Genomic DNA, 54,761 nt, shown 5'->3' with positions numbered 1-54,761 from the left:
CCATGGCGCTCGGCGACTTCGGCGCCGACGTGCACGCCAGGAAGGTGCTCACGGCCCTCGCCGAGGAGCACGCCGACACCGACACCGGCGCAGCCGGCGCGCTCGTGATGGCCAATGCGCTGTCGCGGGAGTTCGCCGACATCGCCGGCGACACGGTCCGCGCGGTGGCCACGGACGAGGCGCAGCACTTCCTCGATCTCGCCCTGCAGGGCCGGTCGGCCAAGCGCGCCGCCGAACTCGCCGTCACGGTCGCCAGCCCGACGGAGAAGGACGCGCCCGTGGTCGCCGACGTGGCCGAGCGCATCCGGAAGGACGCCAAGGGGGGAGCGCGATCGGCTTCCGGCCGGGCCGCCGCCGAGGCGGAGCGCATCGTGGCCGACTTCATCGATCCGCAGGCGCGATGAGCGACGCGACACGAGGCCCCGCCGGGCAGCTGACGCTTCGGCTGACGCTGCCCGGCGGGGCTGCGCCCGCGCTCGGGCACTGCCTGATCGGCGTGATCGAGCTCGAGGCGGTCGACGGTCCCGCCGAGGCGAACGCCCGGCTGAACCTCGTCGAATGCGACCTGTGGATCGACGTCGAGGGCCCGGCCGGACGGGCGCGCATCGGATGGCCGTGGCCGGTGGACTCCGGCGCCCGGCGAGTGACGCTCGCACCGGGCGAGCGCCTGGTCGCCGCCCTCCCGCTCTTCGCGACCGATTCGAGTGCGCCGGCCCTGCCCGTACCCGGGCGCTACCGGCTGATCGCGCAGTACCACTCAGGTCCGTCGGGCGTGCTCACCGGCGCCCCCGTCGCCGTGACCTGCGCGCCGGGGGATGCTGCGGCCTCCCGTGCTCTGGGGCACCGTGACGTGCTGCAGAGCCTGCTGTCGGCCGGGACGCTGGGGGCGGCATCCGAGGGCCTGGCCGTGCTGAGCCGCAGTGACGACGATGCGACCCGGACGCTGGCGCTCCTCGCGCTCGGGCAGCCGGCCGAAACGTCCGAGGGTGCGGTGCGCGCGCTCGCCGCGGTGCTGCCGCCGCACGCTTCGCCGGACGACCCGCGGCGTGCGGCTGCGCTCGCCGCGTCGGACGATCCGCAGCTGCGCGCGATGCTCACCGGCGAGGTGATCGCCGCCCGGGGCTGAGTGCCCTTCGTCTCGTCGCTGCACTCCTCGCTCAGGGTCCGGGCCGTCTCGTCGCTGAGACCCCGGCCGCTGAGCGAGCGCAGCGAGACGAAGCGCCCTCCCGCCGCGACACCCGCACCCCCTACGATGCAGGCATGGCAGAGACCTTTGCGATCGGCACTCTGGCCGACGGAGCGGGCGAGGCCCACCTGCTGGCGCCCAAGTTCAACCGCCACACCTTCTGGTGAGGGCAGAGCGGGTCGGGCAAGACCTACGCGCTCGGCGTCGTGCTCGAGCAGCTGCTGCTGCACACGCGACTGCCGATGGTCATCCTCGATCCCAACTCCGACTTCGTCCGCCTCGGGGAGACCCGCCCCGGGGCTGCTGCGGAGGCCGCGACCGCGCTCGCCGCCCGCGACATCCGGGTGCGCCGCTCGGGCCCGGGCAGTGCAGAGCCGCTCAAAGCGCGCTTCGTCCGGATGCCGGTGCGATCACGCGCCGCGATCTTGCAGATGGACCCCGTGATCGACGCAGAGGAGTTCAACGCCCTGCTGCGCTTGGAGCCCCTCCTGCAGGCGGGACTGCGGGGGCACCTGGTGGATTGGCTGCGGGAGCAGCCGAACCCCGCCGCGATGCGGATGGCGCAGCGACTGGAGAATCTCGGGGTCGCGGACTGGGACCTGTGGGCGTGGGGCGACCGGAGCATCACCGACGACATCGACGATCGGCCGGACGCCGTCGTCGCCGATCTCGGGGGGTTCGCCGAGCCCGGGGAATCGAGGGCGGCGGCCCTCGCCGTGCTCGACCACCTGTGGGAGCGGCGCGAGGAGCGGCTGGGCCGACTCATCGTCATCGACGAGGCGCACAATCTGTGCTCGCCCGACCCCCTGACCCCGGTGGACCGACTGCTCACCGAGCGCATCGTGCAGATCGCCGCCGAGGGGAGGAAATACGGGCTGTGGCTGCTGCTGTCGACGTAGCGACCGTCGAAGGTGCACCCCAACGCGCTGTCGCAGTGCGACAACCTCGCCCTCATGAAGATGAGCTCGCGACGCGACCTCGCCGAGCTCGCGTCGGTCTTCGGCTATGCCCCCGACGCGCTCGTCGACCGATCGCCGTCTTTCCGGCAGGGTCAGGCGCTGTTCGCCGGGGGCTTCGTCGACGCAGCCGAGATCGTCCAGATGGGCGAGCGGCTCACCCATGAGGGCGGGTCGGACGTGCGCGTGCCGATCCGGTGACGACCGTCTGAGCGTCGGAGCGAGACGCAGACAGCGGACAGCGGACAGAGTAAGGGCCGGTCGGAGAGGCTTCCGGCCGGCCCTTTTCCCTTGCACCAAGAGTGTCCTGCAATCACATGTCGGCAGCTGCCACAGCAAAACAACTACCGCTCTAGAACTGTATAACGGCGAGGTAACGACGACAAGGGTTTGCCGTTATCTTTTTGTGATTCTTTAGGCGACGAGGTCTTCTACGCGGTGCTGCCGATGTTCCACGCGTACGGGCTCACGCTGTGCCTGACGTTCGCGGTCTCGATCGGGGCGCGGGTCGTGCTGTTCCCCAAGTTCGACGTCGACATGGTGCTCACGGCCGCCCGCACCTCGCCACCCACGTTCCTGCCGGGCGTCCCGCCGATCTACGACGCCCTCGCCCGTGCCGCCACGACCCGCAAGGGAGTCGACCTCACCAGCATCCGCTTCGCCATCTCGGGGGCGATGAGCCTTCCCGTGGCCACCGTGGCCCGGTGGGAGGAGGTCACCGGCGGCCTGCTCGTCGAGGGGTACGGCATGACCGAGACCTCTCCGGTCGCCCTCGGCAACCCGATCGGTCCGTCGCGCCGTCCGGGCACTGTGGGTGTGCCCTTCCCGAGCACCGAGATCCGCGTCGTCGACCCCGACGAGCCGACCCGCGATGTGCCGGTGGGCGAGCCCGGCGAGCTGCTCATCCGCGGACCGCAGGTCTTCCAGGGGTACTGGCGCCGGCCGGACGAGACCGCCGCCGTCCTGCTCGCTGACGGGTGGCTGCGCACCGGCGACATCGTCACCGTGTCGGAGGACGGCTTCGTCACCGTCATCGACCGCGTGAAGGAGATCATCATCACGGGTGGTTTCAACGTGAGTCCGACCGAGGTCGAGCTGGTGCTGATGCAGCATCCGGACGTCGAGGCCGCCGCCGTGGTGGGCCTTCCCCGGTCATCCGGCGGCGAGGACGTCGTCGCGGCCGTCGTGATGCGTGAGGGTGCGCGCTTCGACGGCGGCGCCCTTCGCGAGTTCGCCCGTGCGCACGTCACCGCGTACAAGGTGCCCAAGCGCATCGTCGAGCTCGACGAGCTGCCCCGCTCGCAGATCGGCAAGGTGCTGCGCAAGACGGTCCGCGACCGCCTGCTCGAGGCCTGAGCGCGCGCGGGACGGCAGCCGAGGGGCATTGCCCGTGTCGGCGAGGGTGGGTACGGTTCCACACGGATGCCGCCTCTCACGCCGAGCGGTGCGGCCGACGCCCCGCGACGCCAGGAGGACGCCCATGACTGCCGAGACCACTGCTCTGCCCCCGGTCGTGAGCGCGGATGAGTGGCGGCGCGAGCTGGACGCGCTGCAGTTCACCGCACCGAGTTCCTCGAGCCCTACGACGCGCGATTCGTGATCGTGGCCAACGCGCCGCTCGACGAGGCGATGGCCTACCGCGAGAAGGTCGGCAACCGCATGGACTGGTATTCCGCGGCCGGGTCGACCTTCGGCCCCGACATGGATGCCGCCCCGGGCGAGGGGTTCGCCGTCAACGTCTTCCTGCGAGACGGCGACCGGGTGTTCCGCACGTGGCACACCAGCGGCCGGGGCACCGAGCAGCTCACCCACACGTTCGCGCTCATCGACCTGCTGCCCTGGGGCCGGCAGGAGGCGTGGCAAGACTCGCCCGAGGGGTGGCCGCAGCAGCCCACGTATGAGCGGTGGACGTCGTCGGAAGACATCGCCGCAGCCTACGGGGCCGGCTCGGGTCATCGGGACTGAGCCGTGGCGCACATCGTCTGCGGCATGCTCGTCTCGCTCGACGGGTACGTCGCCGACCTCGACGGCGTGATCACCCTTCCCGTCCCCGGGCCCGAGCTGCACCGCCACTTCAACGAGGTGCAGCGCCGCACCGCCATGAGCGTCTACGGGCGGCGCATGTGGGAGATGATGCGGTACTGGGGTGAGCCCGACCCCGGCCGGGATGCCGTGGGCGAGGAGTTCGCACAGCTGTGGGATGCGACACCCAAGGCCGTCGTCTCGCGCACCCTGCAGGAGGTGCCGAACGGCGTGCGCCTGATCGCCGACGACGCGGTGGACGCGGTGCGGGCGCTCAAGGCGGAGGTCGAGGGGGAGATCGACGTCTCCGGGCCCGATCTTGCGGCATCCCTCGGCGACGCCGGCTTGATCGACGAGTACCGTCTCTATGCGCAGCCGGTCGTGCTCGGCGAGGGGGTCCCGTACTTCGCCCGCGGCTTCCGCCCCTCGCTGCGGCTGCTCGGGAGCGAGCGGTTGCCCGAGGACGTGGTGCTCACCCGCTACGGCCCGGTGTGATGCCGAGCGGGCGGGCGCGCGCGCCGAGGTCCGTAGGCTGGACGGCGGAGGTTCCGCATGACATTTCCCGCCGCCGACCTGAGGCTCATCGCCGTGGACATGGACGGCACGCTCCTCGACGGTGACGGCAACGTGCCGGCCGCGCTGTGGCCGCTCCTCGACCGACTCGCCGCGCGCGGCATCCGATTCGCCCCGGCCAGCGGACGACAGCTCGCCACCCTCCAGCGCTCCTTCGCCGACCACCTCGACGACATGGTGTTCATCGCCGAGAACGGCGCACACGTGGTCAGCGGTGCCGGCGACGTCAGTTCGGACGCGCTCGAACCGCAGTTCGCGGCATCCGTCGTCGAACGCGTGCGCGCGCTCGCCGCAGGCGGATCGGACGTCGGCCTGGTGGTGTGCGGCAAGCAGTCGGCGTACATCGAGAGAGCGGATGCCGCATTCCGCGCCGAGGCCGACCGCTACTACGCGCGCCTCGACGTCGTCGAGGACCTGCTGGCCGTCGACGACCAGATCCTGAAGCTCGCCGTCTACGACTTCACGGATGCCGCGAGGACCGCCCCCGCCCTGGAGGACCTGCGGGCCACCCACCAGGTGGTGGTGTCGGGACACCACTGGATCGACGTGATGAACGCGGGTGTCAACAAGGGCGTGGCGCTCGAGCGGCTGCAGGCGGCCCTCGGCGTGACGCGCGCCCAGACCGCGGCGTTCGGGGACTATCTCAACGACCTCGAGCTGCTCGATGCGGCGGACCTGTCGTTCGCGATGGCGAACGCGCACCCCGACGTCCTCGCGCGGGCCCGCCACCGCGCCCCGTCGAACCTCGAGCACGGCGTCATCACGACGATCGAGCGGCTCCTGGGCTAGCCCAGGACCCCCCGGCTGTCTCGGGCTCAGCGGTCGATGACGGCCTCGGGCCTCAGATCGAGGCGGCGCAGCAGCTGAGCGTTCAGCGCGACCACGATCGTCGACAGCGACATCAGCAGGGCGCCGATCGACATCGGCATCACGAAGCCGATCGGCGCGAGGATGCCGGCCGCCAGGGGCACCGAGACGAGGTTGTATCCGGCCGCCCACCACAGGTTCTGCAGCATCTTGCGGTACGACGCGTGCGACAGCTCGATCACCGACAGCACCGCGCGCGGGTCCGAGCCGGCGAGGATCACGCCGGCCGAGCCGATCGCCACGTCCGTGCCCGCGCCGATCGCGAGTCCCACATCCGCCTGCGCGAGCGCTGGGGCGTCGTTCACGCCGTCGCCGACCATGGCGACCTTGCGACCCTCCGACTGCAGCTGCGCGACGTTGGCCGCCTTGTCCTCGGGGCGGACGCCCGCGAAGTAGCGGTCGATCCCGAGTTCCGCCGCGACCGAGGCGGCCACGGCGTCGGCGTCGCCCGTGATCATCACGACCTGCACGCCGCGTGCGTGGAGCGCGTCCACCGCCTGCCGTGACTCCGTGCGGATCTCGTCCGCCAGGCGCAGGGCGCCGGCGACATGCCCGTCGATGACCACGTGCAGGATGATCGCACCCTCGTCGCGCCACGTGCCCACGGCGGCGAGCTCGCTGCGGCCCTCATCCTCGAGCATCGCGGGTCCGCCCACCCGGACGACGCGGCCGCCGACGACGGCGCGCACGCCGACGGCCGGCGACGACGAGAACTCGCTCGCGGGCGACACCTCGACGCCGCGATCGCGTGCGGCTGCGACGATCGCGCGCGCCAGCGGGTGCTCCGAGTCCGCCTCGGCGGCCGCGGCGGCCGCGAGGACGTCGTCGGCGGTGAAGGCGTCCGCCGGCTCGATCGCGGTGACGGCGGGGGCGCCCTTGGTCAGCGTGCCGGTCTTGTCGAACAGCACGGTGTCGACGTGGCGCATGCTCTCGAGCGCGAGACGATCCTTCACGAGTACGCCCGCGCGAGCCGCGCGCTCGGTCGCGATCGACACCACCAGCGGGATCGCCAGACCCAGCGCGTGGGGGCAGGCGATGACCAGCACGGTGATGGTGCGCACCACCGCCTCATCCGGCATCCCGAGCGCCGTCCAGACGACGGCCGTCACGGCGGCGGCACCGAGGGCGAACCAGAACAGCCACGCCGCGGCTCTGTCGGCGAGGCGCTGCGCGCGTGACGACGACGCCTGCGCATCGCTGACCAGGCGTCGGATGCCGGCCAGCGCCGTGTCATCGCCGATGGCGGTCACGCGCACCCGAAGTCCGGAATCCGTCGCGATCGTGCCGGCCACGACAGGGTCGCCCTCGCCTCGCCGGACGGGGCGGGACTCGCCCGTGATCATGGACTCGTCGACGCTCGCCGAGCCCTGGGTCACCTCGCCGTCCGCGGGCACCCGCCCGCCGGGACGGACCACCACGAGGTCGCCGACGACGAGCTCGGACGGTGCGACGGTGACCACTGTCTCGCCGTCGAGACGCTCGGCCTCGTCGGGCAGGAGCGCGGCGAGGGAGTCGAGCGCCGAGGTGGTCTGCGCGAGCGAGCGCATCTCGAGCCAGTGGCCCAGCAGCATGATCACGATGAGGAGTGCGAGCTCCCACCAGAACTCGAGGGCGTGATCGAGGATGCCGAGACTGGCGCCCCACGAGGCGATGAACGCCACGGTGATGGCCAGTCCGATCAGGAGCATCATCCCCGGTGCGCGAGCCTTCAGCTCGGCGACGGCGCCGGTGAGGAAGGGGCTGCCGCCCCACACGTACATGACCGTGCCGAGCAGGGGAGGGATCCACGCGGTCGGAGCGGGAAGGGTGTACCCCAGCAGCATCCCGAACATGGGCGAGAACGCCACCACCGGCACCGCGAGGATGAGCATGATCCAGAACAGGCGCCGGAACCGGGCGACATGGTCGCCGTGCCCGGCGTGGCCACCGTGACCCGCGTGCTGTGCCGGATCGCCGTGTCCGGCGTGCTCGCCGTGCGGACTCTGCTCCGGGTGAGCGGGTGGGCCGTCCCCCACGGCGTTCGGGCGACGTGCCGGTGCGGGGGTCCCGTGGTCGTGGTGACTGTCCATGATGTGCACCAACATACCCCTATGGGGTATCTATTCCCAGGGGCGGCTCAGTTCCGGCGTCCGCGGCGGAGACGTGCGTCGCGGGCGAAGGGACTCGAAACCCGTCGCCCAGCGCAACAGGTCGCGGTCGGAGTACGCCGCGCCTGCGAAGGTCAGCCCCACCGGCATGCCGATGTCGTCCATCGTGCCCATCGGCACGGTGACCGTCGGGATCCCCAGGTGCCGGATGGCCAGGTTCCCGTTCGCGACCCAGACGCCGTTGCGCCAGGCGAGGTCGGCCGAGTGAGGATTCACGTCGGCGTCGGCCGGGCCGACGTCGGCCATGGCGGGGAAGACGACGGCATCGAGGCCGAGGGCGAGCATCCACTCTTCGAGGTCGAGGCGCCTCGTGGCCTCGAGGCCACGGAGCCCTTCGGCGAGCTCGGGGATCTCGGCGAGCGAGCCGTACGGATGCTTCTGCACGTGGGCGGGATAGGAGGCGATGTCGTCGTCGAAGCCGGTGTATCGGTCGGGCAGCGCCCCGGGTGGCGCCGGGAAGATCCGCTGGCCGTCCACCTGCTCGAGGCGGTTCAACGCGGGGTCGCCGTTGGCCCGCAGGAAGTCGTCCCAGGCCCACGCGGACAGGTCCTCGATCTCGTACCGCAGGAACTCGGGACGAACCAGCCCGCGCGTCGCGAGGGTCGGGGCTCCCGCGCGGTCGCCTTCGTAGTTGGACACCACGGGGAAGTCGACCTCGATCACCTCCGCGCCAGCCGCTTCGAGGTCGCGGCGCGCGGCCTCCCACAACGCCAGGACGGCAGGGCGGGGCGCGATGCGCTCCCCCAGCGGACCCCCCATCCCGGTACCGGTGCCCGCGTCGGGGTCGCTGCCGAGGAACATGCGCGGTACCCCGAATCTCCTTCCCGCCACCGACGCGGATGCCGCGGCGCCAAGTTCGGCGAAGTCCTCCGCTCGCAGGGTCGACGCCGCGGGCAGCGGCAGCCACGGCTGTGCCCGCCAGAAGTCGCCGCGGGTCTCGGGATCGTCCGCCACGAGCACGTCGAGAATCTCGAGCATGTCGGCCATCGTGCGGGTGTGGGGGACGACGACGTCCATGGTGGGCACGAGGGGCCAGTTTCCGCGGACCGAGATCACACCGCGGGAGGGCGTGTAGGCGCAGAGAGCGTTGCACGAGGCCGGGGCGCGCCCGCTCGACCACGTCTCTTCGCCGAGACCGAAGGCGGCGAACGATGCGGCTGTCGCGGTACCCGACCCGTTGGACGATCCCGAGGCGAAGGCGGACGTGAGGTAGTCGGCGTTGTACGGGCTCTCGGCGCGTCCGTAGAGTCCCCGCTGCATGCCGCCGTTGGCCATCGGCGGCATGTTGGTGAGTCCGAGCAGGATGCAGCCGGCCGCCCGCAGCCGCTCGATCGAGAACGCGTCACGCTGCGCGACCAGGTCGGCGAACGCGGGGGAGCCCGCCGCGACCGTGAGACCGCGGACCATGAAGCTGTCCTTGGCGGTGTACGGGATGCCGTCCAGAGGTCCGAGTGCGAGGCCCGCGGCCCGTCGCGCGTCCGAGGCCGCCGCCTCGGAACGGGCGTCGGCGTTGCGGACGACCACCGAGTTCAACGCGGTCGGGCTGCCCGGCTCGTCGTAGGCGGTCAGACGGGCGAGGTAGGAGTCGACCAGTTCGACCGCGGTGGTGCGCCCGTCCTCGAGCGCGGCGCGCAGGTCGGCGATGGACGCCTCGACGACGCGGATGGTCATCGCGCTTCGTCTCGCTGCGCTCGCTCAGCGACCGGGGGGATGCCTGCGCGTTCGGCGACCGGGGGGATGCCGGCGCGTTCGGCGACCGGGGGGATGCCTGCGCGTTCGGCGACCGGGGGGATGCCGGCGCGCGAGGCGGAGGTGCGGGGCTGCTGCTGGGTGATGCAGTGGATGCCCCCGCCGCGCGCGAGGATCGGGCGGGCGTCGATCGTCACGACGTCTCGGCCGTACGCCTCGCGCAGGATGTCCGCAGCCCGTGCGTCCGCTGCGGGCTCGCCGTAGCCGCACGCGATGACCCCGCCGTTGACGACCACGTGGTTGACGTAGCTGTAGTCGACGAAGCCGTCCTCGTCGCGCAGCGTCTCGGGGGCGGGCAGTTCGATCACCTCGAGGCTGCGGCCCGCGGCATCCGTCGCCTCCTGCAGCACCGCCCGCAGTTCGCGCGAGACCGCGTAGTCGGGGTGGGCGGGGTCGTCCTGCCAGTGGAGGAGGACCGTGCCGGGCCGGGCGAACGTCGCGACCATGTCGACGTGGCCGCGGGTGCCCCAGCCGGAGTAGTCGCGCGTGAGGCCCCGCGGCAGCCAGATGGGGTGGGAGGTGCCGAGCGTGCGGGCCAGTTCCCCCTCGACGCGCTCCTTCGTCGCGTACGGGTTGCGGCGCGGGTCGAGCTGGACGGTCTCGGTGACCAGCACGGTGCCTTCTCCGTCGACATGGATGCCGCCGCCCTCGTTGACGAGCATCGACGGCAGATGGACGGCGCCCGCCCGGGCGGCGACGAAGCGGGCGATACGGTCGTCGCGCTCCCACGTGGCCCAGGCGTTCGCGCCCCACCCGTTGAAGATCCAGTCCACCGCGCCGAGCCGACCCGACTCGTCCACGACGAAGGTCGGCCCGATGTCGCGCATCCAGAAGTCGTCGAGCGGCGCCTCGACGATCTCGACCTCGCTCGACAACCGCCGTCGCGCGTCGCCGACGGCGGACGGGTCGACCACCATCGTGACCGGCTCGAACGACACGGCGGCGTTGGCCACGGCGGCCCACGTGTCGCGCGCCTCGTCGGCCGACGAGGCGTCGTCGCCGAGAGTGTTGCCGACCCGGGGGAAGGCCATCCACAGTCGCTCGTGCGGAGCCCACTCGGCCGGCATCGTCCAGGTCATCCTCGCTCCTTCGTCGGGTGTTCTCATCCTGTCCGATCCGCCTCGCTAACGAAACGGCGGGCTCGGCGCAACCCCCTACGAAACCGCTCGGGACCGGACGTAGCGTCTCAACACCGGCGAAAGGAGCGCACCATGTCCATGAATCCTCCCCTTCTCCCCGTGCCTGACGGCGAAGACGGCCGCGAACCCGAGCGGGTCGGAGCCGACGACGTCGAGCGGCCGCTCGACCCCGACCTCGACGACGACCGTCTCGACAGCGCAGCCGCTGACGAGCAGGCGGCCGCTGAGGGCACGATGGACGGCGACGTCGAGAACGTCTGACAGGACCGAACGGGATGCCGCGGGGGGCGGCATCCCGTTCTTGCACGAGGATGGGCTCATGCTGAACATTCCCACGGTCACTCTGAACGACGGTGCCGCGTTCCCCGAAGTGGGACTCGGCACCTACAACCTGCGCGGCGAAGCCGGTGTGGAGGCGATGGTCGCGGCGGTGCAGTCCGGCTATCGCCTGCTCGACACGGCGGTCAACTACGAGAACGAGACCGAGGTCGGCGAGGCGATCCGTCGCAGCGGCGTCGACCGCGACGAACTGGTCATCACGTCGAAGATCCCCGGGCGCCAGCACGGACGCAAGGAGGCCGTGGACAGCATCCGCGGATCGCTCGATCGCATGCGGCTGGACCGCATCGATCTGCACCTCATCCACTGGCCCAACCCGAGCGTCGACCGCTACCTCGACACCTGGCGCGGAATGATCGACGCCCGCGAGGAGGGTCTGGTCCGCTCCATCGGGGTGTCGAACTTCACCGAGGCGATGCTCACCCGCCTGATCGACGAGACCGGCGTCACCCCTGCGGTCAATCAGGTCGAGCTGCACCCGTACTACCCGCAGTCGGCGCTGCGCGCCTTCCACGCCGAGCACGGCATCCGCACCGAGAGCTGGAGTCCGCTCGCGCGACGCGAGCTCATGCTCGAGAAGCTCATCGCCGAGCTCGCCGTGGTCTACGCCGTCACCCCCACCCAGATCGTCGTCCGGTGGCACGTGCAGCTGGGCAGCACTCCCATCCCCAAGTCCGCCGACGCGGACCGGCAGCGCGAGAACGCCGACGTGTTCGGCTTCACCCTCGCTGACGACCATGTCGAGGCGCTGTCACGGCTCGAGCGCGGTCGGCTGTGGGACGGCGACCCCGATACCCACGAGGAGATGTGACGGGCCGCTGCGCCTGCGCGATCATCGGGGCTCCGCGCCCGGTCAGTGCGGTGCGTGGTACTCCGTCTCACCGCGCTTCCAGTAGCCCTTCACGGTGACCCCGGCGGCGTCGAGGTTCCAGCGATCCAGGAGCAGCGCGCGCCCCGGTCGCACGATCGCCTGCTCGGCGGCGATGAAGCCCAACACGTCGCCCGCCGGGCGATCCGGGGTCCCGAGGGACTCGAGCCGCGCGGTCAGCGCCGACGCCGGCGCGCCCCCGCCGCGATGCACGTGCTCGACGGCCACCCCCGCCGGTGCGTCGATCGCCGGTTCATGGTCGGCGTCGGCGACTTCGATGACGATGCGCCCGACCGCTGCGTCGTCCATCGCGCGGACGTAGCGTCGTATCGCCGGCAGGGCGGTCTCATCCCCGGCGAGGAACCATGCGTCGGGTCGCCCCACCAGGACCTTCGACCCTCGGGGACCCCCGACTCCGGCGACGGACCCCAGCGGAGCCGTGGCCGCCCACGGGGCCGCGACGCCGTCGTCGCCGTGCACCGCGAACTCCAGCTCGAGCCAGTCGTCGCCCCACGCGAACGGCGTGTACTCGCGGTTCGGCGCGGCACGGAGCTCCTCCACCGACTCGGGGTCGCCGTCGGGGAAGAAGATGCGGATGTGGTCGTCTTCGCCGAGCGAGGTGAAGCCGCGAAGCTCGTCGCCGCGCAGGCGGACGCGCACGTACGAGGGGGTCAGCCAGACGCGCTCGGCGAGCGCCGCTCTGCGGAACCGCATCTCGATGCCCTGACGTTCGAAGGTGAAGGCGGGTGAGGTCGTCATCAGAGCTGTGCGCCGTCGTCGTCGCGGTCGTAGATGCCGACGTTGCGTCCGCGGGACGATTCGTACGCGATGAGCCACCCGATCGAGATCGCCGCGGCCAGAATGATCCCGAGCCACACGTTCCCCCAGATCAGTCCGAACAGGATGCCCGCCGCGAACAGCAGCACGGTGCCGCCCGCCCATCCGGAGTGTCCTCGCGTCCAGCCCTTCGCTCTCTCGCTCATGGCCCCACCCTACGGTTGCGCACCGTCGATAGGGTGGGTAAACGTCTTCCGGTCCTGCTCGAGAGGAAACCATGTCGATCGCCCTCAGCGCCCTCACCCTCGGCACATCCGGTCTGGGCCGCGGCACCGCGCCCGGGTCGCGCGAGGAGGCCGCCGCGGTCGCCACGGCCATCGCCCTCTTCGACAGCGGGCACGCCTTCCTCGACACGTCCAACAACTACGCCGGCGGACGCTCCGAAGCCGTGATCAGCCGGGCGATCGCCGAGCGCGGCGGAGATTCGGCGGACCGGGTCATCACGAAGGTCGACAGCGACGGCGAGACCGGAGTGTTCGACCGCGACCGCGTGCTGCGCTCGTATGAGGAGAGCCTGTCGCGACTGGGCGTCGACCGGGTCGCACTCCTGCACCTGCATGACCCGTTCACGATCTCGTTCGACGAGGCGGCGGCTCCCGGGGGAGCGATCGAAGAGATGCGGGAGCTCAAGGAGTCCGGCGCCGTGGATGCGATCGGCGTGGCCGCCGGACCCGTGCCGCTCATGCAGCGCTACGTCGACACCGGAGTCTTCGACGCCGTGCTGTGCCACAACCGCCTCACCCTCGTCGACCGCTCGGCGCAGTCGCTCTTCGAGAGCGCCCGGGCGCGCGGCATGACCGTCTTCAACGCCGCCCCGTACGGCGCCGGCCTGCTGGCTTCCGGCCCGAAGCCCGGTGCCTCCTACGGCTATCGTCCGGCCAGCGACGCGCTCCTCGAGTGGACCGCGGCAGCCGAGGCGCTGTGTCAGGAGCACGGCGTCTCGCTCGGCGACGCCGCGCTGCGCTTCTCGCTGCGATCGCCGCTCGTGGATTCCACCGTGGTGGGCGTCTCGTCGGCCGGGCGGCTCGCCGAACTCGACCGGCGGGTCGCCGTTCAGGTGCCTGCGGAGCTGTGGGCTGCGATCGACGCGCTCGGACCGGCGCCGTCGACGATCGACGACAGCGAATACGTCTGAGCGCGGTGACGCGCCCCGCCCCGCCGTCGTGGCGCGTCTGACCCTCACCTCGCGCGGTGGTCCTCCGGGTGGAGCCGGGGGCCCCGCCGGGGCTCGTGGACGCCGCTGGCCCCGATGAGTCGGATCACCCGCTGACGGTGGCCGGACCAGGGTGCGAGCAGTTCCAGCATCCCGTCGTCATCGGTGCGATGGCCCGTCAGCGCATAGCCGACCTCGTGCGCGACGTGGTAGTCCCCGACGCTGACGGCGTCGGGGTCGCCGAGGGCCTTGATGACGGTCTCGGCGACGGTCCACGGACCGACACCGCGCATGCTCAGCAGCACGCGGTCGCGCTGCTCGGCGTCCGTGGCGGTCTCGACGGCGCGCGCCACGGTATCGCCGCGACGGGCCGCCTCGACCACCGCGCGCGACTGCGGGGGCTCCAGACCGGCGCGGTGCCAGGCCCACGACGGCACCCGGCGCCACCCGTCGACCGAGGGCGGTGCGAACATGGGGCGCGGTGTCGGGCCCGGCGCGGGTTCGCCGTGCCACGTGACGATGCGACGCCATGCGCCGAAGGCCTGCATCCCGGTGACCTTCTGCTCGAAGATCGCCCCGGCGAGCGCATCGAACACCAGGTCGGTGCGGCTGAGCCGCAGCCCGGGATTGCGGTGATGGGCGTCGGCGACGAGGGGGTGAAGGGATGCATCGAACCCGCTGGGGTCGTCACGGGCTCCGCATAGTGCGGGCAGCTGATCGAGCGCCCACTCCGCCCCTGGTCCCCACGCCGCTGCCCTGACGACGCCGGGGGCCGTCTCGCGAAGGGCGAGGGTGGCCACTCCCGCAGGGGTGCGGCTGGCCCGCCAGATGACGGCTCCGTCGACGGCGAGGGTGGGGTCGCCGGCGCCGCGGCGCTGGAAGAGCACCGTGCGCCTGAGGTCGAGCGGCAGGCGCGGACGGTACTCCGTCTCGAGCGGCCTCGCCTGCTCCACCATCCGGCCGACGCGCTCCACGGGCATGCGCCGCGGACGTGCAGACGCGGTGCGCGGCGGAGTCATACGCACACCCTACGTCGCGCGTCCGACGCTCGGTGTCGCCGGTGCGTCGCAGGTGCTCGCGATCAGAAGCGGTCGGGCGAAGGGGTGCCGTGGCCGTAGCGGATGACGACGTCGGCGTGCCGATCGAAGCGGTAGCCCACCCCGCGAACGGTGCGCACGATGTCTTCGTAGCGGCCGAGCTTGGACCGCAGTCGTCGCACGTGCACATCGATGGTCCGCTCGCCGGGCGTCTCGTCGTCGGTGGATCCCTGCCACAGCGACGACACCAGCTCGGTGCGCTCGATCGTTCGCCCCTCGCGCAGCACGAGGTACTGCAGCAGCTCGAACTCCTTGAAGGTCAGCGCCGCCGACTCGCTGTCGATGAGCACCCGCTTGCGCGAGATGTCGACGATGACGCCGCGCGCGGCGCGCTCCTCTTCGGTCGGCTCGTCCTGCTTGCTGCGGGCGATGGCCGACGGCTCGTGCAGCGCCCGTCGCACGACGTCGACATCCCGGCCACCGGCGCCTGCGGGGGCGAGTGCGACGGTGGCGTACGTCTCGGCCTCGGGGGCCAGTTCGGCGAGGGTGCGACGCAGGGCGTCGACCAGGACGCCGAGCGAGACGCCTGCCGCGGCGGCCTTGGCCTCGTCGAGGCCGACGTACAGGGCGAAGCCGCGCGGCGCGGTCCCCGGGGGAAGGCTGTTGGCGGCCGGGGCCGGTGCCGGCTGGGCAGGGGCGGGCCGTTCGTGAGTCGCCGGGGCGGGCGCGGTCTCGGAGACGGCGCGGAGGGCGGGAGCGGGAGGGGTCACGGCGCGGAGGTGGGTGGGGCGCTCGAGCAGTGCGGTGTTCGACATGATGATGGTCCTTGGAGGAAGTGAACCCCGGCCACGCGTCGGGCCCGGAGAGGGTTCGAGAGGTGTTGCGGTCTGCCCCGGCGAGAGGGCGGGAGCGAAGCATCCGGTCGTGCGTGATCGACGCAGGACTCCGGCGCTTCGGGGGACTCGCTGTTCACGCGACGGGGCGGCATTCAGCCCGTGGGTGCAAGTCCGGCAGAGGTCACCGTGCTAGTGGCACATTCGACAACACAGAGCAACGCGGCCGGCCATCATCATGCCGGCAGTCCCGTTCGCCTCCCAGGCGGACAGAGAACGCGCGTTGTCAGTCATGACGCGATTATGACGGAGTGCGTCGCAATGCGTCAAATCGCTAGGATGCCGCTGCCCCCGGTCCGGGGAATGTTCCATTATGCTCAACGTCCCGCTCTGCGACCCCGTCTCACACCCCCTGCGCCGCAGTTCCGGCATCCTCACGTCTTGTGGCGGCGATGCGGAGGGTGTATTTTTCGCGCACCGGGGCACCCGACACCCGCCGCCACGCCGCCACTTCGCGACGTCGTCCTCTGCCGAGCCTCGCCTCACCACGCCGTGAATCGGAGGACGTCATGCATGCAGGGAAGAAGGTCGGCCGCGCGCTCGTCGCGCTGCTGGCAGGAGCCGCGCTGGCCGCGGGATCGATCGCCGGTGCAAGCGCGGCGGCTGCTGCGCCGCCGCCGGGAAAGGGCGGCGGCGGGGGAGGGGGAGGCGGGGGAACGAGCCTCCCCAACAGCGTCGCAGCGCTCGGCGATTCGATCACGCAGGCCTCGATGACCTGTTTCACCCTGTACACGTGTCCGGTGAACAGCTGGTCGACGGGCTCGGATTCTCTCGTGCAGTCGCACGTCACGCGGCTCAAGGCGCTGGGTGCGAAGATCCGCTCCACCGGCAACTACGCCGTCCCCGGCGCCGAGTCGGCCGACCTGCCGGGCCAGGCGTCGCGCGCGGTGTCGCAGGGCGCGAAGTACGTCACCGTGCTCATCGGCGCCAACGACGCCTGTGCCGACTCCGTCGGCTCGATGACGCCCGTGGCGTCGTTCCGGTCGAGCATCGACGCGTCTCTGTCGTCGCTCGCCCGCAGCTCGTCCTCGCCCGTCATCTTCGTCGCCAGCATCCCCAACCTGCAGCGTCTGTGGGACATCAACGTCGGTCACCCCTCGTCGCTGTCGTCGATCGCGAGCAGATGCCCCGCGCTCGCGCAGGATCAGGCGGCGGTCCAGGCGCAGGTCGATGCGTACAACGCCGAACTCGCCGCCGCGTGCTCCGCGACGGCACGGTGCATGTGGGACGGCGGCGCTGTCGCGAACACGGACTTCACCCGCGCGGACCTGGCCTCGGATTCGTTCCACCCGTCGCGGTCCGGCCAGGCCAAGCTGGCCTCGGTCACCTGGGAGGCAGGGCCCTGGACACCGTGATCTGACGAAGGATCGAGCGCGAACCGCACCCCCGCGGACGGAGTTACCCTGTCGGGATGAACGACCTGACCTTCTCTCACGAGCCGGACGCCTCGCGGTACACGCTGCTGCGCGGTGACGACCTGGTCAGCGTGCTGGACTACCGCGACGACGGACGCACGGTGGCGATGACCCGCGCCTACACGATCCCCTCGTTCCGCGGCCACGGCTACGCCGCCGAGCTCGTCGACCGCGCTGTCACGGAGCTCGAGCGCGCGGGCGACCGCGCCGTCATCCCCGTCTGCTGGTACGTCGCCGACTGGTTCGCCGACCACCCCGACCGGCGCGGAGTGCTTGCGCGCAGCGCCTGAACTCCGCCCTGCGTGGGCGGGCCCCTCTTGTCAAGACCCTCCTGTCGTCCGCGTTCAGGGGCGAAGGTGGAGGCTGGACGAGAGGAGCCCAGCATGGAGCGAGAACTCCCCGAAGGTGTGATCGACGCGGCCCCGCCCGGCGGTTTCGACCCGGTCGGCGACGGCGAGACGGCGGAGCGGAACGACGCCGCGACCGGCTCGGAGCAGCTGGCGGCAGAGCACTCGCCGCCCGACGACCCGGCCGCCGGCGAGGCGGTGCGGCAGGGCGCCGATCCCGATCTCTCGACCGACGACGAGGAAGGCGACCGATCATGAGCGGCACGACCGAGAACGAATTCGAGAATCCCGGTGGGAACTACCCCGACAGCGGGAAAGAGACTGCTCAGCGCGACGACGACGCGCGCCGCGACGAGGAGCCCGCCACCCCCGCGGCGCCCGAGCCCACGCACGAGGCTGTCGGGATCGGCGTCGTGCCGAGCCCCGACCATCACGGGCAGGACGGCGGTCGCGACACCCTGACGGTGAGCGAGGCGCAGCGCACCGAGGGCGGTCTCGGCACCGAGCAGGAGCAGAGGCTCCCCGCCATGTCGCAGAATGACGCCTCCGATGTCGACAAGGTGGCGGGGATCGTCGCCCAGACCCGTTCGGATGTCGGGGACCAGTCGCTCGACCGCATCGCCGACGTGCTGCGTCAGAGGCTCGTGCAGGCCGGCGTCGAGCTGCCCGACGATGAGATGCGGGAACTGGCCCGCCAGGTCTCGACGGGAGACGACGGAGACGAATCCGCGCGCTGACCCTCGATGCGGTCATCGAAAGCGCCGTCCGCCCTCCCGGGGCGGGCGGCGCTCTCTTACGCGGTCGCGCACGCGGTCGAGCAGTTCGCGGTCGGCTGTGCCGAGGCTGCGCCCGTCCGCGCAAGCCGGATGCCGCGACCGACGAGATCGGCGAGGCGGGCGCGACGCGACGACGACCGCGGTGCCGGCGGTCGCGCGGCGATCGCTGCGTTCACCAGGATCTCCCGGTCGCGTAGGGCGGACTCGTGGCGGTGCTGGTGTTCGGCGGCGGTGACGATGTAGAGCATTTCTCCTCCTGGGCTCGATGACTCGAACGCAGGGGGAGCGGACGTGATTTCGCGGATTCGCCGGGTTGGCAGAAAAGCGACCGCGCGTGGCAGTCGATCAGGTGCGGTCGAGGAAGCCCAGGATCCGGTGGGCGGCGGGGCCGGCATCCTTGATCATCGTCTCGTGCCGATGCCCCGGGATCTCGGTCAGTTCGGCGTTCGGGATCATGCGCGCGACGTCCACGCACCACTCGCGCGGGGCCACCGGGTCCTTCTGGCCGCGCATCACCAGCGCGGGCACCGTCACCCGTGGATACGTGTCCTCGGGTCGATGGGCCAGGACCGCCTTCAGCTCGCGCCGGAAGTTCGGCCACGACCGCAGGTACTCCCGGGCGCCGATGAACAGCACGCGGGGGTTCTCCCGGATCAGATCGCGACCCAGACGGAGCGCCTGCTGGTGCCACGTCCGCGCCCGGGCATCGACCGTCGGGGCGATGAGGACGATGCTGCGCACGAGCTCGGGATGCCGCACGGCGACCTCCGCCGCGATCTGACTGCCCATCGAGTGGCCGACGATCACCGCGGGCGACGTGCCCCGGGCGCGCAGGAGCGCGGCGATGTGGTCGGCCGCGCGCTCCATCGACAGCGTCTTGGGCGGTTCGGGCGCCTCGCCGTATCCGGGCAGGTCGACCGCGAGCACGTGGCCTGCCGATGCCAGCCGCGCGGTCAGCCTGATGAACACGGAGCGTCCCATTCCGAGACCGTGCAGCAGGACGAACGTGTGCGGTCCCGAGGATCGCTCCTCCTCGACGATCATGGTCGCGCCGGCGTGGGTGAACTCGTAAGGCGCGGTCGCGCCAGGTCCGTCGGCGCCGAGTTCGTCGTCGGGCATGTCCCCAGGTTATCCGGCGAACCGCGACCGGCTTCACCGGCGATGTCGGACGCTCGGCTTACCGTGTGAGCATGCGCATCCTGCACACCTCGGACTGGCACATCGGGCGGTCGTTCCACGGCCATTCCACGCTCGATGCGCTCGCCGGCGTGCTTCGTGCTCTGGTCGCGCAGGTGCGCGAGCACGACGTCGATCTCGTGATCGTCGCCGGCGACGTCTTCGACTCCGCCGCACCCTCGGCCGCCTGCTATCCGCTGCTCACCTCGACCCTGCGCGACCTCGCCGACACGGGTGCGCGCGTCATCGTGACCAGCGGCAACCACGACTCGGCCGCCCGCCTGGGCTTCCAGTCCGGACTGCTGCGCGACGGCATCCATGTGGTGACCGACCCGGCATCCGTCGGCACTCCCGTCACCATCGATGACTCACACGGCCCGGTCCACATCTACGCGCTGCCGTTCCTCGAGCCCGCGCTCGTGCGCCACCTGTGGGACGACGTCGAGCTTCGCACGCAGCAGCAGACCATGTCGCATGCCATGGGGCTGGTGCGCGCGGACCTGGCCGGCCGCGGCGGTCGATCCGTCGTGGTGTCGCACTGCTTCGCAGCGGGTGTCGAGGCGACGCCGGGAGTGGAGCGCGAGATCCGCCAGGGCACGCTCGACGTCGTGCCGCTGTCGGTCTTCGACGGCCCCGACTACGTCGCGCTCGGCCACATCCACGGGCGGCAGCGGCTGTCCGACCGCGTGCGGTACGCCGGAGCGCCCTTGCACTACAGCTTCGGCGAGGCCGACAAGCCGCGCGGTTCGTGGCTGGTCGACCTCGACGGGGCCGGCCTGGCGACGGCCGTGTGGCTCGACCTGCCGGTTCCGCGCCGCCTGCGGACCCTTCGGGGGACGCTCGAGGAGCTCCTCACCCACGACCGGTACGCGGACGCCGTCGAGGACTGGGTGTGCGTGCAGTACACCGACCCCACACCGCAGAGCGACCCGATGCGGCGTCTCCTGGCGCGCTTCCCGCACTGCGCGACGGTGATGCACCTTCCCGACTCGGCCCGAGCGGATGACGGCCTCAGCTACTCCCATCGGGTGCGAGCGGCGCGTTCGGACGCCGAACTCATCGACGCCTTCCTGACACATGTGCGCGAGGGCGAGGGCGCCGGCGCACGCGAGGCCGAGATCATCCGCGACGTCATCGGCGAGCGGATCGTCGCCGAGGCGCGGGCGTGAGACTCCACCGGCTTCGTCTCGAGGGGTTCGGGCCCTTCCGCGATCGGCAGGAGGTCGACTTCGACGCGTTCGCCGACGACGGCATCTTCCTGATCGCCGGGCGCACCGGTGCGGGCAAGTCCAGCGTGCTCGACGGCGTGTGCTTCGGCCTCTACGGCGGCGTACCGCGGTACGACGGCAGCGAGAAGCGCATCCGCAGCGACCACTGCGCGCCCGACGACCCGACGTCCGTCTCGATCGAGTTCACGACGGGAGGCCGGCGGTGGCGGGTGACGAGGTCGCCCGAGTACGAGCGGGCGAAGAAGCGGGGGAGCGGCACCACCACGGTGGCGGCCGAGGCCCAGCTCGACGAGTACGTCGGAGGAGCCTGGATCGGCCGGGCGTCGGGCGCGCGCTCGGTGGCACTCGAACTCGACGACGTGCTGGGGCTCAGCCAGCAGCAGTTCCTGCAGGTCATCCTGCTGGCGCAGAACCGTTTCGCGCAGTTCCTGCTGGCCAAGAACGATGAGCGGCAGAAGCTGCTGCGCCGGCTCTTCGGCACCCGGACCTACGAGGATTACCAGGTCGCCCTCGAGGACCGGCGTCGGGAGTCGGAGCGCGCGCTGGCCACCGCGGGCGACGGGGTCGCGCTTCTGCTCGCCGAGGCGGACCGCGTGCTCGCCGCCGCGGGACTGGCGGCCGACGCCGGGAACGACAGCGGAGTTGACAGCGAGGAAGCCGTCGGTGACGGCAGCCCGGTGGCCTCACCGGGCTCGCGTCTCGAGGCGGCGGAGCGCGGCGTGCAGCGCGCACGGTATCGCGCCGAGAGCCTGGGGCGCGAGAGGGACGCCGCTGACGATGCGCACCGCCGCGCCGAGGCCGAGCACGCGCGCGCGACGACGCTCCACGAGCGGCAGCAGCAGCGCCTGCACTCGCGCGCGGCCCTCGCCGCGTTGGAGGCCCGCGACGAGCAGATCGCCCGTGACCGGCAGACGCTCGCGCACGCTCAGGTCGCCGAGGTGCTGCGCGCACCCATCGAGACGGCCGAGCGGGCCGAGGCGGCGACCCTCGCCGCTGCGCGGGCCGCCGACGATGCGCAGCGTCGACTGGCGGCCGCGGTCGACGGCTTCGACGAGCTGGACCTCTCCGTCTCGGACGACGACCGCGCTCTGCAGGATGTGGTGTCGGACCTGACCGGACGTATCGCGGTGTGGACGGCGGCGCTCGAGAGCGAGCGGATGCTCGAGGCGACGCTTCGTGTCATCGCTGAGCGCACGAGCACGCTCGCCGAGCTCGACGCGAGCGTGGCCGAGATCGCGGGTGCCGTCGCCGACGTGCCCGCGCGTCTCGAGGCCCTGGACGCTGACCTGGCGCGGGCGCAGGGTCCGGCAGACGCCGTCGATGAGCGGCGGGGGCGGCTGTCCGAGCTGGAGTCGATGCTGGCCGCGGCTCGGCAGGCGGTCGTGCACGCCGACGCCGCCCGCACGGCGGACGAGGCCTACCTCACGGCGAGCGCGACCCACGACGCCGCCCGTGCGGCGGTGACCGGGCTGCTGCAGCGCCGTCTCGCGGGCTTCGCCGGAGAGCTCGCGCACCGGCTGCAACCGGGTGAGCCGTGCGCGGTCTGCGGATCGGTCGAGCACCCCGCGCCCGCCGACCCGGCGGACGATCCCGTCACCGATGAGCAGATCGCCGCCGCGGAGGCCGCACGCGATGCCGCGGCCGCAGCCGAGACGGATGCCGCGGCCGCCGCGCGCGATGCCCGACAGGCGCTCGCCGATGTCCGTGCCCGGGCCGGTGGCGAGGACGTCGCCCGCCTCGTCGAGCGGCGCGATGCCGCCGCGGCGGACGCGGAGCGCGCCATACGCGCGGCCGAGACGGTGACGCGGCTGACGGAGGAGCGCGCCCAGCTGCTCGCCCTCGATGAGGCCGCCCGGGCGGAACGAGACCGCCTGGCCGACGAGCAGGCGCAGGTCCGCGAACAGCTGGCCGGCGCCCGTGCCCGAGCCGAGCAGGACCGCCGCATCGTGGACGAGGCGCGCGGCGCTCACGCCGGCGTCGCCGACCGGATCGCCGCGGCCACGCGCGTGCGCGATGCCGCCCGCACGGCAGCCGAGTCGCTGGCGGCACAGCGGACGACCGTGGCCGCCGCGATCCGCGCCCGCGAAGAGCGCGACGAACTGGTCGACGCGAGCGACTTCGACGACGTCGCCGCAGCGACGGCGGCTCTGCGCGACGCCGACACGCGCGCGGCGCTGGACGCCGGCATCCGGGATCACGACGCATCGCTGCGCGCGGAGCGCGACCGCCTGCGCGATCTCGAACTCGCCCTCGCCGGCGAGCCGGACGAGCCGATCGACCTCGCGGTGCCGCGCGCTGCTCTCGCAGCGGCGCGGGACGAGTGGAGCCGCGCTGTCGACGCGGCTGCCGAGGCCGCGCAGACGGCGCGCACGGTGAGCGACCTCGTGGACCGCGCCCACCGCGAACAGGAGGGGCTCGCCGGGCTCGCCGAGGATCACGAGATCATCGCCCGCCTGGCCAACACGGTGGCCGGACGCGCGCCCAACACGCATCGGATGACGCTCGAGTCGTTCGTCCTCGCGGCTGAGCTGGAGGAGATCGTCGAGGCCGCGAACGTGCGCCTGGCGGACATGTCGGCGGGTCGATACCGCATCCAGCACACCGACGCGCTCGCCGCTCGCGGTGCCGCGTCGGGGCTCGGACTCGAGATCATGGACGCCCACACCGGGGCGGCACGCCCCGCGCAGTCGCTCTCGGGCGGCGAGACGTTCCTGGCCTCGCTCGCGCTGGCACTGGGACTCGCCGAGGTGGTCACCGCTCGCGCGGGCGGTGTGCGCCTGGACACGCTGTTCATCGACGAGGGATTCGGCTCGCTCGACGACGACACGCTCGACCTCGCCATGCGCACCCTCGACGAGCTGCGTTCGGGGGGGCGCACCGTCGGGCTCATCAGCCACGTCGCCGCCATGAAGGAGCAGATCCCCGCGCAGCTGCGGGTCGAGGCGACGCCGCACGGGCCGAGCGTGATCCGTCAGGGTGCCGCCATCGTGGCGTGAGCGGGCTCGTATGCTGAGGGGATGAACAAGGGCACCTTCTGGACCATCCTGGCCGTCGTGCTGGCGATCGTGATCGCCTGGGTACTGGTCGAGGTGGTGTTCTCGGTGCTGTGGTTCGTCGTCAAGCTCCTCATCGTCCTCGCCGTCGCCGGCGTGGTGTTCCTGCTGATCCGAGGCGCGTTCGCCCGCTCCGGACGCTGAACCGTCTGAAGACCGGCGGAGTGGTCAGACGCCGTAGTCGCGACGGATCCTGTCGCGAAGCTGAGCACTGCACGCCGCCACGGTCTCCTGCCAGCTCAAGTGCGCGTCGTCCTGGGCGCGGTCCGACACCGACTTGAGGATGCGGATGGGCACGCCGAACCTGCCCGCCACCCACGCGTAGGCGTAGGCCTCCATGTCCACCAGGCCCGCGCCCAGCGGCCGGATGACCTGCACCGCTTCGGCGTCGTCGACGAAATGGTCGCCGGTGGCGATGGCGACCTCCCCGTCGCCGATCGCCACCCGCTGCGGCAGTGAGACGTGCTGGCCCACGATGCCGTCGATGTCCGTCACATCGTGCTGGATCGCCGTTCCCACCTCGTACACGTCGTGGGTCAGCCGCGGGTCGATCGCCCCGGCCGTTCCCACCACGACGATCTCTTCGTACTCTCCGGCGTCCAGCGCCCGCGTCAGCGCGTACGTGGCCTGCAGCTTGCCGGGCCCGGTGACCAGACGGTCGAATCCGGGAAGATCAGCGGGAAAGGCGACGAGTTCGGATTCGAGGGCGGCGACGAGGAGTCTCATCGTTCCATTCTCGCCGCACCGGTGCCGCGCAGCGCCGGCACCACGGTCCGCCGCCGGTCACGGACCCACCGGACGCCGTCCCGACGGTGCTCGTCCCGGGTGGCGAAGCGGTACCGGTACGACAGCGCCCGCACGAAAGCGGGCTTCTCTCCGGCGAACGGGTCGTGGGCGAGCAGCCGGAGCACGGCCGGGTCGGCGTCGAGCAGTCGGCCGAGGAACGCGGCGAACCAGTCCTCGTAGGTGCGTCCGAGCGGAAGGAACCACATCAGCCAGTCCAGGCGCAGGTGGTACGGGGCGAACTGCCGCGGGATACGCCTCACGTCGCCGGGCTTGCCCTTGAATCCGTACTCGTGCCACACGGCGGTGTCGGGGTCGGGATCCCGGGTGCCCTCCACGACGATCTCGACCCGCTGGCGCGTGACCGTGCCGAACGCGCCGTACGCGTTGGCCAGCTGCCAGCGGTTGAAGCTCGCGTTCATCAGCTGCCGGTGGGCGAACAGGTTCCGCATGGACGGGATGCTGATCCACACGTAGAGCAGCGCGACGCCCGACGTCACCACGACCCACCACAGCGGCATCCCGTCGACCAGCCACGGCGGGTCGGAGGGGGCCGGCCCCGCCGGAGCGCCGATGCCGGGAAGCCCCACGGCCGCGAAGGCGATCACGATCGTCGCCCAGTTCAGCCAGGCGAAGTTGCCGGTGATGACCAGCCACGTCTGCGTCGCGATGACCGCCGCCGCCGCGCCCGCTCCGATGATCGCGGGAACAGGCCCCGGCACCCACAACCCCAGCAACGGCGCGAACAGCAGCCAGGGCACCGCCAGCTGGGCGAGGTGATTGCCGATCACCTCGCCCCGGTGGAACCATGCCGGGAGCAGATGCGCCTGGCGGCTGAGCGGACCGGGCATCGGCTGGGTCTCGTGGTGATACATCAGCGCGGTCAGGTCGCGCCATTCCCGGCCGCCGCGGATCTTGATCATCCCGGCTCCGAACTCGAGGCGGAACAGCAGCCACCAGAACAGCACGATGACGGCGGTCGCCGGTGGCTGATCGTCCGACCCGAGGAAGGCCGCCAGGAACCCGGCCTCCAGGAGCAGCATCTCCCACCCGAAGCCGTAGAACGTCTGACCGATCGACACGATCGACATGTAGCCGAACCACACGAGCAGGAAGGCGACCATCGGCACCCAGGGCGGTCCGAGCTGGGGGATGCCGCACACCAGACTCGCCGACACGACGATGCCGCCCGCGCACAGGGCCGTGAGTCGGCGATCGGTGTAGCGCACCCGGCGGAAGAGGGTCGGTCGCAGCATCCGCCCCGCCCGTGGGGAGGATCGCGCCCACGCCAGGAGTTCGGTCGCCGGCAGCAGGCCGCGCTCGCCCAGGAGGGGACGGAACTGATTCAGAGATGAGACGAACGCCACCAGGAACAGCGCCGCGACGCCGCGCTGGAGCACCTGTCGCGCGAACGCGAAGTCGACCGCTGCGAAGCCGTCCATGGCTCACCCGGGGAAGAGGTCCTCGAGTTCGACGTGCACGCCCGAGAGGTCGGCGAGGGCCTGGCGCGCCGCGTACCACCCGGGCATCCCGGTCACGCCCGGCCCCGGCGGCGTGGATGCCGAAGCCAGGTAGACCCCGCGCAGAGGAGTGCGCCATGGCGTGCGCGAGAGCACCGGCCGCACGACCGCCTGGCGGATCGTGAACGCCCCGCCCAGGATGTCACCGCCGATGTCCGCCGGGTTGAACTGCGGTCGCTCGGCCGCGGTCATCGCCGACGACGCGACGATGCGGTCGCGGAACCCGGGGGCGAAACGCTCGAGCTGGCGCGTGACGACATCGGTCGGGTCCAGCGTCGAGCCCGACGGCACGTGGATGTACGCCCACAGCGTCTGTCCGTCGCCCGGCGCCCGCGAGTCGTCGAGCACACCGGGCTGCACGACGAGCGCGTACGGGCGCTCGGCCAGGCGCCCGGCTGCGACGGCGTTCTCGGCGGCCTCGATCTCGGCCCTGGTGCCGCCGATGTGCACGGTGGGCGAGCGCGCGAGGTCCGCGTGGGCCCAGGGCACCGGGCCGTCGAGGGCGAAGTCCACCTTCGCGGCCGCGGCCCCGTACCGGTAGCGCCCGATCGCGCGCGCGTATGAGCCCGGCAGGTCGGGATGGGTCAGCAGCAGCCGGGGGGTGGTGTCGAGCATCAGCAGGTCGCCGGCGTCGGGGTCGCCCCAGTCGAGGTCGCCGAGCCGCCGCACCCGACGTCCGGTCTCGATGCGTCCGCCGTGGGCGTGCAGGTCGGCCACGAGCGCGTCGGCGATCCGCTGCGCCCCGCCGCGGGGGTAGGCCCAGCCGTCGCCGGAATGGGCGTGAGCGGCCAGGAAAAGCCCGGATCCCGCCGCGGCCAGCGACGGCAGCGCCGTGTTCGCGTGCGCCAGGACGCCGGTCAGCAGCGCGGCGGCCCCCTCCCCGTGGAACGTGCGTCGACCCAGCGACGTGCCGCTGCGCAGCACACGGAGTCCGAATCGGGCGGCGACGACCGGATGCCGCGGCACACGCAGCAGCTGACTGCCGGTGAACTCCACCACGGCGTCGAGGTGGCGGCTCGGATGCCCCACCAGTCGTCGCCACGCGCCGCCGTCGCGCCCGAGCCCCGCCGCGGTGCGGTCGAGGTCCCGCCACGCGACCGCTGCACGACCCCCGTCGAGCGGGTGCGCGTAGGCGATGTCGGGCACGATCCACTCGATGCGCTCGCGCAGGCCGAAAGCGCGGAAGAAGGGCGAGCTGAGCGCGGCGGGGTGAACCGCCGAGCCGACGTCGTGGTGGTAGCCGGGAACGGTGAGCTCGCCGGTGCGGACCCCGCCGCCGATGCTCTCGGCTGCCTCGAGCACCTCGACGCGGTAGCCCGCGCGCGCCAGGGACACGGCCGCGGCAAGCCCGTTGGGGCCGCTGCCGACGATGGTCGCGCGCCGAACCATGGCACTCATCCTGCCACTGCCGCGCGCCTGTGTCCCGGGTGCCGCCGGCGCTGCCCCGGGACGCCGCCGTCAGGTCAGGCGGTACCCCACGCCGCGGACCGTCTCGATCCGACCGGATCCCAGCTTCTGCCGCAGATAGCCGATGTACACATCGGCGACGTTCGATCCCGGGTCGAAGTCGTACCCCCAGACGCGGCTCAGCAGCTGCTCGCGGCTGAGCACCTGTCCGGCATGACGAACGAGCTCCTCGGCGAGCGCGAACTCCCGCGCCGAGAGCTCGACGGCGTCGTCGCCGATCTGGGCGCGCCGGGTGCGGACGTCGAGCACCAGGTCGCGGTGGCGCAGCTCGGTGCCGGCGGCGGTCTCGTCGCGGCGCATGCGCAGGCGGATGCGCGCGACCAGTTCGTCGAAGCGGAACGGCTTGCCGAGATAGTCGTCGGCTCCGCCTTCCAGCCCGGCGACGGTGTCGTGCAGCTCCACACGCGCGGTCAGCATGATGACCGGCATCCGCGACCCCGACCCTCGCAGGTTCTCGAGCACGGCGAAGCCGTCCATGCCGGGAAGATTCACATCCAGCACGAGCAGGTCGAACTCGTCGCTCAGCGCCAGTTCGAGGGCCTCGGGACCCGTGGTGGTCACGCGCGTGGCGAACCCGCCGCGCGCAGCCCCTTGTCGATGAAGCCCGAGATGCGCGCCTCGTCGTCGGCGATCAGGATCGATGCCATGGCTGGTCTCCTTGTCCGGTGACGAGGGGAACGGCGATCACGAAGTCCGCGCCACCGCCGGGGGCGTCCACCACACGAGCCTGACCGCCGTGGGCGCGGGCGATGAGCTGCACGATGTTCAGCCCGAGACCGGTTCCGCCCTGCTCCTCGCTGCGCGGTCCACGCGTGAACCGGTCGAAGACCGACGGCTTCAGCTCGTCCGGAACACCGGGGCCGAAATCCCGCACCGACAGTTCGAGGGCCCCGTCGCGCACGGCGCTCGAGATGACCATGCGGCCGTCGCCGTGGGTGACCGCATTCTGCGCGAGCTGCAGCATCGCCTGGGTGATGCGAGCCGGGTCGACCGCGACGACGCGCTCGACCAGGTCGCCGGTCGCGGCATCCGCCCCATCGATGCCCTGCGCCTTGCGCACGATCTGGCGCACGAGGTCGGCGACGTCGATCAGCTCGGGCTTCACCGGGGAAGGGCCGTGGAGGGCGGCGGCGCCGGCGAGCTCCTGCACCAGCACCGCCATGCGCTCGAGCTCGTCGACGGCCAGCTCGCGGGTCTCGCGCACGTCGGCGGGGTCGTCGGGGTCGACGACCTCGAGGTAGCCGCGCACGATCGTCAGGGGCGTCTTCAGCTCGTGGCCGACGTCGCTGAGCAGCCGTCGCTGGGAGTCGAGCGCGCCGTCGAGGCGGTCGAGCATGTCGTTCATGGTCTGTGCGAGCTCCGACACGTCGTCGCGGCCGTGCACCGGGAGGCGGTCCGACAGCGACTGCGCCGAGACCCGCTCCGCGGTCTCGCGCATCTCTCGCAGGGGCCGCAGCAGGCGGGTGGTCACCAGCGCCGCCGCGGCCGCGGTCACCAGGATGGTCACCGCCGAGGCGATGGCGAACACACGGGCGGCGGTGTTGATCTCGGCGAGCTCGGCCTCGATGTCGTACGCGATCACGAAGACGGCACGACTGTCGGGCGCTGCGGCCACTGAGATCGGCGTCGCGAGGTACCGCCACGTCACGTCGTCCTCGGCGTAGGTGGCGATGATCGGCGCGTCGGAGTTGGCCTGCTCCACGACGTGGGCGACGAAGCCGGGGGCGGACTGCAGGTCGACGTCCAGCGGCACTCCGGGCACGAGGGCGGCGTCCCCGTCGACGAGGCCGATGACGCCGGTGTTGTCGTCGGGGGCGGCGCGCTGCACGACCGCCGCGAGCGCCTGCTCGGGGTCCTCCCACCTCCCGGTGTCGGGCGAACCCTGCTCCACGAGGAAGCGAGCCGAATCGAGATTCGCCTCGAGCAGGGAGTCGACCTGGCGCAGGATGCGCCCGCGCTCCTCCAGGTAGACCACGAACCCGACCGCCAGCATCCCGATCGCCGAGACCACCGTGATCACCGCGATCAGCCGCGTGCGCACCGACAGCGGGCGCGGCCGCAGGCGGCGTGGAGTCGGGTCGGTCACGTTCTCAGTATGTCCGCGGCGGCGGGTTCCGCGACGCGACCCTAAGAGAGGTCTCATCAGTCCCGGCTCCGGGTCGTGGTGTGATCGGAGGATGCCTGCCGATACCCGCTCTCGTGAAGAACTCCTGCTGCGCGAGGTGCTGGAGCTCGGCGACGAGGCTCCGGTCACCATGCTCTCGCGGGAGCCGTCCGGCGAAGGGTCGGTCGCCGGCTTCACGCTGGCCGAGTCGGGCGAGGAGCTGACGTACTTCGTCGACACGTCCGGGCGCGCGGTGGACAGAGAGACCGGCCTCGTGCTGGGCGAGCTCACCGCCCCCGAAGCGCGCGTGTGGCTGCACCCGGCCGACCCCCACCTGCCCGCGCTCGCGCCGGTGGCGTTCTCGGATGCCGCGGCCACACTCCTCGCGCGACTGGGCGTGACCGCCACCGGTGCCCCGCGCCTCGTCGCCTACCGTGCGGGCCGGCGCGCCGTGCTCAGCGTGGACGCCGAGGGCGGACGGCAGTGGGTGAAGGTGGTGCGGCCCGATCGCGTGGAACGGATCGTCGAGGCCCATCGTGCGCTCGCCGCGGCCGGTGTGCCGCAGCCCGCGCTGCGGGGGTGGTCGGACGACGGACTCGTCGTCATCGATCAGGCCGGGGGCGTTCCGGCGGCCGACGCCCTCGGCGCCGCCGGCGGGTCGATCGATCCGGATGCTCTGCTCGACGAGGTGGACGGGCTGCGGCGACGCATCGCGGGTGCCGCGCTGCGGTCGCCCGCCCGGACCGACATGACCCGGCGACTCGCGTGGTACGCCGACCGGCTGTCGGTCGTGCTCCCGGGGGAGCTGGCCGCCGGGGTGGCCCGCACCGTCGCGGCGGTCGACGGGGACTGGGAGTCGGGGGATCCGGTCGTGATCCACGGCGATCTGCACTTCGGACAGCTCTTCCTGGACGACGCGGCGGCCATCGCCGCCGTCATCGACGTCGACACCGCCGGCGTCGGGGCGGCATCCGACGACACGGGGGCGTTCCTCGCGCACGCGATCGCCAGCGCGATCCTGACGCCGCCGCCCCGCGACGAGCGCGTGTGGGAGCTGGCCCGCGCCGCCGCGCGGCGGTGGGATGCGGCATCCGCACCGGGCACGCGCACCCGCGCCGTGGCCCACCTCCTCGGTCATGCCCTCGGGGCGTGGGAGACGGGGGCGCCCGTGCGCGCCGCCCGCATCCTCGCCGCTGCGCACACCGTCGCGGCGGCAGAGGCACACGGGCTCGGGCGCTCCGCAGTGTTCGGCTAAGAGGGCTCTCACGTCCGGCTTGGATGCGTCTTACCGGCCGTCGGCACAGTGGAAGCATCCCGCCGGGGCCGATCATCCCCCCGGAGCCCCGGCGGAGTCGGAAGGAGAAGCTCATGAACGGTACGAAGCGGAAGTGGGTCGCCTACGGAGTCGCCGGCGCGGTGGGCCTCGTGGTGATCGGCGGAGGCGCCGCCGCCGCGGCGGCCAACATGAACCTGCGCTCAACGGACGGCCAGGTGGTCCCCGGCGGCGCGGTGACCGGCCCATCGGGCAACGTGCTCGACCGCGCGGGCGTCACGATGACGACGACCGACACCTCGGCATCCGTCGTCTCGTCGGCCTCGCCGACCCCGACGCCGTCGGCCCCGTCGCCCGCGAGCCCGGCCACCCCGCCGTCGGCGCCCTCCGGGCCGTCGCCGGTCTCGGCGGTCAGCGCCGCCACCCCGGTGCCCGCGCCGGCTCCCGCCCCCGCCCCGGCTCCCGCGCCCGCGGACTCGCCGGCGTCCGCGCCGTCGGCGCAGTCCGCGGCTTCGGCGGCCTCGGCGGCCTCGGCCGGCTCGGTCGCGTCGGCCGGCTCGGACTGACGCACCTTTGCGCGGGGCTCCGGATTCCCCCCCCCACCCGGAGCCCCGCGTTCGCGCGTTCGCCCGGGGACGCGGGCGCGGGGTGGTTCCGGGCACCTGCGCGGTTCGCCATGATGAGAGGGCACCGCCCCGCATCCGGGAACCGCGTTCAGGAAGAGGTCGTCATGGAATCCGTGCTGCTGGACACCCCGGCGGGAATCGCTGCGCGGCTGGGCTGGGACCCCCGCATGAGCGAGCACGATCGCAAGCGGATGCTGGCGAAGCAGCTCGTGGCCTCCCACCTCGGGGTCGAGCCTGCAGCCGTGCGTGTGGAGCGCGAGTCGCCGGCGCAGTTCGGATTCCACACCGAGCTGTTCGCCGAGGTCGACGGGGCCGAGGTGCCGGTGCGGATCAAGAACACCAGCTTCCGCGGCGCCACGGTCGTCGCGATCGCCGATCCGGCCGTCCCACTGGGGATCGACCTGCGGGACGCGTCGCCGGACGACGGGCAGCTGCGCGAGATGCGGCGGCACTCGCACCTGCTGGACGAAGCCGATGTGCCGACCCTGCTGGCGCACTGGACGCGGGTGCAGGCGGTGCTCGAGGCGGACGGGCGCGGCGCCCGCGTGAAGCCCGACCACGTGCGCCTGGACTCGCCGCTGAAGAAGGGCTGGGTGCCCGATCGTCGCGTCTCGTACCGACTGGCCGACCTGTCTCGGGACGGCTGGATCATCACCCTCGCGTACGGCGCGATCCCGGCCTGACACCCCGTCGGACGTCATGCGCCCGAAACGGCTGCGGTCGTACGCTGGAGCATGGAGTACACCGCAGCCGCAGCACCGTTCACTCCCGCGGGAACCGTCGTCGCGATCGTCGGCGACGGGGCCGCGGACGCCCTCGACGCACTCTCGGGCACACCAGGCGTCGAGACCCTCGCCCTGCACGACGACGAGCCGGCACTCGGCGCCCGTCGCATCGCGGCATCGCTCTCGCCGTGGGTCGTGCACGACGCGGATCCCCTGATCCACGTCGCTGCGGCGTGGGTGGAGCTGTACGAGGAGCGCTCGACGCTCGGCGCCCTCGATGTCGAGATCGAGACGGCGCTGTCGCGCTTCGGCGCAGGTGAGGCGATCATGCCCGACTACTACGTCGTGCTGGACGCGTCCTCGGCCGACGAGACGTGGCGCCACTGGTGGTGCGGAGCCCTCGGCTACCGCGCTCCGCGTCGGGTGCTGCCCGTCGACGCGCCCGCGAGCGGCACCGCGACGGCGATCCGGCGGCTGCTGACCAGCCTGCCCTCGTCGCGGCCCTGGCCCGATCCGGGGACGTGGCTGCCGGGCCTGGCGTTCGAGATCCCCGACCGCGTAGGCGTGCGCGACACCGCTGCGCGACCGCGCGGAGCCGCTTCGACGAGCTGAGGCTCAGTCCTCGACGAGCTCGGGGAAAGCGGCCTTCAGCTCGGCCAGCCACGCGTTGGCGTTGCCGTCCGACGGTGCGCGCCAATCACCGCGCGGCGACAACGAACCCGCGGCGGTCACCTTCGGGCCGTTCGGGATCGCGGAGCGCTTGAACTGGGCGAAGGCGAAATAGCGTTTCAGGAAGACCTGCAGCCAGCGGACGACGGTCGGCAGGTCGTACGCGTAGCGGTCGTCGGCGGGGAATCCGGGCGGCCACGCGCCGGCATCCTGGTCACGCCACGCATGGGCGGCGAGGAAGGCGATCTTCGACGGCCGCATCCCGTAGCGCAGCACGTGGAAGAGCGTGAAGTCGTGCAGGGCGTACGGACCGAGGCGGTCCTCGGTGGACTGGATCTCGCCGTCCTCGCCGACGGGCACCAGTTCGGGCGAGATCTCGGTGTCGAGCACCGACTGCAGCACCTCGCGCGCGCGCTCGGACAGCTGGGTCGAACCCTCGCCGCCCTCGCGATGGCTGATGACCCACCGGATCAGGTGCTGTATGAGCGTCTTGGGCACGCCGGTGTTGACGGCGTAGTGGCTCATGTGGTCGCCCACGCCGTACGTCGCCCAGCCGAGGGCGAGCTCGGACATGTCGGAGGTGCCGATCACCAGGCCGCCGTTGTGATTGGCGAGACGGAACAGGAAATCGGTGCGGATCCCGGCCTGCACGTTCTCGAAGGTGATGTCGTGCACCGGCTCGCCGTCCGAGAACGGATGGTCGATGCCGCGGAGGATCTCGGTGGCGGCGGGGCGGATGTCGATCGTCTCGATCGTCGCCCCGACCGCCTCCGCGATCGCGATCGCGTTGGACTTCGTGTGGTCGCTGGTGGCGAACCCCGGCATCGTGTACGCGAGGATGTCGCTGCGCGGACGCCCCAGCCGGTCCATCGCACGGGCGATGACGAGCAGGGCGTGGGTCGAATCGAGGCCCCCGCTCACTCCGATCACGGGCTTCGGGCCGCCGATGGCGCGCAGTCGCTGCACGAGCCCCGACACCTGAATGTTGAACGCCTCGTAGCAGTCCTGCGCCAGCCGCGCCGGATCGTCCGGCACGAAAGGGAAGCGGTCGAGGCTGCGGCGCAGTCCGACATCCGACGTGGGCGGCTCCACCGCGAAGTGCACGGTGCGGAAGGCGCTCGGGTCGGTGCGCCGGTTGTCGTCGAAGGTCCCCTGCCGCAGCCGGTCCTGACGCAGGCGATCCAGGTCGACATCGGCGACCGACATCAGCGGGTGCTCGGGGAAGCGCTCGGTCGAGGCCAGCAGGTTGCCCGCCTCGTAGATCATCGTCTGGCCGTCCCACGACACGTCGTTGGTGGACTCGCCCGCGCCGGCGGCCGCGTACGCGTAGGCGGCGAGGCAGCGCAGCGACTGCGCATGGCACAGGTGCGTCCGGTCGTCCGCCCGCGCGATGGTGATGGGGCTCCCGCTGAGATTCAGCAGCACGGTGGCTCCTGCCAGAGCCGCGCGGGAGGACGGGGGGATGGGGACCCACATGTCCTCGCACACCTCGGCGTGGACGACCAGGCCCGGCACGTCGAGCGCTTCGAAGAGCAGGTCGGGCCCGAACGGCGCCTCGAGATCGCCGACGCGGATGTCCTCACCGGACCGGTCATCGCCCGGTGCGTACCAGCGGCGCTCGTAGAACTCCCGATAGGTGGGGAGATAGGACTTCGGGGCGACGCCCAGCAGTTCGCCGCGATGGATGACGACGGCGCAGTTGTAGAGGCGGTTGCGATGGCGGAGGGGGGCTCCCACCACGAGCATCGGCAGCAGGTCCTCGGACGCCGCGACCAGTCTCTCGATGGCCGACTCGACCGCGTCGAGCACCGGATCCTGCAGCACGAGGTCCTCGATCGCGTACCCGGTCAGGCACAGTTCCGGGAAGACCGCGACGGCGACCGCGTCGTCGTGGCACACCCGCGCGGCGGCGAGCACGGCGTCCGCGTTCGCGGCCGGGTCGGCGATGGTCACGGGCAGAGTGCACGCGGCGATCCGCGCGAATCCGTGCCGGTAGACGTTGTCGAACTCCGGGGTCGTCCTCATGCGCCCAGTCTGTCAGGTGCCGGCCGGGCGGTGTCGGATGCGGCGGCTACTGTCGTTGAGGAAGGGGAGGCATGCGCTACATACCTGAAGAGGGCCGGCTCGTCTGGAGCGCCAGCGACCTCAAGGCCGCCGCGGAATGCGAGTTCGCGTGGCTGCGCGCGATCGACGCCAAGCTCGACCGGGTCGCGGCCGTGGAGGAGCCCGAGGACGCCACGCTGGAGCGCGCCGGTCGTCTCGGCCTGGTCCACGAACGCCGCGTGCTGGCCGACTATGTGCGGCGCTACGGCGCCGGCGTCGTCGAGGTGCCCGAGACGCGTTCATCGGATGCCGCGGGCATGACCCGCGCCGTGGAGCTCACGCGCGAGGCGCTCGACTCGGACGCCGACGTCGTGTACCAGGCGGCGTTCGCGACCGAAGGGTTCGTCGGCTTCGCCGATTTCCTCGTGCGTGACGAGTCCGGTCGCTGGATCGTGCAGGACACCAAGCTCGCCCGGCACGCCCGCGTGACCGCCCTCATGCAGCTCGCGGCATACGTCGATCAGCTCGACCTGTCCGGCGTCCCCCGCTCGGATCGCGTCGAGCTCCTCCTCGGGGACGGCAGTCTGAGCACCCATCGCGTCGACGACCTCATGCCCGTATTCGCGCTGCGCCGAGCCCGCCTGCACGCGCTCATCGCGGATCGGCGGCTGGACCTGCGCTCCGGCGGCCCGGCGATCGCGTGGGGAGACGATCGCGGCGATCTCGCCGTCGTCGCCTGCGGTCGCTGCGCCACGTGCGACCTCGAGGTCACCGCGCACCGCGACCTGCTGCTGGTCGCCGGCATCCGGCCCACGCAGCGCGAGCGGCTACGCCGCGCCGGAGTCGAGACCATCGACGACCTGGCAGCCGCGACGACGGGCCCCGCGGGCATGAACCACGACACGTTCACGATGCTGCGCACCCAGGCCCGGCTGCAGCTCGAGAGTCCGGCGGGCATCCCCGTGCCTCCCGATCCCGGCGCCGACGACGCGGCCGAGCCCCCGGTGCCGACGTTCGACGTCGTCGCTCCGACCGCGCTGGGCGCTCTTCCCCGGCCGGATCACGGCGACCTCTTCTTCGACTTCGAGGGCGATCCGCTGTACACCGAGCCGCCGGCCGCCGGTGCCGAGACCCGGTGGGGGATCGACTATCTGTTCGGCTGGGTCGACACCCGTGAGCAGTACAGCGCCCTGTGGGCTCATTCCTTCACCGATGAGAAGGCGGCCCTCGAGGCCTTCCTCGACATCGTCGCGCTGCGTCGGGAGCAGCATCCGGGAATGCACATCTACCACTACGCGCCGTACGAGCCGACGCACCTGCTGGCGATGGCTGCCCGTTACGGCGTCCGCGAAGCCGATGTGGACCGCCTGTTGCGCGACGGCGTCTTCGTCGACCTGTATCCGATCGTGCGTCGCGCGCTGCGGGTCGGCTCGCGGTCCTACTCGATCAAGAAGCTCGAGCCCCTCTACATGGGCGCCGAGGTGCGTACGAGCGACGTGCAGAAGGGCGACGACTCCATCGTGCGGTACGTCGAGGCCCGTGCGCTGGCCGAAGACGGCCGCGCCGACGACGCGCAGCGCATCCTCGACGACCTGGCCGACTACAACCGCTACGACTGCGTCTCGACGCGGCGACTGCGGGATTGGCTGGTCGACCGCGCTCGCGAGGCGGGGCTGCGGCCCTCGCCGAACCCCGTTCCCGACGATGCGTCGTACGAGCCGTCGCCCCGAGCACTTCAGCTCGCGGCGCTCGCGACCGGGCATCCCGACGACGCGCCCGAGGCGCGCTGCCTGCGCCTGGGTGCGGCGGCGATCGACTACTACCCGCGCGAGGCCAAGTCGTTCTGGGCGACGCATTTCCTGCGGCTGCGCGAGCCCCTGTCGCTGTGGGAGGAGACCCGCGACGTCGTGACGGTCGAAGCCGCGCGATCGCGTGTCGTCGAGGACTGGCACCTGCCCGAGAGCGGGCGCGGGGGGATGCGGCGCATCGTCGAGATCCGCGGCGAGCTCGCGCCCGGCACCCGTCTGAGCGAGGGTGCATCGCCGTTCGCGCTGTACGAGCTCCCCGCTCCGTTCCCGTTCGAGGCCGATCCGCGGTGGATCCACGCCTACCGGTCGGTGGCCGTCCGCGAGGTTCTCGACGACGGCGCGGTGATCGAGGAGACGGCTGTCGACGGCATGACGTGGACCGATCTCCCCCTCGCCCTCACCCCGGCTGCACCCCCGCGCGCGGGCAATCAGCAGGCCGCCATCGACGCATGGGCGGACGCCGTGATCGCGGGCGGCGACACCCTCCCCGAAGACCCCGCGACCGACATCCTGTGCCGTCGCACGCCGCGACGGACCGGTCTGGCCCCGGGCGGTCCCGTGGTCGCCGCCGCAGGTGACGACGTCGCGGCGATCGTCGAGGCGGTGCGCGACCTCGATCGCAGCTACCTGGCGGTGCAGGGCCCGCCCGGCACCGGCAAGACGTACGTCGGCTCGCACGTGGTCGCCCGCCTGGTCAACGAGCACGGTTTCAAAGTGGGCGTGGTCGCGCAGTCGCACGCGGTCGTGGAGCACATGCTCGACCGCATCGTCGCCGCCGGCGTCGCCCCGCAGCAGGTCGCCAAGGCGCCCAAGGATGCCGCGACCGCCGCCGCGGTGGCGTTCACGGCCATCCCCAAGAACGGGGTGGCCGCTTTCACCGCCGAGCACCCCGAGGGCTTCGTCGTGGGAGGCACGGCGTGGGACTTCAGCCACGAAGCGCGCATCCCGCGCGGAAGCCTGGACCTGCTCGTCATCGACGAGGCCGGGCAGTTCTCGCTCGCCTCGACGGTGGCGGTGTCGCTGTCCGCGACGCGCCTGCTGCTGCTGGGCGATCCCCAGCAGCTGCCGCAGGTCAGTCAGGGAACCCATCCCGAACCCGTGGACACCTCGGCTCTGGCGTGGGTGATGGACGGCGAGGACGTCATCCCGCCCGAGCGCGGCCACTTCCTCGCGCGCACGTGGCGAATGCACCCCGACGTCGCTCGTCCGGTGTCGAGGCTGTCGTACGGCGGAGAGCTGCGTGCGCACCCCGGCACGGCCCTGCGCCGGATCGAGGGCGCGACCGCGGGATTGCACCCGGTCCCGATCCGTCACCGCGGGCGTTCGACGCACGCGCCGGAGGAGGCCGCCGCGGTGGTCTCGCTCGTCCGGGACCTTCTCGGGCGTCCGTGGCATGACGTCGAGGTCGACGAATCCGGCTCACCGGTCCCCGTCGCACCCCGCCCCCTCGCCCAGGAAGACCTCATCGTCGTCACGCCGTACAACGCGCAGCAGATGGAGGTGGAAGCCGCGCTCACCGAGGCCGGATACGGCGACGTGCGCGTCGGCACCGTCGACCGGTTCCAGGGACAGGAGGCGGCGGTGGCGATCGTGTCCCTCGCCGCATCGTCCGGCAGGGACGCACCACGCGGGCTTGAGTTCCTGCTGCTGCGCAACCGGCTCAACGTCGCGATCTCGCGGGCCGAGCACACCGCCTACCTGGTCTACTCGCCGGGGCTGCTCGACGATCTGCCCCGCACCCCCGAGGGTGTCGCCAGGCTCAGCGCCTTCGCACGCCTGGTCGGTGCGTAGACTCCCGCACAACCGAGGAGGAACAATGGCCGACGAGGCGCCACGCCAATTCGAGATCGACCTGCCGCCGGAGCTCATCGGCGGGGCGTACGCCGACTTCGCGAACGTGTGGCACACCCCGACCGTGTTCGTGATGGACTTCCTCACCCTCGCGAAGCCGCCATCCGAGCACATCGATCCCGAGACGGGTGAGCACCGCACGCTCGTCCCCGCACGCGTGGTCAGCCGGATCCGCATCCCGCCCGAGCAGGTGTTCGAGCTCGCGAAGGCCCTCACCCAGCAGCTGGAGTTCTGGGAGCGCGAGACGGGTCGCCGCACTCCTCCCCGCACGCCGCTCGACGAGGAGTAGTCCCCTCCTCAGGCTGTGTCAACCCCGTGTGCGGTGTGAACGGCCGCACGTAATCTTGCCGAGCGTCGTACCGACGCGGGTGCGGTGCTCGTTCGGCGAGGGGCGGGCGCCGCACCGTCTCCCGTGTATCTGCGCCCGCCTTCCCGCCTCTCTCCCAGGGAAGGGAGAGTGCGCGATGAGCAGCATCGACCACCTCGAGGACGCCGGCGGTGTCGCTGATCCGTCCCGGCCCCGCCGCGGGATCGGCTTCTGGGTCCGCCGCTACCTGCCGGCAGAGATCGCCGGGACCGTCGGCATGATCATCGCCGGCGTCGCGGTGACCGGCCTCACCGCCTCGGCCCCGATCATCGCCCTCGCGGCACTCGTCGGCGAGATCCTCGGGTTCTATCTGGTGCTCGCCGTCACCGTCTACGCGGAGCAGGCACGGACAGCGCCCTCGGTGCGCGCCGCGGTCGCCCGCACCGGGCTGCTGCTGGCGGCGGAATGCGGAGTGGCCGAGGTCCTCGACACCCTCGTCGTGCGTCCCGTCGCCCTGGCCCTCGGCGTCTGGCTGCTCCCCGACCCGGTCTGGGGGCTGCTGGCGGGCAAAGTCGTCGCCGACGCCGTCTTCTACGCCACCGCCGCGGGTGCCTTCACCCTCACGGAACGCACCGGACTGCGCGCTCTCAGCGCCGCCGTCCCCGTCACGCTGCAGGAGGACGCATCATGAGCACGTCGCCGCTGCCGCGCCCGTCCGACCTGATCGCACGGCGCCGCGCCGAGGTCGCCGCGCTGCTGGCGACGGATGCCGCACAGGCCGCTCTCGCCATCCACGGGACGCCGCTGCTGCTGCTGGACACCGCGCGGGTCGAGCAGCAGTTCCGTCGGCTGCGTGACGCGCTTCCCTTCGTCCGCTTCCACTACGCCGTCAAGGCGCTCGATCATCCCGCCGCCCTCGCCGTCCTCGACCGGGCGGGGTGCGGATTCGACGTCGCGACGAGCGAGGAGCTCGCGCTGCTGGTCGACGGGTCGGTCGACACCGCGCGCATCATCCACACCCATCCGATCAAGAAGCCCGCTGAGATCGAGCACGCGCTCGCCGTCGGGGTGCGCACATTCGTCGTCGACAACGACGCGGAACTGGCGAAGTTCTCTCGCGCGCCCCGTGACGTCCGGCTTCTGGTGCGCCTGGCCTACCGCAATCCGCACGCGAAGAGCGACCTGTCCAGCAAGTTCGGCGTGGGTTTCCACGAGGCCGAACGGCTCGTCCGCGAGGCGCGTCGTCGCGGCATCCGCGTCGGCGGATTCAGCTTCCATGTGGGCAGTCAGCTCGACGATCCGGACCGCTTCGTCCACGCGGTCGACGAGACGATCGCGTTCATGTCCCGCCTCGAGCGCCAGCTCAGCGTCCGCTTCGACACCCTCGACATCGGCGGCGGGTTTCCCGTCGGATACGACCGCGACGTCGCCGGCATCGAAGACATCGCTTCCGGCATCCGCCCCTCGCTCGAACGTGTGCGCGGGCGCTACACGATCCTGGCCGAGCCCGGACGCATCCTCGTCGCCGAGGCCGCGACGCTCGTGACCAGCGTGATGGGCATCGCCGAACGGGCCGATGGGCGCTGGTACTACCTCGACGACGGCGTGTACGGCGCATACTCGAACGTGGTCGCCGAGGACGTGCACCCGCTGGTCTTCGCCGTGACGGAGCTCGACGGCGACGCCGAGCAGGCCACCCACCGATGGGCGACGCTGGCGGGGCCCACGTGCGATTCGGCCGACGTCATCGCCCGCGAGATGCTGCTGCCGGACCTGCGCGTCGGCGATCCGCTGGCGAGCCCGGCGATGGGGGCGTACACCGCCGTCACGTCGACCCGTTTCAACGGACGCCCGTTGACATCGATCGCCGTACTGTCGCAGGCGCCCGCCACCGGCGAGGTCGCGATCCCCGCGGCGACGTCCGGCGTCGGCGGGCCGCAGCCTCAGACGGTGCCGTAGAGCCGGTCTCCGGCGTCGCCGAGACCGGGCACGATGTAGCCCTTTTCGTTCAGGCGCTCGTCCATCGCGCCGAGGACGAGGGTGACGTCGCGGTCGCCGATCTGCTTCTCGATGGCGGCGACGCCCTCGGGGGCGCCGAGCAGGCAGATGGCGGTGACGTCCTGCGCGCCGCGGGCGAACAGGAAGTCGATCGCCGCCCCGAGCGATCCGCCGGTGGCGAGCATCGGGTCGAGCACGAAGCACTGCCGGTCGCTCAGGTCGTCGGGAAGACGCTCGGCGTAGGTCGACGGCTCGAGCGTCTCTTCGTTGCGCACCATCCCGAGGAATCCGACCTCGGCGGTGGGGATCAGCTTCACCATTCCCTCGAGCATGCCGAGCCCCGCCCGCAGGATGGGGACGACGAGGGGCCGCGGCTCGCTGATCTTGACCCCCGTGGTCTCGGTCACCGGGGTCTGGATCCGGATCGGCGATACCCGCACCGAACGCGTGGCCTCGTAGGCGAGGAGGGTGACGAGCTCCTCGGTGAGCTGGCGGAAGACCGGCGAGGTTGTGCGCTGGTCGCGCAGCACCGTGAGCTTGTGGGTGATGAGGGGGTGGTCGGCGACGTGCAGGCGCATAGGTCCCAGAGTAGTCGCTGGCGTCCTACGCTCGTGAGGTGAGCATCGACCCGGCGGACGCGCGCGCGATGGAGCGCGCTCTGCAGCTCGCCGCCGAAGCAGGTGCCGAGGGCGACGTGCCCGTGGGGGCCGTGGTCGCGGATGCCGCGGGCCGGCCGATCGGCGAGGGACGGAACCTCCGTGAGGCGCACCACGACCCGACGGCGCACGCCGAGGTCATCGCGCTCCGGGCGGCCGCCGCCGCGACGGGCTCGTGGAACCTCGAGGGGTGCACCCTCGTGGTGACCCTGGAGCCGTGCCTCATGTGCGCGGGAGCGCTGCTGCAGGCCCGCATCTCGCGCGTGGTCTTCGGTGCCTGGGACGACAAGGCAGGAGCGGTCGGGTCGATGTACGACGTGGTCCGCGACCGCCGGCTGCCGGTTCGCGCCGAGGTGGTCGGCGGGGTGCGCGCCGAGGAGGCGACCCAGCTGCTGAAGGACTTCTTCGCCGACCGCCGCTGACCGAGGTCACCGGGCGGTCAGGCCCAGAACGTCCTCGCCGAGGAAGGCCACCTGACCGGGATCCCGCAGATCCATGAGCTGCAGGTAGACGCGGTCGGCGCCGAGAGCGCGCAGGCGCTCCACCTTGTCGCGGATCTCGTCGGCGCCGCCGACGATGTTCACCTCGTTGCGGAGATCGCTGACCTCGCGTCTGATCGCGGCCGCACGCCGGTCGAGCTCGGCCGCGGTCGCGCCGGCGAGCGTGGGCAGGGCGACCGACAGCTTGAGCGTCGAGGGATCGCGGCCCGCCTCCTCGCACGCCCGCCGCACGCCGGCGAACTTCTCGGCGATGACGTGCTCGGGCTGGAAGCCGATGTTGAACTCGGTGGCGAACCGGGCGGCCAGCTCGGGGGTGCGTCGTGGACCGGCGCCGCCCACGATGACCGGGATGCGGGACTGCACGGGCTGCGGGAGCGCCGGCGCGGCATCCAATCGGTAATGGGCGCCCTCGAAGCTGTACGTGTCATCCGGCGACGTCGACCACAGTCCCGTGATGAGCTGAAGCTGCTCCTCGAGCAGGTCGAAACGGCGGGAGGGGAAGGGGATGCCGTACGCGAGGTGCTCGCGCTCGAACCAGCCGGTGCCCAGCCCGAGCTCGACGCGCCCGTCCGACATGGCGTCGACCTGCGCGACCTGGATGGCGAGGATCCCGGGCACGCGGTACGTCACCGACGACACGAGCGTCCCGAGACGGATGCGGGAGGTCTCGCGTGCCAGCCCGGCGAGGGTGGTCCACGCGTCGGTGGGCCCGGGCAGCGGATCCCCGTCGCCCATGCGCAGGTAGTGGTCGGAGCGGAAGAAGCCGGTGAAGCCGGTGCGCTCGGCCGTGCGGGCGAACTCCAGCTGGTCGTCGTAGCTCGCGCCCTGCTGAGGCTCGGTGAAGATGCAGTATTCCATTGCGCTCGTCTTCCGTCGTGGCCCGTGCTCGCCGCTCAGTCCGCCGACCGGATGACGAACTGCTCGGTGGAGGGGCGGGGGTCGTCGCCGACGCGGTGCACGTCCGGCTCGAGGTAGATGACCCGGGCCGCGGGGACGGCGGAGCGGACGCGGCGCTCGACGGCGTCGATCCAGGCGGCGACCTCGGCGAACGCCGCGTCCGGGGGCAAGGCGACCTTCGCGGCGACCATCAGCTCGTCCGGACCGAGGTACAGCGTCTTGATGTGGATGATGCGGCTCACCTCCGGGCCGTCCTCGATGGCGGCCACGATGCGTCGATGATCGCCCTCGGTGGCGCCCTCGCCGACGAGGAGGCTCTTCGTCTCGATGCCCAGGGCGATGGCGACGAGGATCAGCAGGGTGCCGATCATCAGCGTGCCGATCGCGTCGAAGAGCGGATCGCCGGTGAGGACGGCGAGTCCGACGCCGAGGAGCGCGAAGACGAGGCCGGTGAGGGCGGCGATGTCCTCGAGGAGGACGACCGGCAGCTCCGGCGCCTTGGCGCGGCGCACGAACGACACCCAGGACTGGCCCTTCTCGCGCACGAGATTGCTCTCGCGCACCGCCGTCCGCAGCGAGAACGACTCCAAGACGATGGCCACGACCAGCACCCCGATCGGAACCCACGCGTTCGTGATCTCGTGCGGGTGGGTGAGCTTGTCGATGCCCTCGTAGATCGAGAACAGTCCGCCCACCGAGAAGAGGATGATCGCGACGACGAACGCGTACACATAGCGCTCCCGGCCGTAGCCGAACGGGTGATCGCGGTCGGCCTTCTGCTTCGCGCGACGACCGCCCAGCAGCAGAAGCAGCTGGTTGCCCGCGTCGGCGACGGAGTGGATCGCCTCGGCCAGCATCGACGCCGATCCCGAAAGGAACCACGCGACGAACTTCGCCAGAGCGATGCCCAGGTTCGCCAGGAACGCCGCGATGATCGCCTTGCCGCCGCCCGTTGCACTCATGCGGTCGAGTCTAGGGATGCCGCCTCCCGCGCACGCGGGGCTTGACGGTCAGTCGGCGGAGCGCAGAATGATGGCCTCGGTCGGGGGCGCGGGGTTCTGAGCGTGACCGATGTAGCCGATGAGCTCGAGCAGGGCGTGCCGGAACTCGGCGGGACGCTCGAGGTGCGGCGAGTGCCCGACGCCTTCCAGCGCCACCTCGGTGACACTCCCGCCCGCTGCCCGGTACGCCTCGAGCACGTCGCGGGTCTGAGACACCATCTCCTGAGCGGGCGCGATGTCGGCGCCGGGCCAGCCGGGCACGATCTGCAAGGCCCCGAGGTGGTTGAGGTCGAAGAACGACGCGTCCGAGACGATCGCGTCGGCGGTGCCGTGGATCCACAGCACCGGGGGCTTGTCATCGAGGTCGACGATCCCCGACACGTCGAAGTAGCGGGGCGCCATCGTGTTGAGGACGCCGATGCCGCCCGCGCCGAAGCCCGGCCAGTTCTTCGATGGCACCGCGTCTCCGGGGTAGTTGCCGGTGGCGGTCGAGGTGGAGAGCATCGAAGCGACCCAGACGTCCTCGTGCTCGGTCGTGTAGCTGGATGAGACGTATCCCGAGCGGAAGACGCTCCGGGGGGAGGTCGGCGCCTCGTCGGTGGTGTCGCCGGCGTTGAGCCGCTCGACGAAGTCGGGGTTGGCGCCGCCGCCCCCGCACCCGGCGTCGTCGTCGGTGAGGCGCGTGCCGTCCCGGCGCGTCCCGCCGAAACCGTAGGGCGAGACCGGAGCCTGCAGCGTCATGCTCAGCACGGGGTGGTCGAGGGCGTACTGCATCACGACGCCGCCACCCATCGACCAGCCGACCAGGTGGGCGGCGGGGATGCCGAGCGCCTCGAGGGCGGCGAAGACGTCGTCGCTGAAGTCGCGCACGCCCCGGGTGGCGTCGATGGGAGCGTGCTCGGTGCCGCCGAAGCCCCGCAGGTCGATCGCCAGGACGCGGAGGTCCGAGGGGAGATCCTGCATGATCTCCTGCCAGAACAGCGACGACGAGACGTTGCCGTGGATGAAGACGACCGTCCGCTCGGGCGGCGTGGCGGTGTCGTCGCCCTCGCGCTCGAGGACGTTCACGCCGAGACGGGGCGTGTCGATCACTCGCTGCGTGATGCCGTCGAACAAGGTCATGGCCACATCCTCCAGGTTCCGCGCCAGGGCAACGGCGCCGGTGATGACTCGACTATAGACCCGGGCAATGGCGCCGAACCGAGGCTCAGGGGTCTGCTTCGTAGGATGGTGGCCATGGTCGACGACACCTCTCTTCCCCGCATCGCGATCCTCGGCGCCGGCTCGATGGGAGGCGCGATCCTGCAGGGACTCGTCGCCTCGGGGGCGGCGCCGGCAGGCGTCACGGTCACCAACCGCACGGCGGCGAAGGCCGACGAGCTCGCCGCCCTGGACGGGGTGACGAGCGTCGCGCTCGAGCGGCATCCGTCGGGGAACGCCGACGCCGTGGCCGACGCCGGCATCGTGCTCATCGGCGTGAAGCCCGCCATGGTTCCGGATCTTCTTCGCGAGATCACTCCGGCGCTGCGGCCGGGAGCAGTCGTGGTGAGTCTGGCCGCCGGGGTGACCATCGCCACGTTCGAGCGGATCCTCGGCCCGGATGCCGTCGTCGTCCGCTCGATGCCGAACACCCCCGCCGTCGTGCGTCAGGCGGTCACCGGCATCGCCGCCGGCAGCCGCGCAGACACGGCCGCGATGGCGCTCGTGCGGCAGCTGTTCGAGACCGTGGGCGCCGTCATCGAGGTTCCCGAATCGCAGATCGACGCGCTGTCGACCATCTCGGGATCCGGTCCGGCCTATGTGTTCCTGCTGATCGAGGAGCTGACGCGCGCGGCGAGCGCGAAGGGATTCGCCCCGGACGACGCCCGTCTCATGGCGGAGCAGACCTTCATCGGTGCCGCAGCGCTGCTGGCGGCATCCGGAGAGGACCCGGCCGAACTGCGCCGCCGCGTGACGAGCCCCAAGGGCACCACCGAGCGGGCGATCGCCGTGCTGCAGGACGCGCACCTGGATGAGGTGTTCGGTCGCGCGACGGATGCCGCGCTGGCGCGCGCGAGGGAGCTCGCAGCCGGCTGACGGCACCCGACGGCACCCGCTCTTCGCGCGCACGCGGCGGCGCCGCGTGCTGCGGCTCCACCCCGCCCAAGCGGTCGTCACCGGCCGCGCTGTTCCACTCGGTGTCGTCCTTCAAGGTCACCACCTTCGCCGTGCTGTACTTCATCCTCGTGACCGAGCTGCGCGGCGAGGGAGCCGTCAACGTCTTCGACAAGCGGCTCTCGCGTGCGGTGCACCGCCAGGCGATCGCCGTGGTGCTGATGGCCATCGCGGCCGTGATGGTCGCGGCCGTGGCGCTCATGCTCCCGAAAGAAAGGCCCGTCATTGGCTAAGTTCTCGCTCTTCTCCGACACGTCCCGCCGCATCGCCGAGGCGGACTCGGTGGCGGTCATCGGCCTCGGGCGCTTCGGAAGCGCGCTGGCGGAGGAGCTCATGTCCTCGGGGACCGAGGTCCTCGGCATCGATCGCGACGAGGACCTGGTCCAGTCCTTCAACGGTGTGCTGACCCAGGTGGTCCGCGGCGACTCGACGAAGGAGGAGGTCCTGCGCCAACTGGCGGTGGACCAGTTCGATCGGGTGGTCGTGGCCATCGGACACGACGTCCAGGCCTCGATCCTCACCGCGTCCCTCCTGCTGCAGCTGAAGGTGCCGATCATCTGGGCCAAGGCCGAGAACGAGCAGCACGGGCGCATCCTCGAGCAGCTGGGGGTCCACCACGTCATCTATCCCGAGCGCACGATGGGCCGCAGGGTCGCCCACCTCGTCCGCGGTGCCGCGCTGGACTACCTCGAGATCGAGCGGGGGTACTCACTGGCCAAGATCACGGCGCCGAGCTCGGTGCGCGGCATCCCGCTCGGTCAGACCGCCATCCGCCAGAAGCACGGGATCACGGTCGCGGCGGTCGCCTCCGGGCGGGCCGGCTGGCACAACGCCGACAACAGCACCGTCCTCTCGGAAGGCGACAGGATCCTCATCGTCGGCCCGACCGCGAGTGTCGAGGCGTTCGCGCAGCTGCGCTGAGCCTCAGCGGTCGAGGGCGGCGAAGCGCTCGATGTCGGAGTTCGTACCCGACACGATGATGAGGTCGTGGTTGGTGACGACGGTCGCCGCCTCGGCATAGCGGAACGGCTTGCCGGGGCTCTTCACGCCCACCACGGTGACGTTGTACTTCGACCGCACGCCCGACTCGTTCAGACCCACGCCGCGGATGAACTTCGGCGGATACATCTTGGCCAGGACGAAATCGTCGTCGAAGCGGATGAAGTCCAGCATGCGCCCGCTCACGAGGTGGGCGACGCGTTCGCCGGCCTCGCGCTCGGGGTAGATGACGTGGTTGGCGCCCACCCGCGCCAGGATCTTGCCGTGCGACTGCGAGACCGCCTTCGCCCAGATCTGCGGGACCTTGAGGTCGACGAGGTTGGCGGTGATGAGCACCGACGCCTCGATCGACGAGCCGACGGCGACCACGGCGACCTGGAAGTCCTGGGCCCCGACCTGCTTGAGTGCCTCGATGTTCTTCGCATCGGCCTGCACGGTGTGCGTGACCCGCTCCGACCACTTCTGCACCAGGTCCAGGCTCTCGTCGATCGCGAGGACCTCGCGATCGAGTCGGTCGAGCTCGCCGGCGCAGGCGGCGCCGAAGCGCCCCAGCCCGATGACCAGGACGGGTGCGTCGCTGCGGATCCGCTCAACCAACGATGGGCCTCTCGACGGGCAGCGAGTAGTGCTGCGAACGGGACGTCGCGGCCACGGCCGCGGCGAGTGTCACTGTACCAATGCGGCCCATGAAGATCGTCGCGGCCATGACGTAGACGGCGTGGTCCGGTAGCGCCTCGGTGAGGCCGGTCGACAGTCCCACGGTCCCGAAGGCCGAGATGACGTCGAAGAGCACGTCGGCGATCGGAGCCTTCGTCAGCTGCGCGATCGTGATCGTCGACAGGGCGACGATGGTGGCGCCCCACGCGACGACCGAGAGGGCGACGCGCTGGACGTCGCTCGGGATGCGGCGGCCGAACGCCTCGACCGACGTGCGGCCCTTCGCCTCGGACCAGACGGCCAGGGCGAGGACGGCGAGCGTCGTGACCTTGATGCCGCCGGCGGTGGACGCCGAGCCGCCTCCCACGAACATGAGCATCGAGCCCACGACGAGCGACGAGCCGTAGAGCTCGCCGATGTCGACGACCGAGAAGCCTCCCGACCGGGTCATCGCCGAGAGGAAGAAGGCCTGGAACGTGGTGTCCCACGCATCCATCGAGCCGAAGGTGCCGGGGTTGTTGTACTCCAGTCCGAGGAAGGCGCCCGCGCCCGCGAAGAACAGGATGACCGTGGCGATGAGGGTGAGCTTGGTGTGCAGCGACCACCGGCCGACGTGCCACACGTGACGTGACAGCGAGTAGATGACGGGGAAGCCGATGCTGCCGAGGAACACGCCCGCCATCAGCACGGTCAGGAGGAAGTAGTCGTCGGCGAACGGCTCGAGCCCGCCCGGGTTCGGGGTGAAGCCCGTGTTGGTGAACGCCATCGCCGAGTAGAAGGGCGCCTCCCACAGGGCCTCCAGCGGCGAGATCCCCGCCCACACCAGCGATGGGTAGAGCAGCAGCGCGATGACCGCTTCGATGACGAGGGTCGACAGGGCCACCGTCCGCAGCAGCTGGCCGACCTCGCCGAGCCGGACAGTCTGCCCCTCGTTGACGGGCCCGCCGTGGACGCGCAGCGGGTTGGAGTCGCCGGCCGCGATGAGCTTGGCCCGCAGCCCGAGGCGCTTGGAGATCACCAGACCGAGGATCGAGGCGAGCGTCAGCACGCCCATGCCGCCGATGTTCACGCCGATGTAGATGATCGTCTTGCCGACGGGCGACCAGTGGGTGGCGGTGTCGACGGTGACGAGGCCGGTGACGCAGATCGTCGAGACGGCGGTGAACAGGGCGTCGGCGAGGGGTGTCTGTCGTCCGCTGGCGGCAGCCGCCGGCAGCGACAGCAGCGCGGTGAAGATCAGGATCAGCGTCGAGAAGATCAGGATCGCGAAGCGCGCGGGGGAGGAGGTGGCGAAGTCCCGGAAGAACTCTCCGGTCGATCGGACGACTGTTCGCCAATGGCGCGGACTCGTCGACGATCTGCTCGTCGCCATTCACCGCTCCCTTGTCGCCGGACTCCGGCCATCATGGTACTCCGGCGGGAGCCCGACTACTCTGAGCACATGGCGGACATCTTCGACGTGATTGCGGACGGCACGCGGCGCGACATCCTTCGACTGCTGCTCGACCGCGCATCCGCCGGAGAGAGAGGCACGAGCGTCTCGCAGATCGTCCACGAGCTGGGCACGAGCCAGCCGACGGTCTCGAAGCATCTCAAGGTGCTGCGCGAGGCGCACCTCGTCTCGGTGCGCGAAGAAGGGCAGCACCGCTATTACAGCCTGTCCGCCGGACCTCTGGACGAGGTGGACGACTGGCTGGTGCCGTTCCTGGGTGAGGGTGCGGACGAGTTCGACCCGGCGGCGGTCACGCTTCCGGAGTCGGCGGCGCACGCCGCCGACGTGGTCGGCCGGGCCGCGGCATCCGCGAAGCACGCCCTCGAGAGCGCGCTGAAGAAGCTTCCCGGTCGCTGAATCGTCGCGCACGGGATCTACCCCATTCGTCACACCTGTCACACGGGTTTACACGCGTCGCCCGGAACCCTTAGAGTGTGCTCACTACCTCTGGGGAAGGGATTCACATGGCGGAGCTGCCTGACGTGCGCTTCCTGACCGTCGCCGAAGTCGCGGAGCTGATGCGCGTGTCGAAGATGACGGTCTATCGACTGGTGCACTCCGGCGAGCTGCCCGCCGTCCGTTTCGGACGGAGCTACCGTGTGCCCGAATCCGCCGTCACCGAGGCCCTGCAACGGCCCATCGCCGACGTCGGCTAGACTGTCCCGAGGCATTTTTCGCATCTGCCCGATCCCGGTCGCGCACGAGACGCGTCCAGACCCCTGACAGTAGTGAGGTTTTCCGTGGGTTCAGTCATCAAGAAGCGCCGCAAGCGCATGGCGAAGAAGAAGCACCGCAAGCTGCTTCGCAAGACTCGCCACCAGCGCCGCAACAAGAAGTAAGCGGCGAACGACACCTAGCGCCCCCGACCCGATAACGGTCGACGGGGGCGCTTCGTGTTTCCGGGGCGGATCCGCCCCGGCGCACCCCGATCTAGGATTCAGGGGTGAGCACCACGATCACCCTCATCGGCAAGGACGGCTGCCACCTCTGCGACGTCGCACGCGAGATCGTCGAGACCGTGGTCGCCGATCTTCCCGAGGACGCCGTCGACGTGCAGGAGCGGTCGATCCTCGACGATCCCGAGCTCTACGCGCGGTGGTGGGAGAAGATCCCGGTGGTCCTCATCGACGGCGACCTGCACGCGCACTGGCGCGTGTCGGCCGACCGCCTGCGCGAAGCCCTGCAGGCCGCGCGCTGACCCGTCAGGGCGCCAGGCGCGTGGGCCCGCGGAAGAGGTAGGTGACCTCGCGGATCGACGACTCGCCGAGCAGCAGCATCAGCACCCGGGCGAGGCCCATGCCGAAGCCGCCGTGGGGCGGGGCGCCGTAGCGGAAGAAGTCGAAGTAGAAGTCGAGGTGCTCCGGCTCCAGGCCCTTCTCCTTCGCCTGCTCGATGAGCACATCCACCCGGTGCTCGCGCTGCGCGCCCGTGGTGATCTCGACGCCCTTGAACAGCAGGTCGTAGCTCTTGGTGAGCCCGGTCTGCTCGTCGCGCATGTGGTAGAACGCGCGGATCTCCGGGTGATAGTCGGTGATGAAGACGAACTGGTGCCCGTAGGTCTCCTCCACGTGGGCCGCGATCTGCCGCTCGCCCTCGGGATCGAGGTCGCCGTCGGTGCGGGGGATGTCGTAGCCGCGGGCCGCGACGATCTCGCGGGCCTCGGCCAGGGGGATGCGCGGGAACGGCACGGCGGGAACGACGACCTCGAAGCCGAACAGCTCCTCGATCTCGGCGCCGTGCTTGTCCTTGACCGCCTGGATCGCCGTCGCGAGCAGTTCCTCCTGCATCGAGGCGACGTCCTCGTGGGAGTCGATCCAGCTGATCTCGGCGTCGATCGAGGTGAACTCGGTGGCGTGCCGGCTCGTGAACGACGGGTCGGCGCGGAAGGCGGGGGCGATCTCGAAGATCTTGCCGAATCCCGCGACCTGGGCCATCTGCTTGAAGAACTGCGGGCTCTGCGCCAGGTAGGCGGTCTGGTCGTCGAAGTACTCCAGCGAGAACAGCTCGGCGTTGGATTCGGATGCCGAGGCCATGAGCTTGGGGGAGTGCACCTCGATGTAGTCGCGCTCGATCCAGTACGTGCGCATGGCGTGCTCGAGCGTCGTCTGCACGCGGAAGATCAGGTTGTTCCGGCGCTGCCGCAGGTCGAGGAAGCGCCAGTCCATGCGCTTGTCCATGCCGCTGTCGGCGGCGATCGGGGTCTCGGGGAGGGCGACGGCGGCGATGTCGAGCGACGCGATCTTGACCTCGACGCCGCCCAGCTTCACCCGCTCGTCGTGCTTGAGCGCACCGGTCACCGTCAGGAACGTGCCGTGGGTGAGGCCCGAGATGGTCTCGGTGAGGGCGAGGGCACCCGCGTCCTGCTCGGCGCCGTCCTCCGACGGCCGGGTTGCCGGATTGACCAGCTGCACCGCGCCGGACTCGTCCCGCAGGATGACGAACTGCACCTTCTTCTGGTCGCGGACCGTTTCGACCCATCCCGAGACGGAGACCGGGCCGTCGGCGAGGTCCTGAAGCTGCTTGACGAGAACGCGTTCACTCACGGGGCCCAAGTCTACGTGTGCGCCTCGGAGGCGATTCACAGGCGCCCGCAACGTGGCGGCACAGGTTTCTGTAACCTGCCTGCCCTATCGTGGCCGCGATGACTGCTCACGCGAACGACAGCTCCTGGCTCGGCGCCATCATGGACTGGACGGTGTCCCTCATGGACGTCGTCGGCGCCCCCGGGGCCGGCATCGCCATCGCGCTCGAGAACCTCTTCCCCCCGCTTCCCAGCGAAGTCGTGCTGCCGATGGCCGGGCTCGCCGCCAGCCGCGGCTCGTTCACGCTGTTCGAGGCGCTGGCGTGGACGACGGCCGGATCGGTCGTCGGGGCGTTCCTGCTCTACGCGATCGGCGCCTGGTTCGGTGTCGAGCGGTTGCGCCGCATCGCCTCCGTCGTGCCGCTGCTGCATCCCGAAGACATCGACCGCACCGTGGACTGGTTCGTCAAGCACGGCGGCAAGGCGGTGTTCTTCGGCCGCATGATCCCGATCTTCCGCAGCCTCATCTCGATCCCCGCGGGCGTGACGCGCATGCCGCTGTGGCGTTTCGGACTCCTCACCACCGCCGGCAGCCTCATCTGGAACACGATCTTCGTGATGGCCGGGTTCCTGCTCGGCGAAGCGTGGCCGATGGTCGAGCCGTACGCAGACGCCCTGCAGTACGCCGTCATCGCCGCCGTCGTGATCGGCGTCGCCTGGTTCGTGTGGGCCCGCACCCGCACCCTCGTGGCAACCGCCCGCGATCGCCGCAGCGGCGCGGGCGAGGACGAGGACGACCGCGAGCTCGCTCCCACGCGCGCGGACTGACGCTCAGCCCGTCCACAGAACCGCCCGCCATAGACTGGTGGCGTGCCCGCCGAACGCCTCCATCTCGTGCGCCATGGGGAGGTCCACAATCCCCACCGCGTTCTCTACGGGCGACTTCCCGGCTTCTCGCTGAGCGACGCCGGACGCCGGATGGCACGTGAGGCCGCCGAGTACGTGAAGGGGCTCGATCGCCCCGTCACCGCGCTGGTGTGCTCTCCGCTCGAGCGCGCCCAGGAGTCGGCCGAGCCGTTCGCCGAGATCTTCGGCCTGAAGCCGGTGATCGATGATCGCGTGATCGAGCCGACGAACGTCTTCGAGGGGCGCCGGATGGTGCGGGCCCTCGCCAATCCGTGGAACTGGCGTCATCTGCGCAAGCCTGCCCTCCCCAGTTGGGGCGAGGCGTACGCGGACGTCATCGGCCGGATGAACCACGCGATGACGGACGCCTGGGAGTCCGCGGATTCCGGCGACGTCGTGATCGTCTCGCACCAGCTGCCGATCTGGGTCACCCATCTCGCCGTCGCCGGTCTGCCCTCCCGCCACGACCCGCGGGAGCGCCGCTGTGCGCTCTCGAGCGTGACCACCTTCGAGATGCGCGACGGCACCTGGGCCGAGCGCAGCTACGCCGAGCCGGCCTCGACCGCCGGCTCCGTCGACGTCGGAGCAGTATGACCACCCACGACCGACCGCGACGCGGCGGACTGCGGGCCGCGGCATCCGCCCTCGTGGCGCTGGGGCTCACCGCGGCGCTCGCGGCCTGCACCAACGACCCCCTCGCCGATCAGTACCGCGCCGGTGACAACAAGGGATTCATCGCCGCGGACGGGTTCCGCGTCGTCGAGATCCCCGAGGCCGAACGCGGCGAGCCGGTCGAGTTCGAGGGAGTCCTCGACAGCGGCGGCACGATCACCAGCGACGACGTCGCCGGCGACGTCGTCGTCGTCAACTTCTGGTACGCCGCGTGCGCTCCGTGCCGCGTCGAGGCGCCCGAGCTCGAAGCCGCCCACGCCGAGTACGAGGGCGAGGACGTCACCTTCTTCGGGGTCAACCTGTACGACGGCGCCGACGCCTCGCTCGCCTTCGCCGACACGTACGGCGTGACCTACCCGAGTGCCCTCGCGACCGAGGACGGGTCGATCAAGCTCGCCTTCGCCGAGCAGACGCCCCTCAACGCCGTGCCCACGACCCTCGTGCTCGACGCCGAGGGACGGGTCGCCGCTCGCGTGATCGGCCAGCTGAGCGAGGCGTCGATCCTCACGACGCTCGTGGACGACGCCCTGGACGGCTCGTGAATCCCGCGGATGCCGTCGCCGGCGGTTCGCTGCTGATCGCCGTCCCGATCGCCGTCCTCGCCGGGCTCATCTCGTTCCTGTCGCCATGCGTCCTGCCGCTGGTGCCCGGCTATCTCGGGTTCATCGGCGGAGCCGTCGGCGGTGGATCCGCCCGTGCCGCCCGCGCGAACCCCGGGCGGACGCGTCTGCTGCTGGGCGTGCTGCTGTTCATCGCCGGCTTCACACTCGTCTTCATGAGCGTGGCGATGCTCGGCGGAACCCTGGGGCGCTTCCTGATCGAGTACGCCGACCCGATCACCCGGGTGCTGGGCGTCGTGATCATCATCATGGGGCTCGTCTTCATCGGCGTGTTCGGTCTGGCGCAGCGCACGATGCGCCCACAGGTGCGCGGCAACCTGGGCCTCGTCGGCGCACCGCTGCTCGGCGTCGCGCTCGGCATCGGGTGGACGCCCTGCATCGGCCCCACGCTCGCGGTGATCCTGGGCATGTCGTTCGATCAGGGCTCGGCCGGACGCGGCGCGCTCCTCGGTCTGGCGTACTCGCTGGGCCTCGGGATCCCGTTCGTGCTGCTCACGCTCGGGTTCGGCTGGGCCACCCGCTCGGTCGGATTCCTCCGGCGGCATATCCGTGCCGTCAACATCGTCGGAGGCGTCGTGCTGATCCTTCTCGGCCTGCTCATGGTGACCGGGGTCTGGACCGCGATCATGTCCCAGCTGCAGGGGGTGTTCGCCAGTGTCCCGCTCCCCCTCTGACGCCACGGCCGCCGACAGGGCCGCCGACAGCGCCGCCGAGCGCGCCGCCGAGCCGCTGCGTCCGTCCGACCACGCC

General features: G+C 71.4%; 59 protein-coding genes and 2 pseudogenes (2 of these 61 running past the window's edge). 39 read left to right on the top strand and 22 right to left on the bottom strand.

Features of this window, described 5'->3' with window-relative positions; genetic code table 11:
- The 8 genes and pseudogenes from Q9S36_RS10230 to Q9S36_RS10195 form a co-directional block, all read left to right on the top strand.
- A protein-coding gene (locus tag Q9S36_RS10230; protein WP_311285017.1) for a hypothetical protein crosses the window boundary here: on the top strand, positions 1–404 show its 3' portion. It extends 1,855 nt beyond the left edge of the window; only the last 404 of its 2,259 coding nucleotides appear in the window; its start codon lies off the left edge, out of view; it ends in the stop codon at positions 402–404.
- The gene (locus tag Q9S36_RS10225; protein WP_311285016.1) at positions 401–1,126 is read left to right on the top strand and encodes a hypothetical protein; all 726 of its coding nucleotides are present in this window, start codon (positions 401–403) and stop codon (positions 1,124–1,126) included. Before Q9S36_RS10230 ends, Q9S36_RS10225 begins: the two co-directional genes overlap by 4 nt.
- 266 nt (positions 1,127–1,392) lie before the next feature.
- A complete protein-coding gene (locus Q9S36_RS10220; protein WP_396653740.1) occupies positions 1,393–2,085 on the top strand; it encodes a hypothetical protein in 693 nt (230 codons plus the stop codon).
- Positions 2,086–2,097: 12 nt separating this feature from the next.
- A complete protein-coding gene (locus tag Q9S36_RS10215; protein WP_311285015.1) occupies positions 2,098–2,343 on the top strand; it encodes a hypothetical protein in 246 nt (81 codons plus the stop codon).
- Positions 2,344–2,559: 216 nt separating this feature from the next.
- Positions 2,560–3,498, top strand: a pseudogene (locus Q9S36_RS10210) (AMP-binding protein); the annotation flags it as partial.
- 204 nt (positions 3,499–3,702) lie between these two features.
- Positions 3,703–4,107, top strand: a pseudogene (locus Q9S36_RS10205) (DUF899 family protein); the annotation flags it as partial.
- 3 nt (positions 4,108–4,110) lie between these two features.
- The gene (locus tag Q9S36_RS10200) at positions 4,111–4,659 is read left to right on the top strand and encodes a dihydrofolate reductase family protein (RefSeq protein WP_311285014.1); all 549 of its coding nucleotides are present in this window, start codon (positions 4,111–4,113) and stop codon (positions 4,657–4,659) included.
- Between the two features lie 57 nt (positions 4,660–4,716).
- The gene (locus Q9S36_RS10195) at positions 4,717–5,526 is read left to right on the top strand and encodes a Cof-type HAD-IIB family hydrolase (protein ID WP_311285013.1); all 810 of its coding nucleotides are present in this window, start codon (positions 4,717–4,719) and stop codon (positions 5,524–5,526) included.
- A 26-nt stretch (positions 5,527–5,552) separates the two neighbouring features.
- Here the strand turns inward: Q9S36_RS10195 and Q9S36_RS10190 are convergent, their stop codons facing one another.
- From Q9S36_RS10190 to Q9S36_RS10180, 3 genes are read right to left on the bottom strand one after another with little or no spacing between them, the layout of a single operon-like run.
- A complete protein-coding gene (locus tag Q9S36_RS10190; RefSeq protein WP_311285012.1) occupies positions 5,553–7,673 on the bottom strand; it encodes a heavy metal translocating P-type ATPase in 2,121 nt (706 codons plus the stop codon).
- Positions 7,674–7,703: 30 nt separating this feature from the next.
- The gene (locus Q9S36_RS10185) at positions 7,704–9,422 is read right to left on the bottom strand and encodes an amidase (protein ID WP_311285011.1); all 1,719 of its coding nucleotides are present in this window, start codon (positions 9,420–9,422) and stop codon (positions 7,704–7,706) included.
- A complete protein-coding gene (locus tag Q9S36_RS10180) occupies positions 9,419–10,579 on the bottom strand; it encodes an agmatine deiminase family protein (RefSeq protein WP_311285010.1) in 1,161 nt (386 codons plus the stop codon). The genes Q9S36_RS10185 and Q9S36_RS10180 overlap by 4 nt, the downstream gene beginning before the upstream one ends.
- A gap of 159 nt (positions 10,580–10,738) precedes the next feature.
- Here Q9S36_RS10180 and Q9S36_RS10175 point away from each other — a divergent pair, with 159 nt between their 5' ends.
- Positions 10,739–10,900, top strand: coding sequence for a hypothetical protein (locus Q9S36_RS10175; RefSeq protein WP_251455450.1), 162 nt, complete (start codon positions 10,739–10,741; stop codon positions 10,898–10,900).
- 58 nt (positions 10,901–10,958) lie between these two features.
- Positions 10,959–11,789 carry an aldo/keto reductase gene (locus tag Q9S36_RS10170; RefSeq protein WP_311285009.1) on the top strand — a complete coding sequence of 277 codons (831 nt, stop codon included), beginning with the start codon at positions 10,959–10,961 and terminating at the stop codon, positions 11,787–11,789.
- A 42-nt stretch (positions 11,790–11,831) separates the two neighbouring features.
- Here Q9S36_RS10170 and Q9S36_RS10165 read toward each other — a convergent pair whose 3' ends face one another.
- Positions 11,832–12,605, bottom strand: coding sequence for a siderophore-interacting protein (locus Q9S36_RS10165; RefSeq protein WP_311285008.1), 774 nt, complete (start codon positions 12,603–12,605; stop codon positions 11,832–11,834).
- Positions 12,605–12,829 (bottom strand): hypothetical protein, encoded by a 225-nt coding sequence (locus Q9S36_RS10160; protein WP_251455455.1) that lies wholly within the window; start codon positions 12,827–12,829, stop codon positions 12,605–12,607. The genes Q9S36_RS10165 and Q9S36_RS10160 overlap by 1 nt, the downstream gene beginning before the upstream one ends.
- Positions 12,830–12,900: 71 nt before the next feature.
- On the opposite strand from Q9S36_RS10160, the gene Q9S36_RS10155 reads away from it, so the two are divergent.
- Entirely contained in the window at positions 12,901–13,818 is a 918-nt protein-coding gene (locus Q9S36_RS10155) for an aldo/keto reductase (protein ID WP_311285007.1), read from the top strand.
- Positions 13,819–13,862: 44 nt separating this feature from the next.
- On the opposite strand, the gene Q9S36_RS10150 is transcribed toward Q9S36_RS10155, so the two are convergent.
- Both Q9S36_RS10150 and Q9S36_RS10145 read right to left on the bottom strand, forming a co-directional pair.
- Complete coding sequence (locus tag Q9S36_RS10150; protein ID WP_311285081.1) at positions 13,863–14,816, bottom strand: DNA-3-methyladenine glycosylase 2 family protein; 954 nt, start codon at positions 14,814–14,816, stop codon at positions 13,863–13,865.
- Positions 14,817–14,917: 101 nt separating this feature from the next.
- Entirely contained in the window at positions 14,918–15,688 is a 771-nt protein-coding gene (locus Q9S36_RS10145) for a winged helix-turn-helix domain-containing protein (RefSeq protein WP_311285006.1), read from the bottom strand.
- A 587-nt stretch (positions 15,689–16,275) separates the two neighbouring features.
- Here Q9S36_RS10145 and Q9S36_RS10140 point away from each other — a divergent pair.
- The 4 genes from Q9S36_RS10140 to Q9S36_RS10125 all read left to right on the top strand — a co-directional run bounded on the left by Q9S36_RS10140 (position 16,276) and on the right by Q9S36_RS10125 (position 18,265).
- Positions 16,276–17,121 (top strand): GDSL-type esterase/lipase family protein, encoded by an 846-nt coding sequence (locus Q9S36_RS10140; protein ID WP_311285005.1) that lies wholly within the window; start codon positions 16,276–16,278, stop codon positions 17,119–17,121.
- Positions 17,122–17,132: 11 nt separating this feature from the next.
- Positions 17,133–17,471 carry a GNAT family N-acetyltransferase gene (locus Q9S36_RS10135; RefSeq protein ID WP_396653744.1) on the top strand — a complete coding sequence of 113 codons (339 nt, stop codon included), beginning with the start codon at positions 17,133–17,135 and terminating at the stop codon, positions 17,469–17,471.
- A gap of 93 nt (positions 17,472–17,564) precedes the next feature.
- Positions 17,565–17,786 (top strand): hypothetical protein, encoded by a 222-nt coding sequence (locus tag Q9S36_RS10130; protein WP_311285003.1) that lies wholly within the window; start codon positions 17,565–17,567, stop codon positions 17,784–17,786.
- Positions 17,783–18,265, top strand: a complete 483-nt coding sequence (locus Q9S36_RS10125) for a hypothetical protein (RefSeq protein WP_311285002.1) — start codon at positions 17,783–17,785, stop codon at positions 18,263–18,265. The genes Q9S36_RS10130 and Q9S36_RS10125 overlap by 4 nt, the downstream gene beginning before the upstream one ends.
- A gap of 56 nt (positions 18,266–18,321) precedes the next feature.
- Here the strand turns inward: Q9S36_RS10125 and Q9S36_RS10120 are convergent, their stop codons facing one another.
- Together Q9S36_RS10120 and Q9S36_RS10115 are read right to left on the bottom strand one after the other, a co-directional pair.
- Positions 18,322–18,552, bottom strand: a complete 231-nt coding sequence (locus Q9S36_RS10120; protein ID WP_311285001.1) for a hypothetical protein — start codon at positions 18,550–18,552, stop codon at positions 18,322–18,324.
- A 97-nt stretch (positions 18,553–18,649) separates the two neighbouring features.
- Positions 18,650–19,423: an alpha/beta hydrolase gene (locus Q9S36_RS10115; protein WP_311285000.1), complete on the bottom strand. Its 774-nt coding sequence runs from the start codon at positions 19,421–19,423 to the stop codon at positions 18,650–18,652.
- Between the two features lie 71 nt (positions 19,424–19,494).
- Here Q9S36_RS10115 and Q9S36_RS10110 point away from each other — a divergent pair, with 71 nt between their 5' ends.
- From Q9S36_RS10110 to Q9S36_RS10100, 3 genes are read left to right on the top strand one after another with little or no spacing between them, the layout of a single operon-like run.
- The gene (locus Q9S36_RS10110) at positions 19,495–20,649 is read left to right on the top strand and encodes an exonuclease SbcCD subunit D (protein WP_311284999.1); all 1,155 of its coding nucleotides are present in this window, start codon (positions 19,495–19,497) and stop codon (positions 20,647–20,649) included.
- A complete protein-coding gene (locus Q9S36_RS10105) occupies positions 20,646–23,705 on the top strand; it encodes an SMC family ATPase (protein WP_311284998.1) in 3,060 nt (1,019 codons plus the stop codon). The genes Q9S36_RS10110 and Q9S36_RS10105 overlap by 4 nt, the downstream gene beginning before the upstream one ends.
- A 21-nt stretch (positions 23,706–23,726) precedes the next feature.
- Entirely contained in the window at positions 23,727–23,906 is a 180-nt protein-coding gene (locus Q9S36_RS10100; protein WP_251455478.1) for a hypothetical protein, read from the top strand.
- A gap of 24 nt (positions 23,907–23,930) precedes the next feature.
- Here Q9S36_RS10100 and Q9S36_RS10095 read toward each other — a convergent pair whose 3' ends face one another.
- The 5 genes from Q9S36_RS10095 to Q9S36_RS10075 form a co-directional block, all read right to left on the bottom strand.
- Positions 23,931–24,488 carry a nucleoside phosphorylase gene (locus Q9S36_RS10095; protein ID WP_311284997.1) on the bottom strand — a complete coding sequence of 186 codons (558 nt, stop codon included), beginning with the start codon at positions 24,486–24,488 and terminating at the stop codon, positions 23,931–23,933.
- The gene (locus Q9S36_RS10090) at positions 24,485–25,987 is read right to left on the bottom strand and encodes a lipase maturation factor family protein (protein WP_311284996.1); all 1,503 of its coding nucleotides are present in this window, start codon (positions 25,985–25,987) and stop codon (positions 24,485–24,487) included. Before Q9S36_RS10090 ends, Q9S36_RS10095 begins: the two co-directional genes overlap by 4 nt.
- A 3-nt stretch (positions 25,988–25,990) precedes the next feature.
- Positions 25,991–27,454: an NAD(P)/FAD-dependent oxidoreductase gene (locus tag Q9S36_RS10085; protein WP_311284995.1), complete on the bottom strand. Its 1,464-nt coding sequence runs from the start codon at positions 27,452–27,454 to the stop codon at positions 25,991–25,993.
- A 69-nt stretch (positions 27,455–27,523) separates the two neighbouring features.
- Positions 27,524–28,093 carry a response regulator transcription factor gene (locus Q9S36_RS10080; protein WP_311284994.1) on the bottom strand — a complete coding sequence of 190 codons (570 nt, stop codon included), beginning with the start codon at positions 28,091–28,093 and terminating at the stop codon, positions 27,524–27,526.
- A 70-nt stretch (positions 28,094–28,163) separates the two neighbouring features.
- A complete protein-coding gene (locus Q9S36_RS10075; protein WP_311284993.1) occupies positions 28,164–29,618 on the bottom strand; it encodes a HAMP domain-containing sensor histidine kinase in 1,455 nt (484 codons plus the stop codon).
- A 91-nt stretch (positions 29,619–29,709) separates the two neighbouring features.
- Here Q9S36_RS10075 and Q9S36_RS10070 point away from each other — a divergent pair, with 91 nt between their 5' ends.
- The 4 genes from Q9S36_RS10070 (at position 29,710) to Q9S36_RS10055 (ending at position 32,872) form a co-directional block, all read left to right on the top strand.
- On the top strand, positions 29,710–30,891 hold the full coding sequence (locus tag Q9S36_RS10070; RefSeq protein ID WP_311284992.1) for a hypothetical protein: 1,182 nt from the start codon (positions 29,710–29,712) through the stop codon (positions 30,889–30,891).
- A 113-nt stretch (positions 30,892–31,004) separates the two neighbouring features.
- Entirely contained in the window at positions 31,005–31,475 is a 471-nt protein-coding gene (locus tag Q9S36_RS10065; protein WP_311284991.1) for a hypothetical protein, read from the top strand.
- A gap of 164 nt (positions 31,476–31,639) precedes the next feature.
- On the top strand, positions 31,640–32,218 hold the full coding sequence (locus Q9S36_RS10060) for a hypothetical protein (RefSeq protein ID WP_311284990.1): 579 nt from the start codon (positions 31,640–31,642) through the stop codon (positions 32,216–32,218).
- Positions 32,219–32,269: 51 nt separating this feature from the next.
- On the top strand, positions 32,270–32,872 hold the full coding sequence (locus tag Q9S36_RS10055; RefSeq protein ID WP_311284989.1) for a hypothetical protein: 603 nt from the start codon (positions 32,270–32,272) through the stop codon (positions 32,870–32,872).
- A gap of 3 nt (positions 32,873–32,875) precedes the next feature.
- Here the strand turns inward: Q9S36_RS10055 and Q9S36_RS10050 are convergent, their stop codons facing one another.
- Entirely contained in the window at positions 32,876–34,954 is a 2,079-nt protein-coding gene (locus Q9S36_RS10050) for an NAD(+) synthase (RefSeq protein WP_311284988.1), read from the bottom strand.
- A gap of 71 nt (positions 34,955–35,025) precedes the next feature.
- Here Q9S36_RS10050 and Q9S36_RS10045 point away from each other — a divergent pair, with 71 nt between their 5' ends.
- The 4 genes from Q9S36_RS10045 (at position 35,026) to Q9S36_RS10030 (ending at position 40,897) form a co-directional block, all read left to right on the top strand.
- Positions 35,026–38,571, top strand: coding sequence for a TM0106 family RecB-like putative nuclease (locus tag Q9S36_RS10045; protein ID WP_311284987.1), 3,546 nt, complete (start codon positions 35,026–35,028; stop codon positions 38,569–38,571).
- Positions 38,572–38,596: 25 nt separating this feature from the next.
- Positions 38,597–38,920 (top strand): DUF3467 domain-containing protein, encoded by a 324-nt coding sequence (locus tag Q9S36_RS10040; protein WP_311284986.1) that lies wholly within the window; start codon positions 38,597–38,599, stop codon positions 38,918–38,920.
- Positions 38,921–39,095: 175 nt separating this feature from the next.
- Positions 39,096–39,629 (top strand): hypothetical protein, encoded by a 534-nt coding sequence (locus tag Q9S36_RS10035; RefSeq protein WP_311284985.1) that lies wholly within the window; start codon positions 39,096–39,098, stop codon positions 39,627–39,629.
- Entirely contained in the window at positions 39,626–40,897 is a 1,272-nt protein-coding gene (locus tag Q9S36_RS10030) for a type III PLP-dependent enzyme (protein ID WP_311284984.1), read from the top strand. The genes Q9S36_RS10035 and Q9S36_RS10030 overlap by 4 nt, the downstream gene beginning before the upstream one ends.
- On the opposite strand, the gene upp is transcribed toward Q9S36_RS10030, so the two are convergent.
- Positions 40,882–41,514 (bottom strand): uracil phosphoribosyltransferase, encoded by a 633-nt coding sequence (upp, locus tag Q9S36_RS10025; protein WP_251451387.1) that lies wholly within the window; start codon positions 41,512–41,514, stop codon positions 40,882–40,884. The genes Q9S36_RS10030 and upp overlap by 16 nt on opposite strands.
- Before the next feature lie 68 nt (positions 41,515–41,582).
- On the opposite strand from upp, the gene Q9S36_RS10020 reads away from it, so the two are divergent.
- Positions 41,583–42,014: a nucleoside deaminase gene (locus tag Q9S36_RS10020; RefSeq protein WP_311285080.1), complete on the top strand. Its 432-nt coding sequence runs from the start codon at positions 41,583–41,585 to the stop codon at positions 42,012–42,014.
- A 6-nt stretch (positions 42,015–42,020) separates the two neighbouring features.
- On the opposite strand, the gene Q9S36_RS10015 is transcribed toward Q9S36_RS10020, so the two are convergent.
- From Q9S36_RS10015 to Q9S36_RS10005, 3 genes are read right to left on the bottom strand one after another with little or no spacing between them, the layout of a single operon-like run.
- The gene (locus Q9S36_RS10015) at positions 42,021–42,950 is read right to left on the bottom strand and encodes an LLM class F420-dependent oxidoreductase (protein WP_311284983.1); all 930 of its coding nucleotides are present in this window, start codon (positions 42,948–42,950) and stop codon (positions 42,021–42,023) included.
- A 35-nt stretch (positions 42,951–42,985) separates the two neighbouring features.
- On the bottom strand, positions 42,986–43,951 hold the full coding sequence (locus Q9S36_RS10010) for a cation diffusion facilitator family transporter (protein WP_311284982.1): 966 nt from the start codon (positions 43,949–43,951) through the stop codon (positions 42,986–42,988).
- Between the two features lie 48 nt (positions 43,952–43,999).
- Positions 44,000–45,112, bottom strand: a complete 1,113-nt coding sequence (locus Q9S36_RS10005) for an alpha/beta hydrolase (RefSeq protein ID WP_311284981.1) — start codon at positions 45,110–45,112, stop codon at positions 44,000–44,002.
- Between the two features lie 114 nt (positions 45,113–45,226).
- Here Q9S36_RS10005 and proC point away from each other — a divergent pair, with 114 nt between their 5' ends.
- From proC to Q9S36_RS09990, 3 genes are all read left to right on the top strand, one after another.
- A complete protein-coding gene (gene proC, locus Q9S36_RS10000) occupies positions 45,227–46,066 on the top strand; it encodes a pyrroline-5-carboxylate reductase (protein WP_311284980.1) in 840 nt (279 codons plus the stop codon).
- Between the two features lie 101 nt (positions 46,067–46,167).
- Positions 46,168–46,377 carry a hypothetical protein gene (locus Q9S36_RS09995; RefSeq protein WP_311284979.1) on the top strand — a complete coding sequence of 70 codons (210 nt, stop codon included), beginning with the start codon at positions 46,168–46,170 and terminating at the stop codon, positions 46,375–46,377.
- Positions 46,370–47,065: a TrkA family potassium uptake protein gene (locus Q9S36_RS09990; protein WP_311284978.1), complete on the top strand. Its 696-nt coding sequence runs from the start codon at positions 46,370–46,372 to the stop codon at positions 47,063–47,065. The genes Q9S36_RS09995 and Q9S36_RS09990 overlap by 8 nt, the downstream gene beginning before the upstream one ends.
- A gap of 3 nt (positions 47,066–47,068) precedes the next feature.
- Here Q9S36_RS09990 and Q9S36_RS09985 read toward each other — a convergent pair whose 3' ends face one another.
- Positions 47,069–47,740, bottom strand: a complete 672-nt coding sequence (locus Q9S36_RS09985) for a TrkA family potassium uptake protein (protein WP_251451377.1) — start codon at positions 47,738–47,740, stop codon at positions 47,069–47,071.
- Positions 47,733–49,172, bottom strand: a complete 1,440-nt coding sequence (locus tag Q9S36_RS09980) for a potassium transporter TrkG (RefSeq protein WP_311284977.1) — start codon at positions 49,170–49,172, stop codon at positions 47,733–47,735. The genes Q9S36_RS09985 and Q9S36_RS09980 overlap by 8 nt, the downstream gene beginning before the upstream one ends.
- A 69-nt stretch (positions 49,173–49,241) precedes the next feature.
- Between Q9S36_RS09980 and Q9S36_RS09975 the strand changes: the two genes are divergently transcribed.
- From Q9S36_RS09975 to Q9S36_RS09960, 4 genes are all read left to right on the top strand, one after another.
- Complete coding sequence (locus Q9S36_RS09975; protein ID WP_311284976.1) at positions 49,242–49,649, top strand: metalloregulator ArsR/SmtB family transcription factor; 408 nt, start codon at positions 49,242–49,244, stop codon at positions 49,647–49,649.
- 107 nt (positions 49,650–49,756) lie between these two features.
- Positions 49,757–49,948 carry a helix-turn-helix domain-containing protein gene (locus tag Q9S36_RS09970; RefSeq protein WP_019182077.1) on the top strand — a complete coding sequence of 64 codons (192 nt, stop codon included), beginning with the start codon at positions 49,757–49,759 and terminating at the stop codon, positions 49,946–49,948.
- A gap of 84 nt (positions 49,949–50,032) precedes the next feature.
- Positions 50,033–50,131: a 30S ribosomal protein bS22 gene (locus Q9S36_RS09965; RefSeq protein WP_003792170.1), complete on the top strand. Its 99-nt coding sequence runs from the start codon at positions 50,033–50,035 to the stop codon at positions 50,129–50,131.
- 104 nt (positions 50,132–50,235) lie between these two features.
- On the top strand, positions 50,236–50,490 hold the full coding sequence (locus tag Q9S36_RS09960; protein ID WP_251451371.1) for a glutaredoxin family protein: 255 nt from the start codon (positions 50,236–50,238) through the stop codon (positions 50,488–50,490).
- A gap of 4 nt (positions 50,491–50,494) precedes the next feature.
- On the opposite strand, the gene aspS is transcribed toward Q9S36_RS09960, so the two are convergent.
- Positions 50,495–51,835, bottom strand: a complete 1,341-nt coding sequence (gene aspS / locus Q9S36_RS09955; protein WP_311284975.1) for an aspartate--tRNA(Asn) ligase — start codon at positions 51,833–51,835, stop codon at positions 50,495–50,497.
- Between the two features lie 98 nt (positions 51,836–51,933).
- Here aspS and Q9S36_RS09950 point away from each other — a divergent pair, with 98 nt between their 5' ends.
- The 5 genes in view from Q9S36_RS09950 to Q9S36_RS09930 are tightly spaced (at most 42 nt apart) and all read left to right on the top strand, a layout consistent with a single transcriptional unit that may run on beyond the window.
- Positions 51,934–52,641 (top strand): DedA family protein, encoded by a 708-nt coding sequence (locus Q9S36_RS09950; protein WP_251451367.1) that lies wholly within the window; start codon positions 51,934–51,936, stop codon positions 52,639–52,641.
- Between the two features lie 42 nt (positions 52,642–52,683).
- Complete coding sequence (locus Q9S36_RS09945; RefSeq protein ID WP_311284974.1) at positions 52,684–53,313, top strand: histidine phosphatase family protein; 630 nt, start codon at positions 52,684–52,686, stop codon at positions 53,311–53,313.
- Complete coding sequence (locus Q9S36_RS09940) at positions 53,310–53,933, top strand: TlpA disulfide reductase family protein (protein WP_311284973.1); 624 nt, start codon at positions 53,310–53,312, stop codon at positions 53,931–53,933. The genes Q9S36_RS09945 and Q9S36_RS09940 overlap by 4 nt, the downstream gene beginning before the upstream one ends.
- Positions 53,930–54,685, top strand: a complete 756-nt coding sequence (locus tag Q9S36_RS09935) for a cytochrome c biogenesis protein CcdA (protein ID WP_311284972.1) — start codon at positions 53,930–53,932, stop codon at positions 54,683–54,685. Before Q9S36_RS09940 ends, Q9S36_RS09935 begins: the two co-directional genes overlap by 4 nt.
- Positions 54,666–54,761: the beginning of a cytochrome c biogenesis protein ResB gene (locus Q9S36_RS09930; protein ID WP_396653739.1), read on the top strand. It continues 1,665 nt past the right edge of the window; only the first 96 of its 1,761 coding nucleotides appear in the window; it begins with the start codon at positions 54,666–54,668; its stop codon lies off the right edge, out of view. The genes Q9S36_RS09935 and Q9S36_RS09930 overlap by 20 nt, the downstream gene beginning before the upstream one ends.

This window comes from Microbacterium sp. ARD31 (assembly GCF_031844425.1).
This window is presented reverse-complemented; position numbering and strand designations above follow the sequence as displayed.

Bases quoted from the DNA above. Each gene is read 5' to 3' on its own strand.
- Q9S36_RS10225 (WP_311285016.1), top strand. From the start codon at position 401: ATGAGCGACGCGACACGAGGCCCCGCCGGGCAGCTGACGCTTCGGCTG.
- Q9S36_RS10195 (WP_311285013.1), top strand. From the start codon at position 4,717: ATGACATTTCCCGCCGCCGACCTGAGGCTCATCGCCGTGGACATGGAC.
- Q9S36_RS10190 (WP_311285012.1), bottom strand. From the start codon at position 7,673: ATGGACAGTCACCACGACCACGGGACCCCCGCACCGGCACGTCGCCCG.
- Q9S36_RS10185 (WP_311285011.1), bottom strand. From the start codon at position 9,422: ATGACCATCCGCGTCGTCGAGGCGTCCATCGCCGACCTGCGCGCCGCG.
- Q9S36_RS10180 (WP_311285010.1), bottom strand. From the start codon at position 10,579: ATGACCTGGACGATGCCGGCCGAGTGGGCTCCGCACGAGCGACTGTGG.
- Q9S36_RS10170 (WP_311285009.1), top strand. From the start codon at position 10,959: ATGCTGAACATTCCCACGGTCACTCTGAACGACGGTGCCGCGTTCCCC.
- Q9S36_RS10165 (WP_311285008.1), bottom strand. From the start codon at position 12,605: ATGACGACCTCACCCGCCTTCACCTTCGAACGTCAGGGCATCGAGATG.
- Q9S36_RS10160 (WP_251455455.1), bottom strand. From the start codon at position 12,829: ATGAGCGAGAGAGCGAAGGGCTGGACGCGAGGACACTCCGGATGGGCG.
- Q9S36_RS10155 (WP_311285007.1), top strand. From the start codon at position 12,901: ATGTCGATCGCCCTCAGCGCCCTCACCCTCGGCACATCCGGTCTGGGC.
- Q9S36_RS10150 (WP_311285081.1), bottom strand. From the start codon at position 14,816: ATGCCCGTGGAGCGCGTCGGCCGGATGGTGGAGCAGGCGAGGCCGCTC.
- Q9S36_RS10145 (WP_311285006.1), bottom strand. From the start codon at position 15,688: ATGTCGAACACCGCACTGCTCGAGCGCCCCACCCACCTCCGCGCCGTG.
- Q9S36_RS10140 (WP_311285005.1), top strand. From the start codon at position 16,276: ATGCATGCAGGGAAGAAGGTCGGCCGCGCGCTCGTCGCGCTGCTGGCA.
- Q9S36_RS10130 (WP_311285003.1), top strand. From the start codon at position 17,565: ATGGAGCGAGAACTCCCCGAAGGTGTGATCGACGCGGCCCCGCCCGGC.
- Q9S36_RS10125 (WP_311285002.1), top strand. From the start codon at position 17,783: ATGAGCGGCACGACCGAGAACGAATTCGAGAATCCCGGTGGGAACTAC.
- Q9S36_RS10120 (WP_311285001.1), bottom strand. From the start codon at position 18,552: ATGCTCTACATCGTCACCGCCGCCGAACACCAGCACCGCCACGAGTCC.
- Q9S36_RS10115 (WP_311285000.1), bottom strand. From the start codon at position 19,423: ATGCCCGACGACGAACTCGGCGCCGACGGACCTGGCGCGACCGCGCCT.
- Q9S36_RS10110 (WP_311284999.1), top strand. From the start codon at position 19,495: ATGCGCATCCTGCACACCTCGGACTGGCACATCGGGCGGTCGTTCCAC.
- Q9S36_RS10100 (WP_251455478.1), top strand. From the start codon at position 23,727: ATGAACAAGGGCACCTTCTGGACCATCCTGGCCGTCGTGCTGGCGATC.
- Q9S36_RS10095 (WP_311284997.1), bottom strand. From the start codon at position 24,488: ATGAGACTCCTCGTCGCCGCCCTCGAATCCGAACTCGTCGCCTTTCCC.
- Q9S36_RS10090 (WP_311284996.1), bottom strand. From the start codon at position 25,987: ATGGACGGCTTCGCAGCGGTCGACTTCGCGTTCGCGCGACAGGTGCTC.
- Q9S36_RS10085 (WP_311284995.1), bottom strand. From the start codon at position 27,454: ATGGTTCGGCGCGCGACCATCGTCGGCAGCGGCCCCAACGGGCTTGCC.
- Q9S36_RS10070 (WP_311284992.1), top strand. From the start codon at position 29,710: ATGCCTGCCGATACCCGCTCTCGTGAAGAACTCCTGCTGCGCGAGGTG.
- Q9S36_RS10065 (WP_311284991.1), top strand. From the start codon at position 31,005: ATGAACGGTACGAAGCGGAAGTGGGTCGCCTACGGAGTCGCCGGCGCG.
- Q9S36_RS10060 (WP_311284990.1), top strand. From the start codon at position 31,640: ATGGAATCCGTGCTGCTGGACACCCCGGCGGGAATCGCTGCGCGGCTG.
- Q9S36_RS10055 (WP_311284989.1), top strand. From the start codon at position 32,270: ATGGAGTACACCGCAGCCGCAGCACCGTTCACTCCCGCGGGAACCGTC.
- Q9S36_RS10050 (WP_311284988.1), bottom strand. From the start codon at position 34,954: ATGAGGACGACCCCGGAGTTCGACAACGTCTACCGGCACGGATTCGCG.
- Q9S36_RS10045 (WP_311284987.1), top strand. From the start codon at position 35,026: ATGCGCTACATACCTGAAGAGGGCCGGCTCGTCTGGAGCGCCAGCGAC.
- Q9S36_RS10040 (WP_311284986.1), top strand. From the start codon at position 38,597: ATGGCCGACGAGGCGCCACGCCAATTCGAGATCGACCTGCCGCCGGAG.
- Q9S36_RS10035 (WP_311284985.1), top strand. From the start codon at position 39,096: ATGAGCAGCATCGACCACCTCGAGGACGCCGGCGGTGTCGCTGATCCG.
- Q9S36_RS10030 (WP_311284984.1), top strand. From the start codon at position 39,626: ATGAGCACGTCGCCGCTGCCGCGCCCGTCCGACCTGATCGCACGGCGC.
- upp (WP_251451387.1), bottom strand. From the start codon at position 41,514: ATGCGCCTGCACGTCGCCGACCACCCCCTCATCACCCACAAGCTCACG.
- Q9S36_RS10020 (WP_311285080.1), top strand. From the start codon at position 41,583: ATGGAGCGCGCTCTGCAGCTCGCCGCCGAAGCAGGTGCCGAGGGCGAC.
- Q9S36_RS10015 (WP_311284983.1), bottom strand. From the start codon at position 42,950: ATGGAATACTGCATCTTCACCGAGCCTCAGCAGGGCGCGAGCTACGAC.
- Q9S36_RS10010 (WP_311284982.1), bottom strand. From the start codon at position 43,951: ATGAGTGCAACGGGCGGCGGCAAGGCGATCATCGCGGCGTTCCTGGCG.
- Q9S36_RS10005 (WP_311284981.1), bottom strand. From the start codon at position 45,112: ATGACCTTGTTCGACGGCATCACGCAGCGAGTGATCGACACGCCCCGT.
- proC (WP_311284980.1), top strand. From the start codon at position 45,227: ATGGTCGACGACACCTCTCTTCCCCGCATCGCGATCCTCGGCGCCGGC.
- Q9S36_RS09980 (WP_311284977.1), bottom strand. From the start codon at position 49,172: ATGGCGACGAGCAGATCGTCGACGAGTCCGCGCCATTGGCGAACAGTC.
- Q9S36_RS09975 (WP_311284976.1), top strand. From the start codon at position 49,242: ATGGCGGACATCTTCGACGTGATTGCGGACGGCACGCGGCGCGACATC.
- Q9S36_RS09970 (WP_019182077.1), top strand. From the start codon at position 49,757: ATGGCGGAGCTGCCTGACGTGCGCTTCCTGACCGTCGCCGAAGTCGCG.
- Q9S36_RS09950 (WP_251451367.1), top strand. From the start codon at position 51,934: ATGACTGCTCACGCGAACGACAGCTCCTGGCTCGGCGCCATCATGGAC.
- Q9S36_RS09940 (WP_311284973.1), top strand. From the start codon at position 53,310: ATGACCACCCACGACCGACCGCGACGCGGCGGACTGCGGGCCGCGGCA.